Here is a 41,686-nt window from a genome sequence, read left to right as displayed (position 1 = left end):
CTAAACCACCCCCCCCCCCCAAACCGCCCTCCCATGTGGTTTGGTGGGCTGGTATTTGTTTATACGAGCCAGGGCGGGGGGCCGCGGCGGATGGGGGGCTGAGGGGGCTCGGGGTGTGCCCGGGGCCGGCCGCGCCGCGGCCTGGGGGGTGGGGGATTCCGCCGAGGCCGCGGGTGCGCTTGCCCGGTGTCAGTTGGCGCGGTCGAAGTCGATCGCGCTGTAGGCCCGCAGCTTCGACAGCTTGTGGACGGAGTTGATCTCGCGGATCGTGCCGCTCTTGGAACGCATCACCAGCGAGCTGGTGGTGGCGGTCTCCTGGCGGTAGTGCACGCCGCGCAGCAGCTCGCCGTCGGTGATGCCGGTGGCGACGAAGAACACGTTCTCGCCGCTGACCAGGTCGTCGGTGGTGAGCACCCGGTCCAGGTCGTGGCCGGCGTCGAGGGCCTTCTGCCGCTCGGCGTCGTCCTTGGGCCACAGCCGGCCCTGGATGACGCCGCCCATGCACTTCATGGCGCAGGCCGCGATGATGCCCTCGGGGGTGCCGCCGATGCCCATCAGCAGGTCGACGCCGGTGCCCTCGCGGGCGGCCATGATGGCGCCGGCCACGTCGCCGTCGGAGATGAACTTGATCCGGGCGCCCGCCTCGCGGATCTCCCGGACCAGGCCGTCGTGGCGCGGGCGGTCGAGGACGACGACCGTGACGTCCTCGACGGCGCTGCCCTTGGCCTTGGCGACCCGGCGGATGTTGACGGCCGCGGGGGCGGTGATGTCGACGAACTCGGCGGCCTCGGGGCCGGCCACCAGCTTGTCCATGTAGAACACGGCGCTGGGGTCGAACATGGTGCCGCGGTCGGCGACGGCCAGGACGGCGACGGCGTTGTTCATGCCCTTGGCGGTGAGCGTGGTGCCGTCGACCGGGTCGACCGCGACGTCGCACTCGGCGCCGGTGCCGTCGCCGACCCGCTCGCCGTTGTAGAGCATCGGGGCTTCGTCCTTCTCGCCCTCCCCGATGACGACTACGCCGTTCATCGAGACGGTCGAGACGAGGGTGCGCATCGCCTTGACGGCGGCGCCGTCCGCGCCGTTCTTGTCGCCACGGCCGACCCACCGGCCGGCGGCCATCGCGGCCGCCTCGGTGACCCGGACGAGTTCGAGCGCGAGGTTCCGGTCCGGAGCCTCGGGCGCGACCTCCAGGGCGCTGGGAAGGTGGTTCGGGTACTGCGTGGTCATCGTCGTTACCTCTCTGTACGCGACGGCCAGTAAGCGCCCGACTACTGCCTGGTCGAACGCCGTGGTGAGGGTCCTGCGATCGTATCTGCCTATGGGATGACTGTCTGTGGCGCGGGTCGCCACCCGGCGCCCGACCTGGTCGGTTCGTCCCGCTTCACCCGTACGCGGGCACCCCGGGTGGCCGTACCGCCGTAGGGATGAGTCACCATGTGGGGGTGGCTGGAGAGAGCAAACGCATGAGGGGCCGGGAGACCGTACGGGACATGGTCCTGTCGATGCTGGCGGTCGGCGCCGTGGTCTGGATCGGGTACCTGTTCCTTCCGCACGACGCGAACAGCGACCCGGTGCACGTGGTCGAGTACAAGGTGGCGGCGGCCTCCGCGAAGCGCGGCGCGCCGTACCCGCTGCTCTCCCCGGACGGGCTGTCCGACCAGTGGCGGGCCACCTCGGTCGGCTACCAGCCGGCCGCGATCAGCAAGGGCAAGGGCAACGCCTGGCACCTGGGCTTCGTCACGCCGTCCGGCCAGTACGCGGCGGTCGAGCAGAGCGACGTCCCGCGCGACGCGCTGCTGGCCGACAAGATCGCGGGCGGCAAGCCGGACGGCACCTCCGAGGTCGCCGGGCGCACCTGGGAGCGGGTGCAGGGCGAGAAGTCCCGCGCCCTGACCGTGCAGACCGGCGACGCGACCACCGTGCTCACCGGCACCGCCTCCTACGAGGAACTGGCCGAGCTGGCCCAGGCGCTCAAGTAGCCCGTCCCCCTGGGCCGCCCCCGGGGGAACGGCTCCGTACGCCCCCGCGGACGCCCCGCGGACGCGCCCGTACGACCCCGTACGCCCCCGTGCGCATACGGAAAGGGCCCGCACCGGACGAACCGGTGCGGGCCCTCGCGCGTGCGGCGGATCAGACCGTGGTGACGACCTGGTCGTACGCCAGGCGCGGCGAGCGCGGGAACCACGCCTCGTCGCCCGGCTTGCCGATGTTGACCACGGCCAGCACCGAGTGCTCGCCGTCGCCGAAGAACTCCTTGTTGATGCCCTCGGCGTCGTAGCCGGTCATCGGGCCGGCGGCCAGGCCGGCGGCGCGCACGCCGATGATGAAGTAGGCGGCCTGCAGCGCGCCGTTCAGCGAGGCGGAGCGCTCACGGACGGTGCGCTCGGAGAAGAACACGTCCTTGGCCTGCGGGAAGTGCGGGAACTGGGTCGGCAGCTCCTCGTGGAACTCGTTGTCCGCGGCGAGGATGGCGACCAGCGGGGCGGTGCTGGTCTTGGCCTTGTTGCCGTCCGCCAGGTGCTGGACGAGGCGCTCGCGGCCCTCGGTCGAGCGGACCAGGACGACGCGCAGCGGCTGCTGGTTGAAGGCGGTCGGGCCGTACTTGACCAGCTCGTAGATGGCCTGGACCTGCTCCTCGGTCACCGGCTCGTCGGTGAAGGTGTTCGCGGTGCGGGCCTCGCGGAACAGCAGGTCCTGAGCGGCGGCGTCGAGTACCAGGGCGTCGGTGGTCATGCTTGTCTGCACCTCATGCGGGAGGGGGTTCGTCGGATTGACCGGCCGTGGCCGGTCACACCATCTCAACATGGGTGAAGATTCAACGATTCCCCGGCCCGCTGTGAGCCGCGTCACTCCCCGCCCGCGGCCCCGTCCTCCTCGGCGGCCAGCGCCGCGTCCAGCCGGGCCCGGGCGCCGTCCAGCCAGCGCTGGCACACCTTCGCCAGCTGCTCGCCGCGCTCCCACAGCGCCAGCGACTCCTCCAGCGACGTCCCGCCGTTCTCCAGCTGCCGGACCACCTCCAGCAGCGCGTCCCGGGCGTGCTCGTAGCCCAGCGCGTCGTCCGGGGTCGGTGCCGCCGCGTCCTGCTGCTCCTGCTGCTCTGCCATGCGTGCCAGCGTAGGGGCTGGAGCCGACAGAGCCGGCGCAGCACCGACGGAACGGCCGCGGCGGGGCGAAAGCCGGAACGGCCTCGGCGGGGTGAAAGCAGCGAGGCGAAAGCAGCGGGTGAGGCGGCGGGGCGAAATCGGATGCGTCCGGCCGGCCGGCGGCGCTACCCTCCGCCGCATGATCACGGTCCGACCCGCCGCCCCGGCCGACGCCCCCGAGCTCGTCCGGCTGCGCGACCTGATGTTCGAAGCGATGCCCAGCATGGCCGGCCTGACCGGGCCGGGGCCCTGGCAGACCACCGCCGAGCGGATGCTGCGCGAGCGCCTCGCCGTCCCGGCCGGGGAACTGACCATGCCGTCCTTCGTGGTGGACGATCCGCGACGGCCCGGCCGGCTCGCCGCCTGCGCGGTCGGCACGCTGGAGCACCGGCTGCCCGCGCCGGGAAACCCGAACGGCCGGTTCGGCTTCGTCTTCAACATCTGCACCGACCCCGGCCACCGGCTGCGCGGCTACGCCCGGGCCTGCACCGAGGCGCTGCTGGACTGGTTCGACGACCAGCGGGTCGGCCGGATCGACCTGCACGCCAGCAGTGGCGGCGAGGCGCTCTACCGCAGCCTCGGCTTCGGCGAGCACTCCATCGCGCTCTCCCGGCCGTGTTCCTACGAGGCCTGACCGTCGTCCACCGCGGCGCCGGGCGTTCCTACGAGCCCTGACCGTCGTCCACCGCGGCGCCGGGCGTTCCTACGAGCCCTGACCGTCGTCCACCGCGACGTCGAAGGCCCCGCCTGAGACCCGGGCGTGCAGCCCCTCGCCGGCCGTGACCTGCGCCGGGTCGGTCACCACCGTGCCGTCCGTCCGCTGGAGCACCGCGTAGCCGCGCTCCAGGGTGGCCGCCGGGGACAGCGCGACCACCCGGGCGAGGGTGTGCCCGAGGTCGCTCTGCGCGTGGTCCAGCCGGTGCCGCAGGGTGCGCCGGGCCCGCTCCAGCAGCGCGGTGACCTCCTGGCCGCGCCCGTCCAGCATCCGGTGCGGGGCGGCCAGCGCGGGGCGGCTGCGCACGCCGTCCAGCCCGTGCTGCTCGCGCTCGACCCGGCCGAGGACGTGCCGCCGGGCACGGTCCCGCAGCAGGCGGACCTTGGCCAGCTCCTCGCCGACGTCCGGAACCACCCGTTTGGCGGCATCGGTCGGGGTGGAGGCGCGCAGGTCGGCGACGAAGTCCAGCAGCGGCTGGTCCGGCTCGTGGCCGATCGCGCTGACCACCGGCGTACGGGCGGCCGCGACCAGCCGCACCAGCCCCTCGTCCGAGAACGGCAGCAGGTCCTCGACGCTGCCGCCGCCGCGGGCCACGATGATCACGTCCACCTCGGGGTGCTCGTCCAGCTCCCGGACGGCCGCGCTCACCCGCTCCACCGCGCTGACCCCCTGCACCGGGACGTTGCGCACCTCGAAGCGGACGGCCGGCCAGCGCCGCCGGGCGTTCTCCAGCACGTCCCGCTCGGCCGCCGAGCCGCGCCCGGTGACCAGCCCGACGCACTGCGGCAGGAACGGCAGCGGGCGCTTGCGGTCGGCCGCGAACAGGCCCTCCCCGGCGAGCCGCCGCTTCAGCTGCTCCAGCCGGGCCAGCAGCTCGCCCAGCCCGACCGGCCGGATCTCCGAGGCCCGCAGCGACAGCTGCCCGCGCGCCGCGTACCACTCCGGCTTGGCGTGCACGACGACCCGCGCGCCCTCCTGCACCACGTCCGCGACCTGGTCGAACACCGAGCGGAAGCAGGTCACCGTGAGCGACACGTCCGCCTGCGGGTCGCGCAGGGTCAGGAACACCACGCCCGCCCCCGGCCGGCGGCTGAGCTGGGTGATCTGCCCCTCCACCCAGACCGCGCCGAGCCGGTCGATCCAGCCGCCGATCAGCGCGGAGACCTTGCCGACCGGGATCGGGGCTTCGGGGGAGCTGGTGTTGGCCATGCGTATGAGGCTAGCGGCGCCGGCCGACACCGCCCCTAGCGGCGTCGGCCGACAGGGCCGCCCGAAGCGGGGGAGCCCTGGACGCCCAGCACCACCAGCCCGACCGCCAGCCAGATCAGCCCGACGAGCTGCGCGGTCGTCGAGGCCTCGTAGACCACCGCGGCGATCACCGCGATCCCCAGGGCCGGGACGAGCAGGTGCCGCACCCGGTCCCGGGAGCCGTGCCGCACCGTGTACCAGCCGATCACCGAGGCGTGCAGCAGCGCGAAGGCGGTCAGCGCGCCCACGTTGACCACCGAGGTCAGCTGGTCGAGCCCGTCGTCCCGGTTGGCCGCCCAGACCGCCGCGGCCATCGTGATCACCGCGGCCGCCAGCAGCGCCCGGCGCGGCACCGCGGTGGCCGGGTCGACCGTGCCGAGAACGCGCGGCAGCCGTCCCTCCCGGCCCATCGCGTAGACCAGCCGCCCGGCCGCCGCTTGCCCGGCCAGCGCCGCGAAGGCCGCGCCGATCGCCTTGCTGGCCGCCACCAGGACGTGCAGCCAGTGCCCGACCCCGCTCTCCACCGTGTCGTAGAAGGCCGAGCCCTGCGCCGCCGGGTCGGCCGCCAGCTGCTGCGGGCCCAGCGGCTCCAGCAGTGCCGCCAGGTAGGTCTGGGTGACGAACAGTACTCCGGCCAGTGCCAGGCACCAGAGCACGGCCCGGGCCACCGCCGCCGAGGCGCCGACCGCCTCCTCGACGAAGGTGGCGATCGCGTCGAAGCCCAGGTAGGAGAGCACCGCGACGGACACGGCCGAGATCACCGCGGTCAGCGAGAAGGCGCCGACGGCGGTGAACGGGGTGTCCCAGCCGCGCCGGGCGCCGCCCTGGACCAGGGCCACCACGGCCGCGGCGACGAACACCGCCAGCACCGCGATCTCCAGGGCGAGCACCGCGAAGCCGACCACGGCCGCCGTCCGTACGCCGATCAGGTTGAGCGCGGTGGTCAGCACCACCGCGAGCGCCGTCCAGACCCAGCGGGAGACCCCGGGCACCAGCGAGTTCAGCGCGATCCCGGAGAACAGGTAGGCGACCGCCGGGATCAGCAGGTAGTCGAGCATCGCCATCCAGCCGGCGATGAACCCGGGCCCCTCGCCCAGCCCGGCCCGCGCGTAGGCGAACACCGAGCCGGTCTGCGGCACCGCGCGCACCATCTGGGCGTACGAGAAGGCGGTGAAGCCCATCGCGACGGTCGCGGCCAGGTAGACGGTGGCGACGGCGCCGTGGCTCCTGGCGTCCAGGACGCCGAACACGCCGACCGGTGCCATCGGAGCGATGAACAGCAGGCCGTAGACCATCAGGTCGCGGACGCTCAGGCTGCGGCGCAGGCCGCCCGGTTCCGTTTGCCCGTTCGCAGAGCTCATAGACACCACATTTGAGCACCGACGACCGGGTCTGTCCGGAAAGCGCCTCCCGTCGGCGCGGCTCGGCGCCGCCCGTACGATGGAGCCATGTCCAACACCGCGCCGCGCCGTGTCCTGCTCGCCGCCCCCCGGGGCTACTGCGCGGGTGTCGACCGCGCCGTGATCGCCGTGGAGAAGGCCCTGGAGCAGTACGGGGCGCCCATCTACGTCCGCAAGCAGATCGTCCACAACAAGTACGTGGTGCAGACCCTGGAGAAGAAGGGCGCGATCTTCGTCGACGAGACGGAGGAGGTGCCCGAGGGCTCGATCGTGGTCTTCTCCGCGCACGGCGTCGCGCCGGCCGTCCACGACGAGGCGAAGGCCGGCCGGCTGGCCACCATCGACGCCACCTGCCCGCTGGTCACCAAGGTGCACAAGGAGGCCGTGCGCTTCGCCGACGAGGGCTTCGACATCCTGCTGGTGGGCCACGAGGGCCACGAGGAGGTCGTCGGGACGATGGGCGAGGCCCCGGACCGGATCCACCTGGTGGACGGCGCCGAGGACGTCGCCAACGTGCGGGTCCGGGACGAGTCCAGGGTCGTCTGGCTGTCCCAGACCACCCTGTCGGTGGACGAGACCATGGCCACCGTCGGCGAGCTGAAGAAGCGCTTCCCGGCGCTGGTCAGCCCGCCCAGCGACGACATCTGCTACGCCACCCAGAACCGCCAGGTCGCGGTCAAGCAGATGGCCCCCGAGACCGACCTGCTGATCGTGGTCGGCTCCAAGAACTCGTCCAACTCCGTCCGCCTGGTCGAGGTCGGCCTGGAGTACGGCGCCAAGGCCGCCCACCTGGTGGACTTCGCCGAGGAGGTCCAGGAGGCCTGGCTGGAGGGCGTCGGCACGGTCGGTCTGACCAGCGGCGCCTCCGTCCCGGAGATCCTGGTCGAGGGCGTGCTGGAGTGGCTGGCCGCGCGCGGCTACGACACGGTCGAGACGGTCAAGACTGCCGAGGAGCACCTGATCTTCTCGCTGCCCAAGGAACTGCGCCGCGACCTGCGCGCCGAGGCGGCGGGCAAGCTGTAGGGCCGAGCCTGGGACCGCTCCCGGACCGCTCTCAGGCCCTTCGCGCAGAGCCCGGCACCCCCCTCGGGGTTGCCGGGTTTTCTGCTGTGCGTCCGCCCGTGCCCTCTCGTAGTTTTGTGCACAGGCTGTGGACAAGCGGTCCGCGGCCCCGGCGGAGGGTGGACGTGATGACGGCGGTATTCGGCGTGGACATCGGCGGTTCGGGCATCAAGGGCGCCCCGGTCGACCTCGCCCGGGGCGTGCTGGCCCAGGAGCGGTACAAGGTGCTCACCCCGCAGCCGTCCGCTCCCGAGGCCGTGGTCGCCGCCGTCTGCGAGGTGGTCCGCCAGTTCGACCACCAGGGCCCGGTCGGGCTCACCTTCCCCGGCGTGGTGGTCGGCGGCCGGACCAGAACCGCCGCCAACGTGGACAAGGGCTGGATCGGCCTGGACGCCGCGGGCCTGTTCCGCGAGGCGCTCGACCTGCCCGCGACCGTGCTCAACGACGCCGACGCGGCCGGGCTCGCCGAGACCGTGCACGGCGCCGGGCGCGACCAGTCGGGCGTGGCGCTGGTGCTCACCTTCGGCACCGGCATCGGCAGCGCGCTCTTCGTCGACGGCGTGCTGGTGCCCAACACCGAACTGGGCCACCTGGAACTGCGCGGCAAGGACGCCGAGCGCCGGGCCTCCTCGGCCGCCAAGGAACGGCACGGGCTGACCTGGGAGCAGTGGGCCGGGCGGGTCGACGAGTACCTGGACCTGGTCGAGATGCTGTTCTCGCCGCAACTGGTCGTGATCGGCGGCGGGGTGAGCCGCAAGCACGAGAAGTTCCTGCCGCTGCTGCGGGAGCGGGAGGCGCGGGTGGTGCCGGCCGAGCTGCGCAACGACGCGGGCATCGTCGGCGCCGCCATGGCGGCGGCCCGGGCGGCGGGCTGAGGCCGCCCGCCCGAGGCGCCGCTCAGCGGGAGCGCTGGATCCGGCGCTGGGCCACGAACCGGGCGAGCACGATCAGCGCGGCCAGCCCGGTGCCGGAGAACAGCCAGCCGGCCCGCAGCGCCAGCCCGGTCGCCAGCGCCACCACCTGGGCGGTGACGCCCGAGGAGGTGACCGGCCCGAGCAGCAGCAGCGCCAGCGCGAAGGCGATCGGCCCGCTGATCGGTGCGGCCAGCAGGTCGACGTAGCGCACCCGGACGGCCAGCTGGAAGCAGACGACCAGGTAGCCGAGGCCGAACAGCCAGCCGAGGCGGTCGAACAGCAGCCGGTCCAGGCCCGCGACGGCGAGCGTCGCCAGGACGGCGGCCACGCCCGTGCCGATGGCGGTCAGCCGGGTCGGTCGTCCGGTCCGGCGCCGCCCGTACAGCGGGGCCTCGGAGCGTCCGGGCAGCGGCAGCCGCAGCCGCAGCCTGGGGGTGGCCGGGCGGGCGGCGGCGGGCGGCCCGGCTACCGGGCGTAGCCGGGCGGCGGGGGCGGCGGCGGGGGCTGCGGGGGCTCCGGCGGTCTCGGGAGCCCGGCCGGGCCCGGGGACGGCGGCCCCGGCCGCGCCGTTCGGCGGTCGGCGTCTGGGCCCTGGCGGCTGGGTACGGATGCTCTGCTCCACCCGCCCAACGTACGGTCCGATCATCGCCACACTGTGTAATGGACCGTTCAGGTCTTGTCCCGTGTCTCCTGGCGGAGTGCTGATGTGATCGTCGTTCAGCGGCCTGACCTGTCCGGCCCAGCCCCCCGGGCACCCCGCCGGAGTTCCTGAAGCCCCTCCCGGCGGCGACCGGGGCGTGAGGCGCTGCCCGTAGACTTGGGGGTCGGCCCGCACGGTGCCGACCCAACTCCTCCAAGCCCACGGGACTGCGCTTCATGTCGCTCACGATCGGAATCGTCGGCCTGCCGAACGTCGGCAAGTCGACCCTGTTCAACGCCCTGACCAAGAACGACGTGCTGGCGGCCAACTACCCGTTCGCCACCATCGAGCCGAACGTCGGCGTCGTCGGCGTCCCGGACGCGCGGCTGGCCAAGCTCGCCGAGATCTTCGGCTCCCAGCGGATCCTCCCGGCCACCGTCGACTTCGTCGACATCGCCGGCATCGTGCGCGGCGCCAGCGAGGGCGAGGGACTGGGCAACAAGTTCCTCGCCAACATCCGCGAGTCGGACGCGATCTGCCAGGTCGTGCGCGCCTTCACCGACCCGGACGTGGTGCACGTGGACGGCAAGGTGTCGCCCAAGGACGACATCGAGACCATCCACACCGAGCTGATCCTGGCCGACCTCCAGACCGTCGAGAAGGTCCTGCCGCGGCTCCAGAAGGAGGCGCGCCTGAAGAAGGAGACCGCCCCCGTGCTGGCCGCCGCCGAGGCCGCGCAGGCGGTCCTGGAGACCGGCAAGACCCTCTTCGAGGCCGGCTTCGACACCACCCCGATCCGCGACCTCCACCTGCTGACCGCCAAGCCCTTCCTCTACGTCTTCAACGTGGACGAGGCCGAGCTGGCCGACGAGGACTTCAAGAACGTCCAGCGCGAGCTGGTCGCCCCGGCCGAGGCGATCTTCCTCAACGCCAAGATCGAGTCCGAGCTGATCGAGCTCGACGACGACGAGGCCCTGGAGCTGCTCCAGTCGATGGGCCAGGAGGAGCCCGGCCTCGCCACCCTCGCCCGGGTCGGCTTCGACACCCTCGGCCTGCAGACCTACCTCACCGCAGGCCCCAAGGAAACCCGCGCCTGGACCATCAAGAAGGGCGCCACCGCCCCCGAGGCCGCCGGAGTCATCCACACCGACTTCCAGAAGGGCTTCATCAAGGCCGAGGTGATCTCCTTCGCCGACCTGGTCGAGACCGGCTCCATCGCCGAGGCCCGCTCCAAGGGCAAGGCCCGCATCGAGGGCAAGGAATACATCATGCAGGACGGCGACGTGGTGGAGTTCCGCTTCAACGTGTAGCCGTCTGGTTGCTGCAAGTTGACTGATTGGTCGAATGTGCAGGTCGGAAGGGGCCGGGCTCTGTCGAGTCCGGCCCCTTCCGCGTCATCGTGCTGGATGGGTGCTGGATGTTCTGACGCCGGGTCCGTGGTCGTCAAGCCTCGTAAACGGTGGACCGATGTCCCACGTGGACGACCCAGATCACCAATTCCCCGTTGTCGATCGTGTAGACGACGCGGTAGTCGCCGACGCGCAGGCGGCGACGCTCGGGCTGGGAGACGAGCGCAGTGGTGTTGAAGCCGAGGGGATCGGTCTCCAGTTCGGTCAGCTTGGCCAGGATGCGCAGCGCCATGTCGCGAGGGATCTTCCGGAGTTCGGCCTGAGCCTCGGGTCGGAAGACCGTTCGGAACTCACTCATTGCGCGCCAGCGTCTCCCTCATGACGTCCTCGATCGGGATGCCGGCTGCCGGATTCGCCATGCGCTCGTCGATGATCCGGTTGATTTCGCGCTCTTCCCACTTCTGGTACTTCCGAAGTACCTCGATGGACACCACAGCGGCGACTTCTTTGCCTCGGCGCGTGATCACCGTGGGTACGTCGTCCCGGTCGGCGCGCTCCACGACCTCGGCCAGGTGTGCGCGTACGTCGCGGATGGACTCTATGGGCAAGGGCTGCGTCATGCGCTCAAGAGTACCGAGTGTTCCATGTGTACACAATGTGTCGAGCGGCCTTGCGGGGCGGGCGGTCGGCTCGGTCAGGGGTGGATGCTGACGGTGATGACGCCGTCCGGTGTGGTGGTCACGGTGATGTTGTCGAGGGTGGCGGCGTGGGCGTCGGGTCGGTGGGCGGTGGCGCGGGGGCCGATGCCGATGACGCGGATGCCGGCGGCGCGGGCGGCCGTGATGCCGGCGTCGGAGTCCTCGAAGGCGAGGCAGTCGGCGGGGGCGAAGCCGAGGGCGGCGGCGCCCTTGAGGAAGCCCTCCGGGTCGGGCTTGCTGGCGCCGACGGACTCGGCGGTGACCAGGACGGGCGGCATCGGCAGGTCGGCGGCGCCCATCCGGATGCGGGCGAGCGGTTCGTCGGCGGAGGTGACCAGGGCGTGCGGCAGGCCGTTCAGGGCGGCGAGGAAGGCGGCGGCGCCGGGGATCGGGACGACGCCGTCGGTGTCGGCGCGCTCGGCGGCGAGCATCCGCCGGTTGTCGGCGAGGTTGAGTTCCACCGGGCGGTCGGGCAGCAGTTCGGCCATCGTCGCGTGGCCCTGGCGGCCGTGGGCGACGGCCAGTGCGGCGACGGGGTCGAGGCCGTGCTGCTCGGCCCAGCGGTGCCAGCAGCGCTCGACCACGGCGTCGGAGTTGACCAGGGTGCCGTCCATGTCCAGGAGGAGGGCGCGAGCGGTCAGCTGGAGGGGTGCGGTGGGCATGGGGCTGCTCCTCGGGCAAGGAAGGACGAGCTCTTTGTTCCCCGATGATACAAAAGATCAGCCGAGCAGGTGGGCGTTGACCGCGCGGGCCGCCTCGGCGAGCTCCGGCAGCTCCACCACCTCGACCCCGGCCGCCGCCAGCAGGGCCGTGCCCTGGCAGTCGGCGACGAACAGGTCCGGCTCGCGCCAGGCCACCACCACCCGCGGCACGCCCGCCGCGATCAGCAGCCGGGCGCACGGCGCCGGCCGCGAGGCGCGCTGTCCGCACGGTTCGAGCGAGCTGTAGACGGTCGCCCCGCGCAGCCGCGGGTCGCAGGCCGGGAGCTTGCCGAGGGCCGCCTCCTCGGCGTGGTCGTGCGCGTCGCCCTCCCGGCTGTAGCCCTCCGCCAGGACCTCGCCGTCGGCGCCGACGATCACCGCGCCGACCGAGAAGGCCGTCGCGGACGGCGGGCAGCGGCGGGAGAGTTCGACGGCCCGGCGCAGGTGGTCGAGGTCGGTGGTCGCGGGACGGGCTCCGGTCACGGGGCGGGCTCCTTCGGGGCGTACCTGAGCAGGACGACGTCGTCCACCGTACGTGCCTCCAGCAGGCGCATCCGCCGGGCCGGGCCACCCGGGAACGCGGCCGGGCGGACGAACCTCGGCGCCTCGGCCTGGCCGACCAGCAGCGGGGCGACCGCCAGCTGGAGCTCGTCCGCCAGGCCCTGGGCCAGGAACTGGGTGTGCACGCCGCCGCCGCCCTCGACCATCAGTCGGCGCACCCCGCGCGCGCCCAGGTCGTCCAGCACCGCGCCGAGGTCCACCGCGCCGCCGAGCGCGACCACCTCGGCCAGCCCGTCCAGGCGGGGCCGCAGCACGGTCGCGCCGGCGTCCGTGGTGTAGGCGAGCCGGGCGCCGCCGGTGTGCCAGAAGCGCAGGCCGGCGTCGAGCGCGCCGCTCGCACTGAGCGTCACCTTCAGCGGGTACTCGGCGCGGCCGTCCGCGAGCCGGGCGGCCCGGCGTGCGGGGTCGTTGACCAGCAGGCGCGGATTGTCGGCCCGCAGCGTGTTGCCGCCGACCAGGACGGCGTCGGCGGCCGCGCGCTCGGCGTCGACCCGGTCGAAGTCGGCCCGGTTGGAGAGCAGCAGGCGGTCGGGGGAGGCGTCGTCGAGGTGGCCGTCGAGGGACATCGCGGCGCTCAGCAGGACGAAGGGGCGCTGGCCGGGCATGGGCGGGGGGACCGTTCTCTCGGGTGCGCCCCCACGGTACGGCCGCCGGGGGTGGTGCAGTCGCCGGGTGATCGACAGGTGAGACGAATCTTCTCGGCATGCGGAACATCCGCTAGCGTCGAAGGCGTCGCGGAAACCGACCACGCCCCAGGGGGACACCATGACCGGACGGCAGCCCGCCACCGTCTACACCCACGGCTACCAGGAGGCCGTGCTGCGCTCGCACCGCTCCCGGACGGCCGCCGACTCGGCCGCCTATCTGCTGCCCGAACTGCGCCCCGGGCAGACGCTGCTGGACATCGGCTGCGGGCCCGGCACGATCACCGCCGACCTGGCCGAGCTGGTCGGCCCGGGCGGTCGCGTGGTGGCCGTGGACACCTCCGCCGAGGTGCTGGAGCAGGCCGCCGCGTACGTGGCCGGCCGGGGCCTGTCCAATGTCGTGTTCGAGGTCGCCGATGTCAACGAACTACCCTACCGGGAAGGTGAGTTCGACGTGGTGCACGCCCATCAGGTGCTGCAGCACGTGGCCGACCCGGTGGCCGCGCTGCGCGAGATGCGCCGGGTCGCGGCGCCGGGCGGTGTGGTCGCGGCCCGGGACGTCGACTACGCGTCGATGACCTGGTTCCCCGAGGCGCCCGCGCTGGACCGCTGGCTGGAACTGTACGAGCGGATCGCCCGCGCCAACGGCGGCGAGCCGGACGCCGGGCGGCGGCTGCTGTCCTGGGCGCGGGCGGCGGGCTTCACCGACATCGCCGCGACCGCCACCACCTGGACGTACGCGACGCCCGAGCAGCGCGCCTGGTGGGGCGGGATGTGGGCGGACCGGGTGACCGGCTCCGCCATCGGCCGGACGGCGGTGGAGCGGGGCTTCGCGGACCAGGCCGAACTGGCGCGGATCGCGGCCGGCTGGCAGGAGTGGAGTGCCGCCGGGGACGGCTGGTTCTCCATGCTGCACGGCGAGATCCTGGCGCGCGGCTGACCGGGGGCAGGGTCGAGATCGGGGCCGGGCCAGGGCGGCCCCGCAGATGGCGGCGAGGCGACGGGGTGGGGGAAACGGTCGCGCGGGCGTTCGGAAAGATCGGGTAAAGTCGCGCGTCCGCTCGTACCGGGGCCGTTCGGGCCCGTCCGGCCCGCTGCTGGAGGGGGCGAGCCGACGAGTCGAGCTGCCGAGTCGATGCCCGTACCGGCGGGCCGGGGGAGTCCACGTGTCCAAGCCTGCGTCCGAGCCGCCCGCGGCCGATCCCCGCATACCGGCCCACGAGGCCGCGACGGCGAAGCAGGCCGAGCGGACGGGGCAGTCGGAGCAGGTGGAGCAGCAGGCACAGCCCGAGCCTCCCGCGCCCGCCGCCCCGCCCGCGCCGACCGCCCCGCCCGCGCCCGCCAACCCGTGGGCCGCGCCCCTGCCGTCGCAGGCCCCGCCGCAGCCCCCGCCCCCGCCGCTGCCCGCCGGCGGCTGGGCATCGGTGCCGCCCGCCGCACAGTCCGGCCTCCAGCCCGGCTTCCCCTACCCCCGGCCCGCCCCCGTCACCAACGGTTTCGCGGTCGCCGCCCTGGTGACCGGCCTGGTCGTGGTGGCGCCGGTGGCCCTGGTGTTCGGCATCATCGCGCTGGTCCAGATCAACCGCCGCAAGGAGCGCGGCTTCGGCATGGCGGTGACCGGCCTGGTGCTCGGCGTGGTCGGCACGGTGCTGCTGTCGCTCGCCGTGGCCGGTTCGACCTTCGAGTTCCCCGGGGGCGGCAGGTTCGACCAGTCCATGAAGGCCCCGGCCGGGTCCGTCCCGTGGGCCGCGCTGAAGTCCGGGGACTGCTACAACACCCCCGAGAACGGCAGCCGGGCCGACCCCGAGGGCGGCGACGAGACGCTCTACTGGGTCCGCCGGGTGCCGTGCTCGGCCGCGCACCACGGCGAGGTGGCCGGCACCGCCCGGATCCCGGCGAGCGACGGCCCGTCCTACCCGGGCGAGGCGACGGTCCGCCTGCAGGCCGCCGACCTGTGCCGCACGGTGCTCGACGACTACGCCCTCGACCAGTGGGCGATCCCGGACGGCATGGACGACGTCTACCTCTACCCGACGCGGGGCAACTGGAGGTCCGGCGACCGCTACGTCACCTGCGCGTTCGAGGACCGCGACGGCGAGCACCTGGGGACGGTCCGCACCGACCGGGGCAGCCTGAACCCCGCCCAGCTGGCCTACCTGGAGGCCGTCCGGGGCTTCAACGACGCCTACGCGGAGCAGCCGAGCAAGGGCTTCGCGGACGCGTCGTCCGAGTACCGGACGTGGGCCCGGCGGATGTCCACCGCCTCCCACGCGGAGGCCACGGCGCTGAACAAGGCGTCGGCGGCGTGGCCTGCCGAGGTCAAGCCGGCGGTCCGCAAGCTGGCCGCGGCCCAGGAGGCGGCCGCGACCGCCTGGGACGCGGCGGCCTCCGGCGACGACCTGGAGGGCGACGTCCGACGGGCCCGGGCGCTGGTGACCAAGTCGGTGCCGCTCAGCATCGAGATCCGGCGCGGGCTCGGCCTGTCCACCGGCGAGCAGGTGCCCGACCTCCAGGTCTGAGCCGCCGAGGGGTCTGAGCCGCCGACGGTTCTGAGCCGCCGGGCGCGGCCGGGTTACCCGCCGTTAACCGCGCCCGTACCTGCCGGTAGCGAGCCGTCCGTAGCGTCGTGGGGGCGGATCCCCGGCCCGACCCCCACGCAGGCCGGGGATACGCTCCCCGCCATGAGCGCCTTTCGGGTGATGCGGCAGGACGACAACGGCAACCGCTTCCTGGTCGCGGGCGGGCTCGACCGCCTCGCGGCGGAGCGGCTGGCGGCCGAGTTCGAGGCCCGCGGCCACAAGCAGCTGTACTGGGTCGAGGCCGAGCCCGAGCCCGAGCCCGAGCCCGAGGCTGCGGACGGCGCGGGGGCGGACACGCCCTAAGGTCGGGCCCATGGACAAGGCCAGCGAGAACCCCGTCGAGCCCCGGATCGTCGTCGGCGGCGCCCTCATCCACCGGGGCCGGGTGCTCGCCGCACGGCGCAGCGCGCCCGCGGCGGTGGCGGGGCGCTGGGAGTTCCCGGGCGGGAAGGCCGAACCCGGCGAGACCGAGGCGCAGGCGCTGGAGCGGGAGCTGTTGGAGGAACTGGGTGTCCGGGCGCGGGCGCTGGAGCGGCTGCCGGGCGCGTGGAGCGTCCGGCCGGGTCTGGAGCTGCGCTTCTGGGCGGCCGAGCTGCTGGCCGGCGACCCCCGTCCTCTGGAGGACCACGACGAGCTGCGCTGGCTCGGCCCGGCCGAGCTGGACAGCGTCGACTGGATCGAGCACGACCGCGACGTCCTGCCGCACGTCGCCCGGTTGCTCCATGCATAGGGCGGCCTGAGCCGGTGTGCGACGCGCGGGGTACGGGGTAGGTCAATCAGACAAGACGACCCGGCGGCCGGGATAGCCTGGGTTCTGCTGGGTATGTCACTTTTCGGCACTATTCGTCACCATCGGTGAGCCGCCCCAGCCGGCGACGCCGATCCCGACCAGAGCCGGAGGCCCCGTCGGTGTCGAGTACCGGGAACGGCGGCGGAGGAGCACGGCGGACAGGCGCCGCGGGGAGCGCAGCCGCCCGCGCCCGGCTGCGCCGGGGTGCCCAGCCCGCCGCCCCGCAGCCGCCGGCCGGCCGCCGTCGGCGGGACGCCGCCGATGCCCCCGACGTCCCGCGGCCCGACCAGCCGGCGCCGGCCCTGGCTGTCCCCGTCTCCGACCCGGGCCCCCAGCCCGGCCTGCGCAGCCGGCCCGCCCGACCGTTCCCCGGCGGGCCGTCCGACGCCCCGTACGGCCCCGGCGTACCGGGCGAGGGCAGCCTGCTCGACATGCTGAAGGTCGCCATCGCGATCCTGGACACCGCGGGCCGGGTGGTGCTCTGGAGCCCGGCCGCCGAGGAACTGCTCGGCTGGCCGAACGAGCTGCTGGTCGGCCGCCGGATCGACGAGCTGATCCCCGACGAGGAGCAGGTCGGCCGGATCCGGGCCGCGATCCAGGACACCCTGCGCCACGGCCGCTGGGCCGGCAACGCCGAACTGCGCGACCGGGACGGCGTGCCGATCGCGGTGGACGCCCGGATCTCCCTCCTGGTGGACGGCGACGGCACCCCGTTCCTCCAGGTCAACATGGCCGAGGCGGCCGCCGTCCGGGCCGTCGAGCGCGACCTCGCCGTCCGTGACGCGCTGTTCGAGCAGTCCCCGCTGGGCATCGCGATCATGGACACCGAGCTGCGCTACACCGCCGTCAACCAGACCCTGGCCGAGATGAACGGCGTCGCCCTGGAGGACCACGTCGGCCGGACCACCGGCGAGACCCTGCCCGAGCGGGCCGCCGACGAGGTCACCGCGATCCAGCGCCAGGTGCTGGCCACCGGCGAGCCGGTCATCGACGTCACCCTGGCCTCCCCGGTCACCGCCCGCTCCGGCTACCGCTCGATCTCCTACAGCCGGATGACCGACCGCTCAGGCCGGGTGCTCGGCATCTCCGGCACCGTGATGGACGTGACCGAGCGCTACCGCGCCGTCGCCAAGGTCGAGCACGCCCGGCGCCGGCTCTCGCTGCTCAACGAGTTCGGCTCCCGGGTCGGCGACCTGCTCGACGCCGCCCGGATCGCCCAGGAGCTCGCCAGCTCCGTCGTCCCCCGGCTCACCGACCACTCCGCGGTGATCCTGCTGCAGGCCGTCGCGCACGGCGACGACCTGCCCCGGCACGGCCACGACCGCCGCACCTCGCTGCTCCAGCTCGGCACCGCCTCCGTCCAGGACGGCCCCGAGGTCGAGGTGATGCTCCGCCGCGGCGCCCGGATCACCTTCGCCGAGGACTCCGCCTGCGGCCGGGTGCTGCGCACCGGCGTCCCCGAACTGCTCTCCGGCGCGGACCAGCTCGACGACGTGACGTACCCCGGCGACCCGAAGACGCAGGCCGCCCACGACCTGGGCGTGCACTCCATGCTGGTCGTCCCGCTGCGCGCCCGCGGCATCGTGATCGGCCTGCTGCTGGTCAGCCGGGGCGGCTACCGGGAGGGCTTCGACCGGGACGACCTGGCCTTCACCGTCGAGCTGGCCGACCGGGCCGGCAGCTCGCTGGACAACGCCCGGCTGTACGCCCGCGAGCGCACCGCCGCGCTCACCCTCCAGCGCACCCTGCTCCCGCAGCAGGTCCCGCAGCCCACCGGCGTCGAGGTCGCCTACCGGTACGTGCCCGGCAGCAGCGGCGCCGAGGTCGGCGGCGACTGGTTCGACGTCATCCCGCTGCCCGGCGACCGCACCGCGCTGGTGGTCGGCGACGTGATGGGCCACGGACTGCGGGCCGCCGCCACCATGGGCCGGCTGCGCACCGCCGTCCGGGTGCTGGCCGCCCTCGACCTGCCGCCGGACGTCCTGCTGCGGCACGTCCACGAACTGGCCGACGACCTGGCCCAGGGCCCGGACGAGGCGCTGCTCGCCACCTGCGTCTACGCGGTGTTCGACCCGGGGACGGCCAGACTGACCGTCGCCAAGGCCGGGCACATCCCGCCCGTCCTGGTGGTGCCGGGCGAGGAGGGCGGGGAGCCGACCCGGACCGGCGGCCCGCTGCGCGGCGGCGCGGGCCGGATCCTCGACCTCCCCTCCGGCGCCCCGCTCGGCGTCGGCGGCGTCCCGTTCGAATCCGTCGAACTGAAGATCCCCGAGGGCAGCCTGCTCGCCCTCTGCACCGACGGCCTGGTCGAGTCCCGGGACAAGGACCTCGACGTCGGCCTCGGCCGGCTGGTCACCGTGCTCCAGGAGCCGCACGCCTCCATCCAGGCCGCCTGCGAGGCCGTGCTCGGCACCATGGAGCAGGGCCGCGAGCCGGACGACGTCGCGCTGCTGCTGGCCCGGCTCGGCCACGGCCAGGCCGGCACCCCGACGGTCGGCTGGACCCTGCCCGCCGAGCCCACCGCCGTCTCCCGGGCCCGCCGGCTGGTCCGCTCCGCGCTCGCCGAGTGGGGCGTCGAGGAGCTCACCGACACCACGGAGCTACTGGTCAGCGAGCTGGTCACGAACGCCGTCCGGTACGCCAGCGCCCCCATCGGCGTGCGGCTGACGCTCGGCGAGACGCTGCTGGTCGAGATCTCCGACCCGCTGCCCGACCCGCCCCGGGAGCGGCACGCGGCCGAGGCCGACGAGGGCGGCCGGGGCCTGGAACTGGTCCGCCGCCTGGCACTGCGCTGGGGTGCGCGGGCCGAGGGCATCGGCAAGGTGGTCTGGTTCGAGCAGACGCTGCCGGGTAATGAGCCCGACGAGTCATAGGGAGCGCAGCGGGTCGGGGGCGTGAGCCCGAGCGGGGGCGAGGAGGACGGAACCGCATATGCCAGCAGGTGGCCGGGGGGAGCGCGCAGCCCGGAAGGGGGCGCGGACGTGGCATTGTGGTTGCGCGGGCGGTAGGACAAAAACCTTCGCCCGATCTGATGTTGTGATGTTGAGGGCGTGTGAACGTACCCCTCGATGATGAATACTCGGTCTTCTCGACATCCGGACGGTCGCGGGTTGGAGGGGTCGGTCCGTTGAACAGCACCCCGGCGCGGAACGCGCCGAGCAGCAGCGGTCATGCTGTCGTGCCCGGGCAGGCCGGTTCACCGCACCTGCCCGTACCGGCGGACCCGCCCGGCGCCGGCCCCGTGGGCCTCGGTCACCACCCCGGGGCCGCGGACCACCCGTGGGGCGCGGGCGGCCCCGGGTCGATCTACGACTACATCCGGGTCGCCACCTTCACCATCGGCCCCGACGGCCGGATCAGCCAGTGGAGCGAGCGCGCCGCCGAGTTCTTCGGCGTCCCCGCCCCCGACGCCGTCGGCGCCGACCCGATCACCACCTTCGTCCCCCGCGAACTCTGGCAGCGCGGCCGCGCGCGGCTGGAACGCGCCCTGGCCGGCGAGGAATGGGTCGGCACCGCCCCCTACCGGGACGCCGCCGGCGGCGAGGGCCTCGCCGAGCTCTACCTGATGCCCGACAGCGCCCTGCCCACCGCCGGCGCCACCTGCCTGGCCGTCGACCTCGGCCGACTGCGCCGGGTCGAGACCGACCTCGCCGCCTCCGAGGCCGTCTTCGGGCAGACGCCCACCGGCTTCATCCTCTTCGACGACCGGCTGCGTCTCCAGCGGGTCAACGACGCCTTCGCCTCCGGCATGGGCCTGGCCCCCACCGACCTCGAAGGCCTCACCCCGCACGACCTCTTCCCGCCGTCCGAGGCCGACCGCCTCACCGCCGCCCTGCGCAAGGTCCTCGCCACCGGCGAGCCCGTCTTCGACCTGCGCTTCCACGGCGCCGTCCCCACCCGCGAGGGCAACCGGCTCTGGGCCGTCTCGCTGTACCGCCTCAACGGCGCGGCCGGACAGCCGATCGGCCTCGCCGGGCAGGTCTCCGACGTCACCAGCCGGCACGTCGCCGAGCGCGAGGCCGACGGCGTCCGCCGCAACCTCGCCCTGCTCAACGAGGCCAGCGCGCACATCGGCTCCACCCTCGACCTGGAGACCACCGCCAAGGAACTGCTCGACGTCGTCGTCCCGCCGTTCTGCGACCTCGCCACCGTCGACCTGTACACCGCGCTGCTCTCCGGCGAGACCGTGCCCAGCGCCGGCCGGCTCGGCGACACCGTGCTCACCGACGGCAGCGGCGAACTGCGCCGGGTCGCCGTCTCCAGCGTCATCGGCGGCGCCTCCTCGGTGCTCGGCTCGGTCACCGGCCTGCCCATCGCCGAGGCCGGCGGCACCCTCTGTTACCCGCGACGCTCCCCGCACGCCCGGGCGCTGCGCACCGGCCGCAGCGTCGTCCCCGAGCCCGGGCCCGACCCGCTGCTGCGCTCCACCCTGATCGTCCCGCTGGTCGCCCGCGACCAGGTGCTCGGCCTCGTCCAGCTCTCCCGCGCGATCGGCAGCGAGCCCTTCGACGCCCGCGACGTCGCCATCGCCGAGGAACTCGTCGCCCGCGCCGCCGTCTGCATCGACAACGCCCGGCTCTACCGCCGCGAGCACGAGCGCGCCCTGATCCTCCAGCGCAGCCTGCTGCCCCCGGGCAACCCGGCCGCCAGCGGCCTGGAGATCGCCTGCCGCTACCTGCCCAGCAACAACAACACCGAGGTCGGCGGCGACTGGTTCGACGTCATCCCGCTGCCCGGCAACCGCACCGCCCTGGTCATCGGCGACGTGATGGGGCGCGGCCTGCGCGCCGCCGTCGCCATGGGCCAGCTGCGCACCGCCGTCCGCACCCTCGCCATGCTCGACCTGGAGCCCGGCGAGGTGCTCACCGCCCTCGACGAGATCGCCCGTGGCCTCGGCGGCGACACCGTGGCGGCCGGCCCGCCCACCCCGTACGGCCGGCTCACCTCCGCCGCCGACGAGGAGGCCCGCGAGGTCTACCTGGCCACCTGCGTCTACGCGGTCTACGACGCCGTCACCCGGCGCTGCTGGATCGCCAACGCCGGCCACCTGCCGCCCGTCCTGCTCAGCCCCGGCGAACCCGCCCGGATGCTCGACGTCCCGCCCGGCCTGCCGCTCGGCGTCGGCGGCGAGCCCTTCGAGGAGGTCGAGCTGACCCTCCCGGACGGCGCCATCCTCGGCCTCTACACCGACGGCCTGGTGGAGAGCCGCAAGCACCAGCTGGACGAGGGCCTGCGCGGCTTCCGCACCGCGCTGTCGGCCAAGGGCAAGGGCCTCGAAGAACTCTGCGAGCACGTCCTCGGCGAGCTCAACCCGCACCACGGCGAGGACGACATCGCCCTGCTGATGGCCAAGGTGCACGCCTTCCCCGAGGACGCCGTCGGCAACTGGTTCCTGCCGCCCGAGCCCACCTCCGTCGCCAAGGCCCGCGAGCTGGCCTGCAGCTGGCTGCTGACCCGCGGCCTGGAGGAGCTCGTGGACACCACCGAGCTGCTGGTCAGCGAACTGGTCACCAACGCGCTCAAGCACGGCCGGGGCGAGATCCGGCTGCGGCTGCTGCGCGATCGCGGCCTGGTCTGCGAGGTCTGGGACGACGGCTACGCCCAGCCCCGGCAGCGGCGCGCCCAGGAGACCGACGAGGGCGGGCGCGGCCTGCAACTGGTCAGCCTGCTGGCCGAGCGCTGGGGCAGCCGGCGGACGCCCAAGGGCAAGATCGTCTGGTTCGAGCTGGGGCTCTAGGGCGGCTGGAGGCCCCGGCGGTTCGGCCGTCCGGGTGCAGTCGGCGGGCGGTCCGCCGTGTCGGCCCGGGCCCGGGCACCCGGACGGCGTTCCATGGCCGCCATGCGCGTCCGCCAGCTCACCACCGCAGCCGTCGCGCTGCTGCTCGCCGCCGGCCTCGGCGGCTGCTCCGATGGCCCGGATCCGGCCCGTACCCCCGACCCCGCGCCGGCCTCGGCCGACCCCACCTCCGGCACCGGGGACGTCCGGACCGCCGACCGCACCGCCGTCCGGGGCGGCGGCAAGCTGCGCTGGGCCGTGGACGGCGTCCCGGCCACGCTCAACGTCTACCAGGGCGAGGCGACCGCCGACTCGGCACTGCTCGCGCACGCCCTCTACCCCTCGCTGTTCCGGCCCGACGGGCACGGCCGGCTCGTCCCCGACCCGGACTACCTGGTCGGCGCCGAGTCCACCCCGCCCGGGAAGCAGCCGCAGGTCGTCACCTACCGGCTCAACCCGCGCGCGGTCTGGAGCGACGGCACCCCGCTCACGGCGGCCGACCTGACCGCCCAGCGGGCCGCCCTCTCCGGCCTCGACCCGGCCTACCAGGGCGGCCGCCCGACCGGGTACGACGCCATCGAGGCGATCGCCCAGGGCGCCGACCCGCACGAAGTCCGGGTGACCTTCCGGCGCCCGTACGCCGAATGGCGCTCGCTGTTCGGCCCGCTCTACCCGGCGGCCGAGACGGCCACCCCGGCCGCGTTCAACCGGGCGCTGACCGGCGGCGAGCACCTGAGCGCCGGGCCGTACACCGTCTCCGGGTACGACGCCGCGGGCGGGCAGGTCGTCCTCGCCCGCAACCCGCGGTGGTGGGGGGACCAGCCGAAGACCGACCGGATCGAGTTCATCGCCGCGCCGCCGGAGGGCCGGCTGGACGCGCTCGACCAGAACCGGCTGGACATCGCCCCGCTCACCGCGGCGGTGGACCAGGCGGTGCCCGCGCCCGCTCCGGCCGCCTCCGCCACGCCCACCGCCTCCGCCACGCCGACCGCCGTGCCGACCGACACCCCGGCCGCCTCCGGCACGCCGACCGCCGAGGCGGCGCCCCCGGGCGCCGCACCCGAGGCCGCGGCGCTGGCCCTGCGGCGGGCCGAGGGACTGCACGGCGTCATCGTGCACCGGGCCGTCGGCGCCTCGCTCACCCAGCTCACCCTCAACTCCGCCCACGGCCCGCTCGCCGACCCGGCCCTGCGGCTCGCCCTGACCCGCGCCGTCGACCGGCGGCGGATCGCCGACGCCGCGCTCACCCCGCTCGGCCTGCCCGGCGCCCCGCTGGGCAGCCACCTGCTCGCCGGCGACCAGGACGGCTACCGCGACAACAGTGCGGCCGCCGGCCCGGCCGACGCCGCCCGGCTGTTCGACGAGGCGGGCTGGAAGCGGCCCGACACCGGCGGCACCCGCACCAAGGACGACAAGGAGCTCACCCTCACCCTGCTCGTCCCGGCCGGCTCCGCGACCGCCAAGCGGACCGCCGACGCGCTCGCCGCCGACCTCGGCGAGTCCGGTGTCGAGGTGAAGGCCGTGACGGCGTCCGCCGACACCTTCGTCCAGGACCAGTTGGCCGCCGGGGAGTACGACCTCGCCCTGTTCTCCTGGCCCGCCGGCACCAGCCCGGCGAGCGAGCAGCGGCCCGTCTACGCCAAGCCCCGGCCCGACGCCGACGGCACCCTCGACCTCGGCAGCAACTACGCCCGCAGCGGAACCGAGGAGATCGACCGGCTCTTCGACCGCGCCACCGCCGAGCTCGACCCGGCCGCCCGGCTCGGCCTGCTCCAGGAGGCGGACGTGCGGATCTGGCAGCTCGGCCACTCGGTGCCGCTCTACCAGCGGCCCGAGCTGGTCGGCGTCCGGGCGGGCGTCGCGGGCGCCGGGGTCTGGGGGTACGGCTGGCCGCGCTTCCAGGACGTGGGGTGGAGCGGCTGAGCCCGTTCCCCGGGCCCGTCGGAGCCGGTCGGAGAGCGAACACCGGGTGACGAACGGGTGACCTGTCTGTGATCTTGATCCCGCCCGACCTGCCCGTTTCTGCTCACCTGGGCGCTTCCCCGTACGATAGGAGGAAGCCGAGGCATGTCCGTTGCCACGGCGGGTGGACCGGTAGTAGCAGGCGGAACGGGCGGCGGCGATCCAAAGGGATCGCTGGTCGGCGTCTCGCGGCCGGGCGCCGCAACCCACGATTCCAGGAGAATCAGCTAGGCATGCCCACGCGCAACGACATCCGCAACGTCGCTATCGTCGCCCACGTCGACCACGGCAAGACCACTCTGGTCGACGCCATGCTGAAGCAGGCCGGCGCCTTCGCCGCCCACCAGCACCTCGACGACCGGATGATGGACTCGAACGACCTGGAGCGCGAGAAGGGCATCACCATTCTCGCGAAGAACACCGCCGTCAAGTACCACCCGAAGGATGGTGGCGCGCCGATCACCATCAACATCATCGACACCCCGGGCCACGCCGACTTCGGTGGCGAGGTTGAGCGCGGTCTGTCGATGGTGGACGCCGTCGTCCTGCTGGTCGACGCCTCCGAGGGCCCGCTGCCGCAGACGCGCTTCGTGCTCCGCAAGGCGCTCACCGCCCGGCTGCCCGTCATCCTCTGCATCAACAAGACGGACCGCCCGGACTCCCGGATCGACGAGGTCATCAACGAGACCTACGACCTGTTCCTGGACCTGGACGCGGACGAGGACCAGATCGAGTTCCCGATCGTCTACGCCTGTGCCCGTGACGGCGTCGCCTCGCTGACCAAGCCGGAGAACGGCACCGTCCCGGCCGACAGCACCAGCCTGGAGCCGTTCTTCTCCACCCTGCTGGAGCACGTCCCGGCCCCGACGTACGAGGCCGACGCGCCGCTCCAGGCCCACGTCACCAACCTCGACGCCGACAACTTCCTCGGCCGCATCGCGCTGCTGCGCGTCGAGCAGGGCGAGCTGCGCAAGGGCCAGACCGTGGCCTGGATCAAGCGCGACGGCACCATCTCCAGCGTCCGCATCTCGGAGCTGCTGATGACCGAGGCGCTCACCCGCAAGCCGGCCGAGGTGGCGGGCCCGGGTGACATCTGCGCCGTCGCCGGCATCTCCGAGATCATGATCGGCGAGACCCTCGCCGACCCGGAGAACCCGATCGCGCTGCCGCTGATCACGGTGGACGAGCCGGCCATCTCGATGACCATCGGCACCAACACCTCGCCGCTGGTCGGCCGTGGCGGCAGCGGCAAGGGCGCGGACGCGAAGTCCAGCGGCAAGGTGGACCGCAAGGTCACCGCCCGCCAGGTGAAGGATCGCCTGGACCGCGAGCTGATCGGTAACGTCTCGCTGCGCGTCCTGGAGACCGAGCGCCCGGACGCCTGGGAGGTGCAGGGCCGTGGTGAGCTGGCGCTGGCCATCCTGATCGAGACCATGCGCCGCGAGGGCTTCGAGCTGACCGTCGGCAAGCCGCAGGTCGTCACCAAGCAGGTCAACGGCAAGACCCACGAGCCGGTCGAGCGCCTCACGGTGGACGTGCCGGAGGAGCACATGGGCGCGGTCACGCAGCTCATGGGCGTCCGCAAGGGCCGGATGGACAACATGTCCAACCACGGCTCGGGCTGGGTCCGGATGGAGTTCGTCGTCCCGTCCCGCGGTCTGATCGGTTTCCGGACCGAGTTCCTCACCAGCACCCGCGGCACCGGCATCGCGCACTCGATCCACGAGGGCCACGAGCCGTGGTTCGGCACCCTGACGACCCGTAACAACGGTTCGCTGGTCGCCGACCGGTCCGGTGTGGTCACCGCCTTCGCGATGACCAACCTCCAGGAGCGCGGCGTGCTCTTCTGCGAGCCGGGCACCGAGGTGTACGAGGGCATGATCGTCGGCGAGAACTCGCGCGCCGACGACATGGACGTCAACATCACCAAGGAGAAGAAGCTCACCAACATGCGTTCCTCGAACGCAGACGTGGCCGAGTCGATCGTCCCGCCGCGCAAGCTCTCGCTGGAGCAGTCGCTGGAGTTCTGCCGCGAGGACGAGTGCATCGAGGTGACCCCGGAGACGGTTCGCATCCGTAAGGTCGTCCTCGACGCGAAGGACCGCGGCCGCACCGCCTCGCGCGCCAAGAAGGCGTGATCCGGACGGCTTGACCGGCCTTTGGCCGGAATGCTTCGCCCCCCTTTCCCATGGAGAGGGGGGCGAACTTTTTCAACTACTCCAAGTTGTCGACGGGCGTATTAACGGAATAGCGCTCATCACTCCCAGGTGTCCGCTGAGCGAACGTGACAGTTCGTCATTCATGACGACTGTCCGTTTGGTGCCTGTCTGGCTATGTCTCTTATGTCCGGTTTTCGAAACTTACCGACTGTTCATGTGACCTAATTGAGATCGTCACTGGTCACTTTCGTGTCCGTGCGTGACGGATAGTGGGTGCAGTCAGGCTCGGGTCAAGGGTGACGCGCAGGGGTGCGCGCCGAAACCACGAGCGCGGACGGCACAGCGGGCCAGGTAACACCCGTCCGCAGTGCCCTCCTCGTTGCAACGTCGAATTCAGGAGGCACACCGATGCGTGGTGGGAGCCAGGCCAAGTGGGTTGTCGCAGCTGTTGCGGTCGCCCTCGCCGCGACTGCTTGTAGCAGTGGCGGTTCCACCGGTGGGAGCAGCTCCGATGGCGCTGCGGTCAACGCCCAGGGCGTGTTCAGCTACCAGAGCGGCGAGCCGCAGCGTCCGCTGCAGCCGGCCAACGCCATGGAGAACCAGGGCGGCCGCATCGTCAAGCAGCTCTTCCAGGGCCTTGTCGACTACGACCCCGCCACCGGCGCCCTGCGTAACCAGGTGGCCGACAAGATCGAGACCACTGACTCCAAGAGCTACACCGTCACGCTGAAGTCCGGTTGGACTTTCCACGACGGCACCCCGGTGACGGCCAAGTCCTTCGTGGACTCCTGGAACTGGTCGGCGAACACCAAGAACAACCAGATCAACTCGGACTGGTTCTCCGACATCGTCGGCTACGACGCCGTTCACCCGGAGAAGGGTGACCCGACCGCCGACACCATGTCCGGTCTGAAGGTCGTCGACGACACGCACTTCACCATCGAGCTGACCAGCCCGGTCTCGTACTTCACGTACAAGCTCGGCTACTCGGCCTTCTACCCGCTGCCGACCGGGTTCTTCTCCGACCCGGCGGGCTACGGCCAGAAGCCGGTCGGCAACGGCCCGTACAAGTTCGTCTCGTGGGAGCACAACAAGGCCATCACCCTGGCCGCCTACGACAAGTACGCGGGCGTCAACAAGGCCAAGAACGGCGGCATCGTCTTCCGGAACTACACCTCCGGTGAGGCCGCGTACAAGGACCTGATGTCGGACACCCTCGACGTCCTGGACCAGGTCGACTCGACCGACCTGCCCAAGTACAAGGACGACCTGGGCAAGCGCGCGGTCGACCAGCCGCAGGGCGCCATCCAGAACATCTCCTTCGCGCTGTACAACGCCGAGTGGAACGCTCCGGAGAAGGCCAAGGTCCGCCAGGGCCTGTCGATGGCCATCGACCGTGACACCATCACCAAGACCGTGCTGAACGGCACGCGTCAGCCCGCCGACGCGTTCGTGGCGCCCGGCGTCATGGGCTTCAAGGCCGGCAGCTGCGGCGACGCCTGCAAGTACGACCCGGCGAAGGCCAAGCAGCTCATCGCCGAGGGCAACGGTGTCCCCGGTAACAAGATCACCATCCTGTACAACTCCGATGGCGGTCACAAGGAGTGGGTCGACGCGGTCTGCAACTCGATCCGCCAGGCCACCGGCGTCGAGTGCCTCGGTGACCCGAAGCCCGACTTCAAGACCTCGCGCGACCTGGTGACCAAGCGTCAGGTGTCGAGCATGATGCGTACCGGCTGGGTGCAGGACTACCCGCTGAACGCGAACTTCCTGCGCGACGTCTACGGCACCGGTGCCGCCGCGAACGACGCCGGCTACTCCAGCCCGGAGTTCGACAAGCTCTCCAAGGAGGCCGACGCGGCCACCTCGGTCGAGAAGACCGCGGAGCTCTACCAGCAGGCCGAGGCCGTCCTGGCCAAGGACATGCCGGCCATCCCGCTCTGGTACTACAAGACCAGCTCCGGCTGGTCCAACAACGTCCAGAACGTGAAGTTCGACTCCTTCGGCAACCCGGTCTACACCGACGTCGAGGTCAAGAAGAAGTAATCGGTCGGCACCGCCTGACCCGGTGACAACGGCCGGTGCCCGTCCATCCCCACAAGGGCGAGGACTGGCACCGGCCGTTGGCACGCCGACTTATCTCTGGCCGGGATGACGGGCCCGGCAGAGTCATACATGGAGGCACGATGGGGCGCTTTGTCGCGAGGCGACTGCTCCAGATGATCCCGGTCTTCTTCGGAACGACCTTGCTCATCTTTGTCATGGTGCACTTGCTGCCGGGTGACCCGGTGGCCGCGATGTGGGGCGACAAGGCGCCGGACCCGGCCCAGCTCGCCGCACTGACCCACCAGATGGGCTTCGACAAGCCGTGGTACGAGCAGTACGTCGATTACATGGGGAAACTGCTCACCGGTGACTTCGGAACCACCCTGGCCGGACGGCCGGTGCTCGATGTGATCACCGAGGCGCTGCCGGTCACGGTCCGGCTGGCGCTGCTGGCCTTCATCATCGAGATCGTGCTGGGCGTCTCTGTCGGCCTGTTCGCCGGTCTTCGCCGGGGCAAGGCGTTCGACAAGGGCACCCTGGTCATGACCCTGCTGCTGATCTCGATCCCGGTTCCGGTGCTCGGCTTCATCTTCCAGACGGTCTTCGCGGACGACCTGAAGTGGGTCACGCCGACCGTCCAGGACTCGAACGACATCACCCAGCTGATGCTGCCGGCCATCGTGCTCGGCTCGCTGTCGCTGGCGTACGTGGCGCGCCTCACCCGTACTTCCATAGCCGAGAACATCAAGGCCGACTACGTCCGCACCGCGGTGGCCAAGGGCCTGCCGCGGCGCAAGGTGATCGGCACCCACCTGCTCCGCAACTCGATGATCCCGGTGGTCACCTTCCTCGGCACCGACCTCGGCGCCCTGATGGGCGGCGCGATCGTCACCGAGGGCATCTTCAACGTCAAGGGTGTCGGTAACGCGCTCTTCCACGCGATCAACCTGAAGGAGGGCACGACCGTCTCCGGCTTCGTGGCCTTCCTGGTGCTCGTGTACCTGGCCGCCGGCCTGATCGTCGACCTGCTTTACGCGGTCCTGGACCCGAGGATCCGTTATGCCTGACCTGACCGAGAAGAAGACGGCCGAGGAGATCCCGGCCCAGCGCGCCGCCGACACCGCGGCGGCCAAGCCCGAGAAGGCCCGCAGCCTCGGCTCCGACGCCTGGCACGACCTGCGCCGCAAGCCGATCTTCGTGATCTCCGCGCTGCTGATCCTGCTGCTGATCGTCATCGCGATCGCCCCCGGGCTGTTCACTTCGGCGGACCCGCGCGCAGGCGACCTGCGCGCGCACTACCTGACGAAGCCGAACTACAGCCACTTCTTCCAGGCCGACTGGTTCGGCTACGACCTCCAGGGCCGCAGCATCTACGCCCGGGTGATCTACGGGGCCCGTGCCTCGGTCGTCGTCGGCATCTGCGTCACCGCGGGTGTGACCATCCTCGGCAGCATCACCGGCATGCTGGCCGGCTACTTCGGTGGCTGGGTCGACACGATCATCTCCCGGGTCACCGACATCTTCTTCGGCATCCCGCTGCTGCTCGGCGCCCTGGTGATCCTCAACGCCTTCACCTCGCGCACCATCTGGAGCGTGGTGTTCGCACTGGTCGCCCTGGGCTGGACCCAGATGACCCGTGTCATGCGCGGTTCGGTCATCACCATCAAGCAGGCCGACTTCGTGACGGCGGCCAAGGCGCTCGGCGCCGGCACCAGCCGGATCCTGTGGAAGCACATCCTGCCGAACGCGGTCGCCCCCGTGATCGTCGTCGCCACCATCGCGCTCGGCGGCTACATCGCCACCGAGGCGACGCTGAGCTTCCTCGGCATCGGTCTGCAGGACCCGACCATCTCCTGGGGCATCGACATCAACACCGCCCAGAAGGTGATCCGGACCGCTCCGTTCGCCCTGTTCTTCCCCGCCGGAATGCTGAGCCTCACGGTTCTGGCCTTCATCATGCTCGGCGACGCGGTGCGCGACGCCCTCGACCCGAAGCTCCGCTGAGAGAAGAGGTGACGACCCGATGACCACCGTGATCGAGAACAACAACCAGAAGAGCGGCCGACTCGAAGTTGGCACCCCGCTGCTGGAGGTCAAGAACCTCCACGTGGAGTTCCACACCCGGGACGGCATCGCGAAGGCCGTGAACGGCGTCAACTACTCCGTCGCGGCGGGCGAGACGCTCGCCGTGCTCGGAGAGTCCGGCTCCGGCAAGTCCGTGACCGCCCAGACCATCATGGGCATCCTGGACATGCCGCCCGGCAAGGTGACGCAGGGCGAGATCCTGTACCGCGGCCAGGACATGCTCAAGATGGGCAACGAGGAGCGGCGCAGGATCCGCGGCCAGAAGATCGCGATGATCTTCCAGGACGCGCTGTCCTCGCTCAACCCCGTGCTCAGCGTGGGCTACCAGCTCGGCGAGATGTTCCGGGTGCACCAGGGCGCTTCCAAGAAGGACGCCAAGGAGAAGGCCATCGAGCTGATGGACCGGGTGCGCATCCCGGCCGCCAGGCAGCGCGTCGGCGACTACCCGCACCAGTTCTCCGGCGGCATGCGCCAGCGCATCATGATCGCCATGGCGCTCTCCATGCAGCCCGACCTGATCATCGCGGACGAGCCCACCACCGCCCTGGACGTCACCGTCCAGGCCCAGGTGATGGACCTGCTCGCGGAGCTCCAGGCCGAGTACAACATGGGCCTGATCCTGATCACCCACGACCTCGGCGTGGTCGCCGACGTCGCGGACAAGATCGCCGTGATGTACGCGGGCCGGATCGTCGAGACCGCCCCGGTGCACGACCTGTACGCCAACCCGGCGCACCCGTACACCAAGGGCCTGCTCCGCTCGATCCCGCGCCTGGACCAGAAGGGCCAGGAGCTGTACGCGATCAAGGGCCTGCCCCCGAACCTGCTGAAGGTCCCGGCCGGCTGCGCGTTCAACCCCCGCTGTGACGTCGCCACCGACCTGTGCCGCACGGAGATCCCGGCGCTGCACCAGGTGGCGGACAAGGACGGCAAGGAGCTCACCGGCCGCCGCAGCGCGTGCCACCTCTGGAAGGAGACCCTCCATGGCTGAGCCCATCCTGGAGGTCAGGGACCTGGTCAAGCACTACCCGCTGAGCCAGGGCATCCTCTTCAAGAAGCAGGTCGGCGCGGTCAAGGCGGTCGACGGCATCTCCTTCGAGCTGGCGAAGGGCGAGACGCTCGGCATCGTCGGCGAGTCCGGCTGTGGCAAGTCCACGCTGGCCAAGGTGCTGATGAACCTGGAGCGGGCCACCTCCGGCCAGGTGCTGTTCAAGGGCGAGGACATCTCCAAGCTGTCCGGCCAGGCCCTCAAGGCCGTCCGCCGGAACATCCAGATGGTGTTCCAGGACCCGTACACCTCGCTGAACCCGCGCATGACCGTCGGCGACATCATCGGGGAGCCGTTCGAGATCCACCCCGAGGTGGCGCCCAAGGGCGACCGCCGCAAGGCCGTCCAGGACCTGCTGGACGTCGTGGGTCTGAACCCGGAGTACATCAACCGGTACCCGCACCAGTTCTCCGGCGGCCAGCGCCAGCGCATCGGCATCGCCCGCGGTCTCGCGCTCAAGCCCGAGATCATCATCTGCGACGAGCCGGTCTCCGCCCTGGACGTGTCCGTCCAGGCGCAGGTGATCAACCTGCTGGAGAAGCTGCAGGGCGACTTCGGCCTGTCGTACATGTTCATCGCGCACGACCTCTCCATCGTCCGGCACATCTCCGACCGCGTCGGCGTGATGTACCTCGGCAAGATGGTCGAGATCGGCACCGACGAGCAGATCTACGAGAACGCCACCCACCCGTACACCCAGGCGCTGCTCTCCGCGGTGCCGGTGCCGGACCCGACGGCGCGCGAGAACCGCGATCGGATCATCCTGACCGGTGACATCCCCTCGCCGGCCAACCCGCCGTCCGGCTGCCGCTTCCGCACCCGCTGCTGGAAGGCGGAGGACCGCTGCGCCGAGGAGATCCCGCTGCTCGCGGTGCCCTCGGTGCTGAAGGGCCCGGCCGCGCACGACTCGGCCTGTCACTTCGCCGAGGTCCGGGAGCCGGCCGCCGCCTGACTCCCCGTGGCATCCCCGGAAGGGCCCGTGGCTTCGTGCCGCGGGCCCTTCCGTCGTTCCGTCAACTCACGGGGCGCTCAACGCACCCGTCCGGGTGCATTCGACTCGCGCCGTCGACCGGGCGCGCTTCTCATGGGGTGTGATGCGACACACACCACGAGGAGGGACCTCCATGCCCGTAGCCGCCCGTGCTCGCTGGGTCCTCGCCGCTGCGACATCCGTGGCCCTGGTGGCCACCGGGTGCAGCAGCGGCGGCGGCGGAAGCAGCAACAGCTCGTCGGACAGCAGCAAGAGCTTCAGCTACCAGAGCAGTGAGCCGCAGAACCCGCTGCAGCCCGCCAACGCGAACGAGGTCGGCGGTGGTCGCATCATCCAGAACCTCTTCAAGGGGCTGGTCGACTACGACCCCGCCACCGCCAAGATCCGGATGCAGGTCGCCGACAAGATCGACACCAGTGACTCCCAGACCTTCGACGTCACGCTGAAGGACGGCTGGAAGTTCCACGACGGCACGCCGGTGCACGCCAAGAACTTCGTGGACTCCTGGAACTGGAGCGCGACCACCAGCAACAACCAGATCAACAGCTCCTGGTTCTCCGACATCGAGGGCTACCAGAACGTCCACCCCGTCAGCGGCCAGCCGACCGCGACCAAGATGTCCGGCCTGACCGTGGTCGACGACCTGCACTTCACCGTCAAGCTCAGCAACAAGGTCTCGTACTTCGAGTACAAGCTCGGCTACATCGCCTTCTCCCCGCTGCCGGACGCCTTCTTCAACGACCCGACCGGGTACGGGCAGAAGCCGGTGGGCAACGGCCCCTACCAGTTCGTCAGTTGGAACCACAACTCCGAGGTCGTCACCAAGGCCTTCCCGGACTACCAGGGCGTCGACAAGCCGAAGAACGGCGGCATCGTCTTCAAGATGTACACCACGTCCGAGGCCGCCTACGCCGACCTCCAGTCCAGCAACCTGGACGTGATGGACCAGGTGCCGCCGTCCGCGCTGGCGACGTACAAGAGCGACCTCGGCGACCGGGCGATCGACGCCCCGCAGGGCGCCATCCAGAACATCGGCTTCACCCTCTACCAGGCCGACTGGGCCGCGCCCGACAAGGCCAAGGTGCGCCAGGGCCTGTCCATGGCGATCGACCGCGACACCATCACCAAGACGGTGCTGCAGAACTCCCGCAAGCCGGCCACCGCCTGGGTGGCCGAGGGCGTCGAGGGCTACAAGGACGGCGCCTGCGGCGACTTCTGCAAGTTCGATCCGGCGAAGGCCAAGCAGCTGATCAGCGACGGCGGTGGCGTCCCCGGCAACAAGCTGCTGATCACCTACAACTCCGACGGCGGCCACAAGGAGTGGGTCGACGCGGTCTGCAACTCGATCCGGCAGAGCACCGGCGTCGAGTGCCTCGGCGACCCGAAGCCCGACTTCAAGACCGCGCGCGCCGCGATCACCGGGCACCAGGTCAACGGCGCCTTCCGCACCGGCTGGGTGCAGGACTACCCGCTGAACGCCAACTTCCTGTCCGACGTGTACCGCACCGGCGCCGCGTCCAACGACTTCGGCTACAGCAACCCGCAGTTCGACCAGGCGGCCACCAAGGCCGACGAGGCCGCCAGCGTCGCCGACACGGTGACCGGCTACCAGCAGGCCGAGGCGGTGCTGCCGAGCGGGATGCCGGCCATCCCGCTCTGGTACTACCGCACCAACTCGGGTTACTCGACCAAGGTGCAGAACGTGAAGTTCGACTCCTTCGGCAACCCGGCCTGGACCCAGGTCGAGGTCAAGGGCTGATCCCCCGACCCCTCGCGCCGGCCCCGTCCTTCCCGCACGGAGGGCGGGGCCCGGCCCTCCCGGCCGACCGTCCCCGGCCGGCCGTGCACCCAGGGCACGTCTAGGAAGGAGGCTCGGATGGGCAGTTACGTGCTGCGGCGGGTGCTGCAGATGATCCCGGTGTTCTTTGGCACCACGCTGCTGATCTTCCTGATGGTCTACACGCTGCCGGGCGACCCGGTGTCGGCGCTGTTCGGCGAGAAGGCCGCCGACCCGGCCATCGTGGCCAGCATCAAGCACAAGTACTTCCTGGACCAGCCGGTCTGGAAGCAGTACCTGCACTACATGGGGAACCTCTTCCAGGGGGACTTCGGGACGAGCTTCACCGGCCGCCCCGTCTCCGAGATCATGGCGACCGCCTTCCCGGTCACCATCCGGCTCGCGCTGATGGCCTTCGTCTTCGAAGTGGTCCTCGGCCTCGCCCTCGGTATGGCCTCCGGCCTCCGGCGCGGCAGCATCCAGGACACCCTGGTGCTGATCCTCACCCTGGTGGTGATCTCGATCCCGGTCTTCGTGCTGGCCTACATCGCACAGACGATCTTCGCCACCAACCTCGGCTGGGTCACCCCGACGGTGCAGGACTCCACCGACCTCTCCCAGCTGATCCTGCCCGCGATCGTGCTGGGCTCGCTCTCGCTCGCGTACGTCGCCCGGCTCACCCGGACGTCCATCGGCGAGAACCTGCGGGCCGACTACATCCGCACGGCGGTCGCCAAGGGCCTGCCCCGGCGGACCGTCATCTCCCGCCACCTGCTGCGCAACTCGCTGATCCCGGTGGTCACCTTCCTCGGCACCGACCTCGGCGCCCTGATGGGCGGGGCGATCGTCACCGAGGGCATCTTCAACGTGCAGGGCGTCGGCAACGTCCTGTACCGGGCGATCAACCAGAAGGAAGGCCCCACCGTGGTCGGCATCGTGACCGTCCTGGTGATCGTCTACCTCGTCGCCAGCCTGCTCGTCGACCTGCTCTACGCGGTCCTGGACCCGAGGATCCGCTATGCCTGACATCCACGACGAGAACTCCTACGAGCCGCACCCCAAGCCCGGGGTCTCACACCTCGACTACGCCGGGGAGCAGGGCATGGCGGTCGAGCAGGAGACCCTGGTCGAGCCCGACCCGGCCAAGCGGGAGGAGGCCCGCAGCCTCTGGGGCGACGCCTGGCGGGACCTGCGCCGGCGGCCGATCTTCCTGATCTCCGCCGTGCTGATCCTGCTGCTGGTCGTCATGGCGATCTTCCCCTGGGCGTTCACCGACGCCGACCCGCGCAAGGCCGACCTGATCCACGACTACCTCAGGCGGCCGGACTGGACGGACTTCTTCGGCGCCGGCTGGTTCGGCTACGACGGGCAGGGCCGGTCGATCTACGCCCGGGTGGTGTACGGCGCCCGGGCCTCGATCACCGTCGGCATCTGCGTGACCCTGTCGGTCACCGTGCTCGGCGGACTGGCCGGCATGGTCGCCGGCTACTTTGGCGGCGCCGTCGACGCGGTGATCTCCCGGATCACCGACATCTTCTTCGGCCTCCCGCTGCTGCTCGGCGCCCTGGTGCTGCTGAACGCCTTCACCACCCGCACGGTGTGGAGCGTGGTCATCGCGTTGGCCTTCCTCGGTTGGACCCAGATCGCCCGCGTCATGCGCGGCGCCGTGCTGACCGTCAAACAGTCCGACTACGTGGTGGCTGGCCGGGCGCTCGGCGCCGGGACGGGGCGGCTGATGTTCCGGCACATCCTGCCGAACGCCATCGCCCCCGTGATCGTCGTCGCCACCATCGCGCTCGGCGGCTACATCGCCACCGAGGCGACGCTGAGCTTCCTCGGCATCGGTCTGCAGGACCCGACCATCTCCTGGGGCATCGACATCTCCTCCGCCCAGAAGGTGATCCGGACGGCGCCGTACGTGCTGTTCTTCCCGGCCGTGGCGCTCTCCGTCACCGTGCTGGCCTTCATCATGCTGGGCGACGCGGTGCGCGACGCCCTCGACCCGAAGCTTCGCTGAGCGAGGGGAGCGCAACGTGAGTACAGCCGTGGACGCCACCAGGTCCGAGCGGGCCGCGTCGTACGAGGGGCCGCTGCTCGACGTCCGCGACCTGCACGTCGAGTTCGTCACCCGGGACGGCGTGGCCAAGGCGGTCAACGGGGTCGACTACAGCGTCCGGGCGGGGGAGACGCTCGCGGTGCTCGGCGAGTCCGGCTCGGGCAAGTCGGTGACCGCGCAGGCGATCATGGGCATCCTGGACATGCCGCCGGCCCGGATCCCGCGCGGGGAGATCCGCTTCCGCGGCCGGGACATGCTGAAGATGGGCAACGAGGAACGGCGCAGGATCCGCGGCCAGAAGATCGCGATGATCTTCCAGGACGCGCTGTCCTCGCTCAACCCCGTGCTGACGGTGGGCTTCCAGCTCGGCGAGATGTTCCGCGCCCACCGGGGGGCGTCCCGCAAGGAGGCCAAGGAGAAGGCCGTCGAGCTGATGGAGCGGGTGCGCATCCCGGCGGCCAAGCAGCGGGTGAACGACTACCCGCACCAGTTCTCCGGCGGCATGCGCCAGCGCATCATGATCGCCATGGCGCTGGCCCTGGAACCGGACCTGATCATCGCGGACGAGCCCACCACCGCGCTGGACGTCACCGTGCAGGCCCAGGTGATGGACCTGCTCGCGGAGCTCCAGGCCGAGTACAACATGGGCCTGATCCTGATCACCCACGACCTCGGCGTGGTCGCCGACGTCGCCGACAAGATCGCCGTGATGTACGCCGGCCGGATCGTCGAGACCGCCCCGGTGCACGACCTGTACGCGCGCCCCGCGCACCCGTACACCCGCGGCCTGCTGGACTCCATCCCGCGGCTGGACCAGAAGGGCCAGGAGCTGTACGCCATCAAGGGCCTGCCGCCCAACCTGCTGCGGATCCCCCAGGGCTGCGCCTTCAACCCGCGCTGCCCGCGGGCGCAGGACCGCTGCCGGGCCGAGGTGCCGGAGCTGTACCCGGTCGCCGAGGACGACGGCGCCCCGCTGGCCGGGCGGGGCAGCGCCTGCTTCTTCTGGAAGGAGACCCTCCATGGCCGCTAACGGGTCCAGCGCACTGGGCGCCGCGGTGCCGGAGAAGGACGCCTTCGCCCAGGAGGTGCCGCGCGGCGAGCCGATCCTCGAAGTCCGGGACCTGGTCAAGCACTTCCCGCTGACCAAGGGCGTGCTGTTCAGGAAGCAGGTCGGCGCCGTGAAGGCCGTCGACGGGGTCTCCTTCGACCTGAGGCAGGGCGAGACGCTGGGCGTCGTCGGCGAGTCCGGCTGCGGGAAGTCCACGCTGGCCAAGGTGCTGATGAACCTGGAGCCGGCCACCGGGGGATCGGTCCGCTACAAGGGCGAGGAGATCTCCCGGCTGTCCGGGTCGGCGCTGAAGGCCGTCCGCCGCAACATCCAGATGGTGTTCCAGGACCCGTACACCTCGCTGAACCCGCGCATGACGGTCGGCGACATCATCGGGGAGCCGTTCGAGATCCACCCCGAGGTGGCGCCCAAGGGGGACCGCCGCAAGGCCGTCCAGGACCTGCTGGACGTGGTCGGGCTCAACCCCGAGTACATCAACCGCTACCCGCACCAGTTCTCCGGCGGGCAACGCCAACGCATCGGCATCGCACGGGGGTTGGCGCTCAAGCCGGAGATCATCATCTGCGACGAGCCGGTCTCCGCGCTGGACGTGTCCGTCCAGGCGCAGGTGATCAACCTGCTGGACAAGCTGCAGGGCGAGTTCAACCTCTCGTACATGTTCATCGCGCACGACCTCTCCATCGTCCGGCACATCTCGGACCGGGTCGGCGTGATGTACCTCGGCAAGATGGTCGAGATCGGCAGCGATGCCGAGATCTACGACCACGCCACCCACCCGTACACCCAGGCGCTGCTCTCCGCCGTCCCCGTGCCGGACCCGACGGCCCGGGAGTCGCGGGACCGGATCGTGCTCACCGGGGACGTGCCCTCGCCGGCCAACCCGCCGTCCGGCTGCCGCTTCCGCACCCGCTGCTGGAAGGCGCAGGACCGCTGCGCGGCCGAGATCCCGCTGCTCGCCTCGCCGTCCTGGCTGGGCGGGGCGGCCCGGCACGACTCGGCGTGTCACTTCGCTGCGGAGCGCGAGATTGGGCAGAGCGCGGCGGAGCGCGAGGTCGGGCAGAGCGCGGCGGAGCGCGAGGTCGGGCAGAGTGCGGCGGAGCGCGAGGCTGGGCAGGGGGATGCCGGGCCCGGTTAGCGGCTCGCGGGATCCAGGGCGCGCCCCCGCACCGGGGGTGCGCCCTTTCTTGTGATGGAAAAGAGATGTGCCGCGCAATTCCGCAAGTGGGGTCGGGTCGTTGATAGTTGCTCTGCGCGTATAGGTGCTCGCTGCCGCGCTGGGGGAGGGCTGCTCGGATGGACATGGTGGAGGTGATCGGCGGCGGTCGGGAGGACCTGGTGCCCGGGACCCCGCTGCTGGAGGTCGACGACCTGCACGTCGAGTTCCGTACCCGGGACGGCGTGGCCAGGGCCGTCAACGGGGTGAGCTACTCGGTGTCGGCCGGGGAGACGCTGGCGGTGCTGGGCGAGTCCGGTTCGGGCAAGTCGGTGACCGCGCAGGCGATCATGGGCATCCTGGACGTGCCGCCCGGGCGGATCACCGGCGGGCGGATCCTCTACCGCGGCGAGGACCTGCTGACCATGGGCTCCAAGGCCCGGCGGTTCGTCCGGGGCCAGAAGATCGCGATGATCTTCCAGGACGCGCTGTCCTCGCTCAACCCGGTGCTCAGCGTGGGCTACCAGCTCGGCGAGATGTTCCAGGTGCACCGCGGCGCCAGCCGCAAGGAGGCCAGGGAGAGGGCCATCGAGCTGATGGACCGGGTGCGGATCCCGGCGGCCAGGCAGCGCGTCGGCGACTACCCGCACCAGTTCTCCGGCGGCATGCGCCAGCGCATCATGATCGCCATGGCACTCTCCATGGAGCCGGACCTGATCATCGCGGACGAGCCCGCCACCGCCCTGGACGTCACCGTCCAGGCCCAGGTGATGGACCTGCTGGCCGAGTTGCAGCACGAGTTCCACATGGGGCTGATCCTGATCACCCACGACCTCGGCGTGGTCGCCGACGTCGCGGACACGATCGCGGTGATGTACGCGGGCCGGATCGTCGAGACGGCCCCGGTGCGCGACCTGTACGCGCGCCCCGCCCACCCGTACACCCGGGGCCTGCTCGACTCGATCCCCCGGCTGGACCAGAAGGGGCAGAACCTCCACGCCATCAAGGGCCTGCCGCCCAGCCTCCTGGAGGTCCCGCAGGGCTGCGCGTTCAACCCGCGCTGCAACCGGGTGCAGGACCGCTGCCTGAGCGAACTCCCGCCGCTGGTACCGGTGGTGGACGCCGAGGGCGCCGAACTGCCGGGCCGTCGCAGCGCCTGCCACTTCTGGCGGGAGACCCTGCACGGCTGAGGGCGCCTACGCGTCGCCGCCGCCTACCGCTCGAAGCCGACGTTCTCCCAGACGATGTCGGACAGCCCCTGGGCGCCGATGTTGGCGAGGTTGGCGCGGGCGCCGTACAGCTGCGGGCGCTGGTAGAGCGGCAGCACGCCGGCCACCTTCCACAGCTCGCCGTCGGCCTGGTTGATCGCCTCGGAGGCGGTGGCCGCGTCGGGTGCGGCGGCGGCCCGGTCGAGGGCGGCGTCCACCGCCGGGCTGCCCGCGCCGACGTGGTTGGTGCCGCCGTTCTGGACGAAGTCGGCGCGGTTGCCGCTGGCCGGGAAGGGCGTGCCGAGCAGCGAATAGGCGGTGATGTCGAAGTCGCCGCGGTTGACGTACTTGTCGAAGAACTCGTTGGCGGCGGCGGTGACCGTGGTGACCTTGATGCCGACGTCCTTGAGTGTCCTGGTGGCGCTGTCGGCCTCGCTCTGCGCCTGGGTGACGCCGGCCGGGATGACCATCCGCAGGTTCAGCTCGCGGCCGTTGCGCTTGCGGACGTCGCCGTCGAGCCGCCAGCCGGCCGCGTCCAGTTTGCGGGCGGCCTCGGCGGGGTCGTAGCGGCTGAGGCCGAGGGAGTTGTCCCGGTAGGCGTTCTGGTTGGCGACCAGCAGGTGGTTGTTGAGCGGGGCGGCGGGCCAGTCCAGGCCGTTCAGGTCGGAGCGGATGACGGCGTCCCGGTTGACGGCCTGGAAGACGGCCTGGCGGACGGTCGCGTCGCTGAGCGCCGGGGTGCGGGCGTTGAGGGTGAGCTGGCGGAAGTCGGGCCCGCCGGCCCGGCGGACGGCGGCGCCCTTGGTGCTCTTGATGGTCTGGTAGCCGGCGACGTCCGGGCCGTTGTTGAAGAGGTCGATCTCGCCCTTGGCGAAGGCGGGGGCCATGGCGTTGGGCAGCATGGCGTGGAAGACGATCCGGTCCAGCATCGGCTTGTCGCCCCACCAGGCGGGGTCGGCGACCAGGGTGATGGTCTGGGCGGCGCGGTCCAGCCGTTCGACCTTGAACGGGCCGGCGGTGACCGGGATCGCGTCCAGGTAGGCGGAGTTGAACAGCTCCGGGGTGGCGAGCCGGCTCGCGGGCAGCAGCGGGGCGTTGGCGGCGCCGTTGAACATCGACTGCCACTCGGAGAACGGCCGGTCGAAGGTCATCACCGCCTGGAAGTCGTCCTTGCCCCGCTCGACCGAGGAGACCTGTTCGAAGCCGGTGTTGCTGGCGGGCCGGTAGGCCGGGTCCTTCCCGTTCAGCGCGCGCCAGTTGGCTTCGAGGTCGCGCCAGGTGATCGGGGTGCCGTCGGACCAGTGGGCCTTCGGGTTGAGCGTCCAGACGACGACCTGCCGGCCGTCCCGCAGCTCCGCGTGGGCGTCTTGCAGGTAGGCCGGGTTGACGGTCTGGGTGCCGGCCGCGTCGGAGCGGAAGAAGGTCGGCAGCAGCGGCTTGCTGACGCTGATTGTCGAGGACTCGCTGCCGTCGGTCTGGATCGGCGACCACTGGCGGGAGAACTGGGCGATCGCCAGGTGCAGGGTGCCGCCCTGGCGCAGCTGGGAGCGCTCGCGCGGGTTGACGTCGATCGAGGTGAGCTTGGGGGCCCCGGTGGCGGACGGCCCGTCCGCGGCGGCGCCCTGGCCGGAGGCGCACGAACAGAGCGTCAGTGAGAGCGACAGGGCGGTGAGACCGGCGAGCAGGGCCGTCCGGTGCTGGAGGCGGCGGCTCATCGGCGTGCTCCCCGAGGTGGCTGTGGCGGAAGGTGTGGCGGAAGGTGTGGCGTCACATCTTGCTGACCGGGAGGGGGAGTTGTCGAGGGGGGGGGGGGGGGGCGGGCCCCCCCCCCCCCGGGGGGGGGGTGGGGGTGTGCGGGGCGGGGGTAATTGTAGGGTGGTGTCGGGTAGGCGGGGGGGGATCGAGCGCG

34 protein-coding genes and 1 pseudogene are annotated in these 41,686 nt (G+C 71.8%); 24 read left to right on the top strand and 11 right to left on the bottom strand.

Going from position 1 to position 41,686, the window contains the following annotated elements; translation table 11 throughout:
- Positions 1 to 189: 189 nt before the first annotated feature.
- Positions 190 to 1,230, bottom strand: coding sequence for a class II fructose-bisphosphatase (gene glpX / locus ACFV61_RS08270; RefSeq protein WP_063347979.1), 1,041 nt, complete (start codon positions 1,228 to 1,230; stop codon positions 190 to 192).
- A 236-nt stretch (positions 1,231 to 1,466) separates the two neighbouring features.
- On the opposite strand from glpX, the gene ACFV61_RS08265 reads away from it, so the two are divergent.
- Positions 1,467 to 1,982, top strand: a complete 516-nt coding sequence (locus tag ACFV61_RS08265; protein ID WP_063347978.1) for a DUF4245 domain-containing protein — start codon at positions 1,467 to 1,469, stop codon at positions 1,980 to 1,982.
- A gap of 151 nt (positions 1,983 to 2,133) precedes the next feature.
- On the opposite strand, the gene ACFV61_RS08260 is transcribed toward ACFV61_RS08265, so the two are convergent.
- Together ACFV61_RS08260 and ACFV61_RS08255 are read right to left on the bottom strand one after the other, a co-directional pair.
- A complete protein-coding gene (locus tag ACFV61_RS08260) occupies positions 2,134 to 2,736 on the bottom strand; it encodes a malonic semialdehyde reductase (RefSeq protein ID WP_063347977.1) in 603 nt (200 codons plus the stop codon).
- Between the two features lie 113 nt (positions 2,737 to 2,849).
- A complete protein-coding gene (locus tag ACFV61_RS08255; RefSeq protein WP_063347976.1) occupies positions 2,850 to 3,107 on the bottom strand; it encodes an exodeoxyribonuclease VII small subunit in 258 nt (85 codons plus the stop codon).
- Positions 3,108 to 3,285: 178 nt separating this feature from the next.
- Between ACFV61_RS08255 and ACFV61_RS08250 the strand changes: the two genes are divergently transcribed.
- Complete coding sequence (locus tag ACFV61_RS08250; RefSeq protein WP_380490703.1) at positions 3,286 to 3,780, top strand: GNAT family N-acetyltransferase; 495 nt, start codon at positions 3,286 to 3,288, stop codon at positions 3,778 to 3,780.
- A gap of 69 nt (positions 3,781 to 3,849) precedes the next feature.
- On the opposite strand, the gene xseA is transcribed toward ACFV61_RS08250, so the two are convergent.
- Positions 3,850 to 5,070: an exodeoxyribonuclease VII large subunit gene (gene xseA, locus ACFV61_RS08245; RefSeq protein ID WP_380490701.1), complete on the bottom strand. Its 1,221-nt coding sequence runs from the start codon at positions 5,068 to 5,070 to the stop codon at positions 3,850 to 3,852.
- 35 nt (positions 5,071 to 5,105) lie between these two features.
- Positions 5,106 to 6,470 carry an APC family permease gene (locus ACFV61_RS08240; RefSeq protein WP_380490699.1) on the bottom strand — a complete coding sequence of 455 codons (1,365 nt, stop codon included), beginning with the start codon at positions 6,468 to 6,470 and terminating at the stop codon, positions 5,106 to 5,108.
- A gap of 87 nt (positions 6,471 to 6,557) precedes the next feature.
- Here ACFV61_RS08240 and ACFV61_RS08235 point away from each other — a divergent pair, with 87 nt between their 5' ends.
- Both ACFV61_RS08235 and ppgK read left to right on the top strand, forming a co-directional pair.
- Positions 6,558 to 7,532 (top strand): 4-hydroxy-3-methylbut-2-enyl diphosphate reductase, encoded by a 975-nt coding sequence (locus ACFV61_RS08235; protein WP_063347973.1) that lies wholly within the window; start codon positions 6,558 to 6,560, stop codon positions 7,530 to 7,532.
- A gap of 167 nt (positions 7,533 to 7,699) precedes the next feature.
- Positions 7,700 to 8,446: a polyphosphate--glucose phosphotransferase gene (gene ppgK, locus ACFV61_RS08230; protein ID WP_063347972.1), complete on the top strand. Its 747-nt coding sequence runs from the start codon at positions 7,700 to 7,702 to the stop codon at positions 8,444 to 8,446.
- Positions 8,447 to 8,468: 22 nt separating this feature from the next.
- On the opposite strand, the gene ACFV61_RS08225 is transcribed toward ppgK, so the two are convergent.
- Positions 8,469 to 9,107: a DUF6542 domain-containing protein gene (locus tag ACFV61_RS08225; protein ID WP_380490697.1), complete on the bottom strand. Its 639-nt coding sequence runs from the start codon at positions 9,105 to 9,107 to the stop codon at positions 8,469 to 8,471.
- Positions 9,108 to 9,361: 254 nt separating this feature from the next.
- Here ACFV61_RS08225 and ychF point away from each other — a divergent pair, with 254 nt between their 5' ends.
- Positions 9,362 to 10,435: a redox-regulated ATPase YchF gene (gene ychF, locus ACFV61_RS08220; RefSeq protein ID WP_063347971.1), complete on the top strand. Its 1,074-nt coding sequence runs from the start codon at positions 9,362 to 9,364 to the stop codon at positions 10,433 to 10,435.
- 133 nt (positions 10,436 to 10,568) lie between these two features.
- Here ychF and ACFV61_RS08215 read toward each other — a convergent pair whose 3' ends face one another.
- The 4 genes and pseudogenes from ACFV61_RS08215 to ACFV61_RS08200 form a co-directional block, all read right to left on the bottom strand.
- Positions 10,569 to 10,832, bottom strand: coding sequence for a type II toxin-antitoxin system RelE/ParE family toxin (locus ACFV61_RS08215; protein ID WP_371517250.1), 264 nt, complete (start codon positions 10,830 to 10,832; stop codon positions 10,569 to 10,571).
- Positions 10,825 to 11,094, bottom strand: a complete 270-nt coding sequence (locus ACFV61_RS08210) for a type II toxin-antitoxin system Phd/YefM family antitoxin (RefSeq protein ID WP_371517249.1) — start codon at positions 11,092 to 11,094, stop codon at positions 10,825 to 10,827. Before ACFV61_RS08210 ends, ACFV61_RS08215 begins: the two co-directional genes overlap by 8 nt.
- A 74-nt stretch (positions 11,095 to 11,168) precedes the next feature.
- On the bottom strand, positions 11,169 to 11,834 hold the full coding sequence (locus ACFV61_RS08205) for an HAD-IA family hydrolase (RefSeq protein WP_063347970.1): 666 nt from the start codon (positions 11,832 to 11,834) through the stop codon (positions 11,169 to 11,171).
- A gap of 57 nt (positions 11,835 to 11,891) precedes the next feature.
- Positions 11,892 to 13,039: pseudogene (locus ACFV61_RS08200) on the bottom strand (dihydrofolate reductase family protein).
- 160 nt (positions 13,040 to 13,199) lie between these two features.
- Here ACFV61_RS08200 and ACFV61_RS08195 point away from each other — a divergent pair.
- From ACFV61_RS08195 to ACFV61_RS08105, 19 genes are all read left to right on the top strand, one after another.
- Complete coding sequence (locus ACFV61_RS08195; protein WP_380490695.1) at positions 13,200 to 14,018, top strand: methyltransferase domain-containing protein; 819 nt, start codon at positions 13,200 to 13,202, stop codon at positions 14,016 to 14,018.
- A gap of 226 nt (positions 14,019 to 14,244) precedes the next feature.
- The gene (locus ACFV61_RS08190; RefSeq protein ID WP_380490694.1) at positions 14,245 to 15,597 is read left to right on the top strand and encodes a DUF4190 domain-containing protein; all 1,353 of its coding nucleotides are present in this window, start codon (positions 14,245 to 14,247) and stop codon (positions 15,595 to 15,597) included.
- Positions 15,598 to 15,759: 162 nt separating this feature from the next.
- Positions 15,760 to 15,960 carry an SPOR domain-containing protein gene (locus tag ACFV61_RS08185; protein WP_380423919.1) on the top strand — a complete coding sequence of 67 codons (201 nt, stop codon included), beginning with the start codon at positions 15,760 to 15,762 and terminating at the stop codon, positions 15,958 to 15,960.
- A gap of 10 nt (positions 15,961 to 15,970) precedes the next feature.
- The gene (locus tag ACFV61_RS08180; protein WP_063347964.1) at positions 15,971 to 16,387 is read left to right on the top strand and encodes an NUDIX domain-containing protein; all 417 of its coding nucleotides are present in this window, start codon (positions 15,971 to 15,973) and stop codon (positions 16,385 to 16,387) included.
- Positions 16,388 to 16,566: 179 nt separating this feature from the next.
- Positions 16,567 to 19,320, top strand: coding sequence for a SpoIIE family protein phosphatase (locus ACFV61_RS08175; protein WP_380490691.1), 2,754 nt, complete (start codon positions 16,567 to 16,569; stop codon positions 19,318 to 19,320).
- Positions 19,321 to 19,574: 254 nt separating this feature from the next.
- Positions 19,575 to 22,184 (top strand): SpoIIE family protein phosphatase, encoded by a 2,610-nt coding sequence (locus ACFV61_RS08170; RefSeq protein ID WP_380423917.1) that lies wholly within the window; start codon positions 19,575 to 19,577, stop codon positions 22,182 to 22,184.
- Positions 22,185 to 22,286: 102 nt separating this feature from the next.
- A complete protein-coding gene (locus ACFV61_RS08165; RefSeq protein WP_380423916.1) occupies positions 22,287 to 24,146 on the top strand; it encodes an ABC transporter family substrate-binding protein in 1,860 nt (619 codons plus the stop codon).
- 272 nt (positions 24,147 to 24,418) lie between these two features.
- The gene (gene typA, locus ACFV61_RS08160) at positions 24,419 to 26,323 is read left to right on the top strand and encodes a translational GTPase TypA (RefSeq protein WP_063347962.1); all 1,905 of its coding nucleotides are present in this window, start codon (positions 24,419 to 24,421) and stop codon (positions 26,321 to 26,323) included.
- Between the two features lie 429 nt (positions 26,324 to 26,752).
- A complete protein-coding gene (locus tag ACFV61_RS08155; protein WP_063347961.1) occupies positions 26,753 to 28,390 on the top strand; it encodes an ABC transporter substrate-binding protein in 1,638 nt (545 codons plus the stop codon).
- A 140-nt stretch (positions 28,391 to 28,530) separates the two neighbouring features.
- Positions 28,531 to 29,457 (top strand): ABC transporter permease, encoded by a 927-nt coding sequence (locus tag ACFV61_RS08150; protein WP_063347960.1) that lies wholly within the window; start codon positions 28,531 to 28,533, stop codon positions 29,455 to 29,457.
- Complete coding sequence (locus ACFV61_RS08145) at positions 29,450 to 30,394, top strand: ABC transporter permease (RefSeq protein WP_063347959.1); 945 nt, start codon at positions 29,450 to 29,452, stop codon at positions 30,392 to 30,394. The genes ACFV61_RS08150 and ACFV61_RS08145 overlap by 8 nt, the downstream gene beginning before the upstream one ends.
- Positions 30,395 to 30,413: 19 nt before the next feature.
- The gene (locus ACFV61_RS08140; protein WP_063347958.1) at positions 30,414 to 31,466 is read left to right on the top strand and encodes an ABC transporter ATP-binding protein; all 1,053 of its coding nucleotides are present in this window, start codon (positions 30,414 to 30,416) and stop codon (positions 31,464 to 31,466) included.
- A complete protein-coding gene (locus tag ACFV61_RS08135) occupies positions 31,459 to 32,475 on the top strand; it encodes an ABC transporter ATP-binding protein (protein WP_063347957.1) in 1,017 nt (338 codons plus the stop codon). The genes ACFV61_RS08140 and ACFV61_RS08135 overlap by 8 nt, the downstream gene beginning before the upstream one ends.
- A gap of 172 nt (positions 32,476 to 32,647) precedes the next feature.
- The gene (locus ACFV61_RS08130) at positions 32,648 to 34,273 is read left to right on the top strand and encodes an ABC transporter substrate-binding protein (RefSeq protein WP_380374694.1); all 1,626 of its coding nucleotides are present in this window, start codon (positions 32,648 to 32,650) and stop codon (positions 34,271 to 34,273) included.
- A 117-nt stretch (positions 34,274 to 34,390) separates the two neighbouring features.
- Complete coding sequence (locus ACFV61_RS08125) at positions 34,391 to 35,317, top strand: ABC transporter permease (RefSeq protein WP_063347955.1); 927 nt, start codon at positions 34,391 to 34,393, stop codon at positions 35,315 to 35,317.
- Positions 35,318 to 35,393: 76 nt separating this feature from the next.
- Complete coding sequence (locus tag ACFV61_RS08120) at positions 35,394 to 36,308, top strand: ABC transporter permease (protein WP_380423928.1); 915 nt, start codon at positions 35,394 to 35,396, stop codon at positions 36,306 to 36,308.
- Between the two features lie 16 nt (positions 36,309 to 36,324).
- Entirely contained in the window at positions 36,325 to 37,377 is a 1,053-nt protein-coding gene (locus ACFV61_RS08115; protein WP_380490689.1) for an ABC transporter ATP-binding protein, read from the top strand.
- On the top strand, positions 37,367 to 38,551 hold the full coding sequence (locus tag ACFV61_RS08110; RefSeq protein WP_380490686.1) for an ABC transporter ATP-binding protein: 1,185 nt from the start codon (positions 37,367 to 37,369) through the stop codon (positions 38,549 to 38,551). Before ACFV61_RS08115 ends, ACFV61_RS08110 begins: the two co-directional genes overlap by 11 nt.
- A 158-nt stretch (positions 38,552 to 38,709) precedes the next feature.
- Positions 38,710 to 39,759, top strand: coding sequence for an ABC transporter ATP-binding protein (locus ACFV61_RS08105; RefSeq protein WP_380490683.1), 1,050 nt, complete (start codon positions 38,710 to 38,712; stop codon positions 39,757 to 39,759).
- A 23-nt stretch (positions 39,760 to 39,782) separates the two neighbouring features.
- Here ACFV61_RS08105 and ACFV61_RS08100 read toward each other — a convergent pair whose 3' ends face one another.
- Positions 39,783 to 41,492 (bottom strand): ABC transporter family substrate-binding protein, encoded by a 1,710-nt coding sequence (locus ACFV61_RS08100; protein WP_380490681.1) that lies wholly within the window; start codon positions 41,490 to 41,492, stop codon positions 39,783 to 39,785.
- Between the last annotated feature and the right edge of the window lie 194 nt (positions 41,493 to 41,686).

The organism is Kitasatospora sp. NPDC059817, from assembly GCF_042731835.1.
In the GTDB taxonomy this organism is placed as follows: domain Bacteria; phylum Actinomycetota; class Actinomycetes; order Streptomycetales; family Streptomycetaceae; genus Kitasatospora.
Note: the sequence above shows the minus strand (reverse complement) of the source record. Positions and strands in the feature narration are given on the sequence as shown.

Excerpts from the sequence above, each read along its gene's own strand:
- ACFV61_RS08240 (WP_380490699.1), bottom strand. The coding sequence starts at position 6,470 with ATGAGCTCTGCGAACGGGCAAACGGAACCGGGCGGCCTGCGCCGCAGC.
- ACFV61_RS08110 (WP_380490686.1), top strand. The coding sequence starts at position 37,367 with ATGGCCGCTAACGGGTCCAGCGCACTGGGCGCCGCGGTGCCGGAGAAG.
- ACFV61_RS08100 (WP_380490681.1), bottom strand. The coding sequence starts at position 41,492 with ATGAGCCGCCGCCTCCAGCACCGGACGGCCCTGCTCGCCGGTCTCACC.
- ACFV61_RS08185 (WP_380423919.1), top strand. The coding sequence starts at position 15,760 with ATGAGCGCCTTTCGGGTGATGCGGCAGGACGACAACGGCAACCGCTTC.
- ACFV61_RS08205 (WP_063347970.1), bottom strand. The coding sequence starts at position 11,834 with ATGCCCACCGCACCCCTCCAGCTGACCGCTCGCGCCCTCCTCCTGGAC.
- ACFV61_RS08255 (WP_063347976.1), bottom strand. The coding sequence starts at position 3,107 with ATGGCAGAGCAGCAGGAGCAGCAGGACGCGGCGGCACCGACCCCGGAC.
- ACFV61_RS08210 (WP_371517249.1), bottom strand. The coding sequence starts at position 11,094 with ATGACGCAGCCCTTGCCCATAGAGTCCATCCGCGACGTACGCGCACAC.
- ACFV61_RS08150 (WP_063347960.1), top strand. The coding sequence starts at position 28,531 with ATGGGGCGCTTTGTCGCGAGGCGACTGCTCCAGATGATCCCGGTCTTC.
- ACFV61_RS08165 (WP_380423916.1), top strand. The coding sequence starts at position 22,287 with ATGCGCGTCCGCCAGCTCACCACCGCAGCCGTCGCGCTGCTGCTCGCC.
- ACFV61_RS08140 (WP_063347958.1), top strand. The coding sequence starts at position 30,414 with ATGACCACCGTGATCGAGAACAACAACCAGAAGAGCGGCCGACTCGAA.
- ppgK (WP_063347972.1), top strand. The coding sequence starts at position 7,700 with ATGACGGCGGTATTCGGCGTGGACATCGGCGGTTCGGGCATCAAGGGC.
- ACFV61_RS08250 (WP_380490703.1), top strand. The coding sequence starts at position 3,286 with ATGATCACGGTCCGACCCGCCGCCCCGGCCGACGCCCCCGAGCTCGTC.
- ychF (WP_063347971.1), top strand. The coding sequence starts at position 9,362 with ATGTCGCTCACGATCGGAATCGTCGGCCTGCCGAACGTCGGCAAGTCG.
- ACFV61_RS08125 (WP_063347955.1), top strand. The coding sequence starts at position 34,391 with ATGGGCAGTTACGTGCTGCGGCGGGTGCTGCAGATGATCCCGGTGTTC.
- ACFV61_RS08120 (WP_380423928.1), top strand. The coding sequence starts at position 35,394 with ATGGCGGTCGAGCAGGAGACCCTGGTCGAGCCCGACCCGGCCAAGCGG.
- glpX (WP_063347979.1), bottom strand. The coding sequence starts at position 1,230 with ATGACCACGCAGTACCCGAACCACCTTCCCAGCGCCCTGGAGGTCGCG.
- xseA (WP_380490701.1), bottom strand. The coding sequence starts at position 5,070 with ATGGCCAACACCAGCTCCCCCGAAGCCCCGATCCCGGTCGGCAAGGTC.
- ACFV61_RS08235 (WP_063347973.1), top strand. The coding sequence starts at position 6,558 with ATGTCCAACACCGCGCCGCGCCGTGTCCTGCTCGCCGCCCCCCGGGGC.
- typA (WP_063347962.1), top strand. The coding sequence starts at position 24,419 with ATGCCCACGCGCAACGACATCCGCAACGTCGCTATCGTCGCCCACGTC.
- ACFV61_RS08145 (WP_063347959.1), top strand. The coding sequence starts at position 29,450 with ATGCCTGACCTGACCGAGAAGAAGACGGCCGAGGAGATCCCGGCCCAG.
- ACFV61_RS08265 (WP_063347978.1), top strand. The coding sequence starts at position 1,467 with ATGAGGGGCCGGGAGACCGTACGGGACATGGTCCTGTCGATGCTGGCG.
- ACFV61_RS08195 (WP_380490695.1), top strand. The coding sequence starts at position 13,200 with ATGACCGGACGGCAGCCCGCCACCGTCTACACCCACGGCTACCAGGAG.
- ACFV61_RS08155 (WP_063347961.1), top strand. The coding sequence starts at position 26,753 with ATGCGTGGTGGGAGCCAGGCCAAGTGGGTTGTCGCAGCTGTTGCGGTC.
- ACFV61_RS08180 (WP_063347964.1), top strand. The coding sequence starts at position 15,971 with ATGGACAAGGCCAGCGAGAACCCCGTCGAGCCCCGGATCGTCGTCGGC.
- ACFV61_RS08135 (WP_063347957.1), top strand. The coding sequence starts at position 31,459 with ATGGCTGAGCCCATCCTGGAGGTCAGGGACCTGGTCAAGCACTACCCG.
- ACFV61_RS08260 (WP_063347977.1), bottom strand. The coding sequence starts at position 2,736 with ATGACCACCGACGCCCTGGTACTCGACGCCGCCGCTCAGGACCTGCTG.
- ACFV61_RS08130 (WP_380374694.1), top strand. The coding sequence starts at position 32,648 with ATGCCCGTAGCCGCCCGTGCTCGCTGGGTCCTCGCCGCTGCGACATCC.
- ACFV61_RS08105 (WP_380490683.1), top strand. The coding sequence starts at position 38,710 with ATGGACATGGTGGAGGTGATCGGCGGCGGTCGGGAGGACCTGGTGCCC.
- ACFV61_RS08215 (WP_371517250.1), bottom strand. The coding sequence starts at position 10,832 with ATGAGTGAGTTCCGAACGGTCTTCCGACCCGAGGCTCAGGCCGAACTC.